This window comes from Siminovitchia fortis (assembly GCF_003605365.2).
Lineage (GTDB): Bacteria > Bacillota > Bacilli > Bacillales > Bacillaceae_C > Siminovitchia > Siminovitchia fortis.
This window is the reverse complement of the sequence record NZ_QYTU02000031.1, coordinates 1-46,322: the sequence shown is the minus strand read 5'-3', so window position 1 is coordinate 46,322 and position 46,322 is coordinate 1. Positions and strand designations below refer to the sequence as shown.

At 43.9% G+C, this 46,322-nt stretch carries 45 protein-coding genes, 1 pseudogene and 2 riboswitches; of the genes and pseudogenes, 26 read left to right on the top strand and 20 right to left on the bottom strand.

What is annotated here, in order from left to right; all coding sequences use genetic code 11:
• Positions 1-492: transporter substrate-binding domain-containing protein (locus tag D4N35_RS13165; protein ID WP_128205413.1), on the bottom strand; the 492-nt coding region annotated here is incomplete at its 3' end.
• A gap of 332 nt (positions 493-824) precedes the next feature.
• On the opposite strand from D4N35_RS13165, the gene D4N35_RS13160 reads away from it, so the two are divergent.
• Positions 825-947, top strand: a complete 123-nt coding sequence (locus D4N35_RS13160) for a small acid-soluble spore protein P (RefSeq protein WP_120074395.1) — start codon at positions 825-827, stop codon at positions 945-947.
• Positions 948-1,057: 110 nt separating this feature from the next.
• Here D4N35_RS13160 and D4N35_RS13155 read toward each other — a convergent pair whose 3' ends face one another.
• Together D4N35_RS13155 and D4N35_RS13150 are read right to left on the bottom strand one after the other, a co-directional pair.
• On the bottom strand, positions 1,058-1,876 hold the full coding sequence (locus D4N35_RS13155) for an arylamine N-acetyltransferase family protein (protein WP_120074393.1): 819 nt from the start codon (positions 1,874-1,876) through the stop codon (positions 1,058-1,060).
• A complete protein-coding gene (locus D4N35_RS13150) occupies positions 1,869-2,684 on the bottom strand; it encodes an arylamine N-acetyltransferase family protein (protein WP_120074390.1) in 816 nt (271 codons plus the stop codon). Before D4N35_RS13150 ends, D4N35_RS13155 begins: the two co-directional genes overlap by 8 nt.
• A gap of 213 nt (positions 2,685-2,897) precedes the next feature.
• Here D4N35_RS13150 and ectA point away from each other — a divergent pair, with 213 nt between their 5' ends.
• From ectA to D4N35_RS13120, 6 genes are all read left to right on the top strand, one after another.
• Positions 2,898-3,464 (top strand): diaminobutyrate acetyltransferase, encoded by a 567-nt coding sequence (gene ectA, locus D4N35_RS13145; protein WP_235870389.1) that lies wholly within the window; start codon positions 2,898-2,900, stop codon positions 3,462-3,464.
• Between the two features lie 26 nt (positions 3,465-3,490).
• Positions 3,491-4,771: a diaminobutyrate--2-oxoglutarate transaminase gene (gene ectB / locus D4N35_RS13140; RefSeq protein WP_120074388.1), complete on the top strand. Its 1,281-nt coding sequence runs from the start codon at positions 3,491-3,493 to the stop codon at positions 4,769-4,771.
• 17 nt (positions 4,772-4,788) lie between these two features.
• Positions 4,789-5,175: an ectoine synthase gene (locus D4N35_RS13135; RefSeq protein WP_120074386.1), complete on the top strand. Its 387-nt coding sequence runs from the start codon at positions 4,789-4,791 to the stop codon at positions 5,173-5,175.
• Between the two features lie 136 nt (positions 5,176-5,311).
• Positions 5,312-6,340, top strand: a complete 1,029-nt coding sequence (locus D4N35_RS13130; RefSeq protein WP_120074384.1) for a LytTR family transcriptional regulator DNA-binding domain-containing protein — start codon at positions 5,312-5,314, stop codon at positions 6,338-6,340.
• Positions 6,341-6,581: 241 nt separating this feature from the next.
• Complete coding sequence (locus D4N35_RS13125) at positions 6,582-7,430, top strand: ABC transporter ATP-binding protein (protein WP_120074382.1); 849 nt, start codon at positions 6,582-6,584, stop codon at positions 7,428-7,430.
• Positions 7,427-8,134 (top strand): ABC transporter permease, encoded by a 708-nt coding sequence (locus D4N35_RS13120; protein WP_120074380.1) that lies wholly within the window; start codon positions 7,427-7,429, stop codon positions 8,132-8,134. The genes D4N35_RS13125 and D4N35_RS13120 overlap by 4 nt, the downstream gene beginning before the upstream one ends.
• A gap of 564 nt (positions 8,135-8,698) precedes the next feature.
• On the opposite strand, the gene D4N35_RS13115 is transcribed toward D4N35_RS13120, so the two are convergent.
• Positions 8,699-9,973, bottom strand: coding sequence for an ArgE/DapE family deacylase (locus tag D4N35_RS13115; RefSeq protein ID WP_164876374.1), 1,275 nt, complete (start codon positions 9,971-9,973; stop codon positions 8,699-8,701).
• Positions 9,974-10,217: 244 nt separating this feature from the next.
• Positions 10,218-10,335: riboswitch (SAM riboswitch) on the top strand.
• A gap of 203 nt (positions 10,336-10,538) precedes the next feature.
• On the opposite strand from D4N35_RS13115, the gene D4N35_RS13110 reads away from it, so the two are divergent.
• The 5 genes from D4N35_RS13110 to D4N35_RS13090 all read left to right on the top strand — a co-directional run bounded on the left by D4N35_RS13110 (position 10,539) and on the right by D4N35_RS13090 (position 15,895).
• Positions 10,539-11,378 carry a MetQ/NlpA family ABC transporter substrate-binding protein gene (locus D4N35_RS13110; RefSeq protein ID WP_120074376.1) on the top strand — a complete coding sequence of 280 codons (840 nt, stop codon included), beginning with the start codon at positions 10,539-10,541 and terminating at the stop codon, positions 11,376-11,378.
• Positions 11,379-11,932: 554 nt separating this feature from the next.
• The gene (locus D4N35_RS13105) at positions 11,933-12,970 is read left to right on the top strand and encodes a methionine ABC transporter ATP-binding protein (protein ID WP_120074373.1); all 1,038 of its coding nucleotides are present in this window, start codon (positions 11,933-11,935) and stop codon (positions 12,968-12,970) included.
• Positions 12,945-13,616, top strand: coding sequence for a methionine ABC transporter permease (locus tag D4N35_RS13100; RefSeq protein WP_430722744.1), 672 nt, complete (start codon positions 12,945-12,947; stop codon positions 13,614-13,616). The genes D4N35_RS13105 and D4N35_RS13100 overlap by 26 nt, the downstream gene beginning before the upstream one ends.
• Positions 13,617-13,672: 56 nt before the next feature.
• On the top strand, positions 13,673-14,509 hold the full coding sequence (locus D4N35_RS13095; protein WP_120074371.1) for a MetQ/NlpA family ABC transporter substrate-binding protein: 837 nt from the start codon (positions 13,673-13,675) through the stop codon (positions 14,507-14,509).
• A 138-nt stretch (positions 14,510-14,647) separates the two neighbouring features.
• Positions 14,648-15,895 carry a cysteine desulfurase-like protein gene (locus D4N35_RS13090; protein ID WP_164876373.1) on the top strand — a complete coding sequence of 416 codons (1,248 nt, stop codon included), beginning with the start codon at positions 14,648-14,650 and terminating at the stop codon, positions 15,893-15,895.
• A gap of 43 nt (positions 15,896-15,938) precedes the next feature.
• Here D4N35_RS13090 and D4N35_RS13085 read toward each other — a convergent pair whose 3' ends face one another.
• The gene (locus D4N35_RS13085) at positions 15,939-17,282 is read right to left on the bottom strand and encodes a DUF4910 domain-containing protein (protein WP_120074367.1); all 1,344 of its coding nucleotides are present in this window, start codon (positions 17,280-17,282) and stop codon (positions 15,939-15,941) included.
• Positions 17,283-17,522: 240 nt separating this feature from the next.
• On the opposite strand from D4N35_RS13085, the gene D4N35_RS13080 reads away from it, so the two are divergent.
• Complete coding sequence (locus tag D4N35_RS13080) at positions 17,523-18,089, top strand: biotin transporter BioY (protein WP_120074365.1); 567 nt, start codon at positions 17,523-17,525, stop codon at positions 18,087-18,089.
• Positions 18,090-18,107: 18 nt separating this feature from the next.
• Here D4N35_RS13080 and D4N35_RS13075 read toward each other — a convergent pair whose 3' ends face one another.
• Together D4N35_RS13075 and D4N35_RS13070 are read right to left on the bottom strand one after the other, a co-directional pair.
• Positions 18,108-19,085, bottom strand: coding sequence for a M20/M25/M40 family metallo-hydrolase (locus D4N35_RS13075; protein WP_120074363.1), 978 nt, complete (start codon positions 19,083-19,085; stop codon positions 18,108-18,110).
• A 137-nt stretch (positions 19,086-19,222) separates the two neighbouring features.
• A complete protein-coding gene (locus D4N35_RS13070) occupies positions 19,223-20,629 on the bottom strand; it encodes a vWA domain-containing protein (protein ID WP_164876372.1) in 1,407 nt (468 codons plus the stop codon).
• 266 nt (positions 20,630-20,895) lie between these two features.
• Here D4N35_RS13070 and D4N35_RS13065 point away from each other — a divergent pair, with 266 nt between their 5' ends.
• Genes D4N35_RS13065 through D4N35_RS13050 form a run of 4 tightly spaced genes read left to right on the top strand, consistent with a single transcriptional unit; the run spans position 20,896 to position 24,272 of the window.
• Positions 20,896-21,798 (top strand): ABC transporter ATP-binding protein, encoded by a 903-nt coding sequence (locus D4N35_RS13065; RefSeq protein WP_235870387.1) that lies wholly within the window; start codon positions 20,896-20,898, stop codon positions 21,796-21,798.
• Complete coding sequence (locus D4N35_RS13060) at positions 21,799-22,533, top strand: ABC transporter permease (RefSeq protein ID WP_120074356.1); 735 nt, start codon at positions 21,799-21,801, stop codon at positions 22,531-22,533.
• Positions 22,534-22,539: 6 nt separating this feature from the next.
• Positions 22,540-23,670 (top strand): sensor histidine kinase, encoded by a 1,131-nt coding sequence (locus D4N35_RS13055; protein ID WP_120074353.1) that lies wholly within the window; start codon positions 22,540-22,542, stop codon positions 23,668-23,670.
• The gene (locus tag D4N35_RS13050; RefSeq protein WP_120074351.1) at positions 23,670-24,272 is read left to right on the top strand and encodes a response regulator transcription factor; all 603 of its coding nucleotides are present in this window, start codon (positions 23,670-23,672) and stop codon (positions 24,270-24,272) included. The genes D4N35_RS13055 and D4N35_RS13050 overlap by 1 nt, the downstream gene beginning before the upstream one ends.
• 192 nt (positions 24,273-24,464) lie before the next feature.
• Here the strand turns inward: D4N35_RS13050 and D4N35_RS13045 are convergent, their stop codons facing one another.
• The 3 genes from D4N35_RS13045 to D4N35_RS13035 form a co-directional block, all read right to left on the bottom strand.
• Entirely contained in the window at positions 24,465-25,040 is a 576-nt protein-coding gene (locus tag D4N35_RS13045; protein WP_120074349.1) for a hypothetical protein, read from the bottom strand.
• 12 nt (positions 25,041-25,052) lie between these two features.
• Positions 25,053-26,228 carry a ParM/StbA family protein gene (locus tag D4N35_RS13040; RefSeq protein WP_120074347.1) on the bottom strand — a complete coding sequence of 392 codons (1,176 nt, stop codon included), beginning with the start codon at positions 26,226-26,228 and terminating at the stop codon, positions 25,053-25,055.
• A 434-nt stretch (positions 26,229-26,662) separates the two neighbouring features.
• Positions 26,663-27,397, bottom strand: coding sequence for a gamma-glutamyl-gamma-aminobutyrate hydrolase family protein (locus D4N35_RS13035; RefSeq protein WP_164876371.1), 735 nt, complete (start codon positions 27,395-27,397; stop codon positions 26,663-26,665).
• 139 nt (positions 27,398-27,536) lie between these two features.
• Here D4N35_RS13035 and D4N35_RS13030 point away from each other — a divergent pair, with 139 nt between their 5' ends.
• The 4 genes from D4N35_RS13030 (at position 27,537) to D4N35_RS13015 (ending at position 30,685) form a co-directional block, all read left to right on the top strand.
• The gene (locus D4N35_RS13030; protein WP_120074343.1) at positions 27,537-28,223 is read left to right on the top strand and encodes a Crp/Fnr family transcriptional regulator; all 687 of its coding nucleotides are present in this window, start codon (positions 27,537-27,539) and stop codon (positions 28,221-28,223) included.
• Positions 28,224-28,417: 194 nt separating this feature from the next.
• Entirely contained in the window at positions 28,418-28,540 is a 123-nt protein-coding gene (locus tag D4N35_RS13025; RefSeq protein ID WP_120074341.1) for a cytochrome C oxidase subunit II, read from the top strand.
• Between the two features lie 22 nt (positions 28,541-28,562).
• Positions 28,563-29,036 carry a cytochrome c oxidase subunit II gene (locus D4N35_RS13020; RefSeq protein ID WP_120074339.1) on the top strand — a complete coding sequence of 158 codons (474 nt, stop codon included), beginning with the start codon at positions 28,563-28,565 and terminating at the stop codon, positions 29,034-29,036.
• The gene (locus D4N35_RS13015; RefSeq protein ID WP_120074337.1) at positions 29,033-30,685 is read left to right on the top strand and encodes a b(o/a)3-type cytochrome-c oxidase subunit 1; all 1,653 of its coding nucleotides are present in this window, start codon (positions 29,033-29,035) and stop codon (positions 30,683-30,685) included. Before D4N35_RS13020 ends, D4N35_RS13015 begins: the two co-directional genes overlap by 4 nt.
• 165 nt (positions 30,686-30,850) lie before the next feature.
• Here D4N35_RS13015 and hprK read toward each other — a convergent pair whose 3' ends face one another.
• Entirely contained in the window at positions 30,851-31,771 is a 921-nt protein-coding gene (gene hprK, locus D4N35_RS13010) for an HPr(Ser) kinase/phosphatase (protein ID WP_120074335.1), read from the bottom strand.
• A gap of 331 nt (positions 31,772-32,102) precedes the next feature.
• Between hprK and D4N35_RS13005 the strand changes: the two genes are divergently transcribed.
• Entirely contained in the window at positions 32,103-32,546 is a 444-nt protein-coding gene (locus D4N35_RS13005; RefSeq protein WP_164876370.1) for a DinB family protein, read from the top strand.
• 193 nt (positions 32,547-32,739) lie between these two features.
• Positions 32,740-33,600 carry a fructosamine kinase family protein gene (locus tag D4N35_RS13000; RefSeq protein WP_235870386.1) on the top strand — a complete coding sequence of 287 codons (861 nt, stop codon included), beginning with the start codon at positions 32,740-32,742 and terminating at the stop codon, positions 33,598-33,600.
• 64 nt (positions 33,601-33,664) lie between these two features.
• On the opposite strand, the gene D4N35_RS12995 is transcribed toward D4N35_RS13000, so the two are convergent.
• From D4N35_RS12995 to D4N35_RS12980, 4 genes and pseudogenes are all read right to left on the bottom strand, one after another.
• The gene (locus tag D4N35_RS12995) at positions 33,665-35,458 is read right to left on the bottom strand and encodes an SLC13 family permease (RefSeq protein ID WP_208646304.1); all 1,794 of its coding nucleotides are present in this window, start codon (positions 35,456-35,458) and stop codon (positions 33,665-33,667) included.
• A gap of 257 nt (positions 35,459-35,715) precedes the next feature.
• Positions 35,716-36,423 carry an MOSC domain-containing protein gene (locus D4N35_RS12990; RefSeq protein ID WP_120074327.1) on the bottom strand — a complete coding sequence of 236 codons (708 nt, stop codon included), beginning with the start codon at positions 36,421-36,423 and terminating at the stop codon, positions 35,716-35,718.
• A 99-nt stretch (positions 36,424-36,522) separates the two neighbouring features.
• Positions 36,523-37,123 (bottom strand): annotated as a pseudogene (locus tag D4N35_RS12985) (class I SAM-dependent methyltransferase).
• A gap of 129 nt (positions 37,124-37,252) precedes the next feature.
• Positions 37,253-39,244, bottom strand: coding sequence for an ATP-binding protein (locus tag D4N35_RS12980; protein WP_164876369.1), 1,992 nt, complete (start codon positions 39,242-39,244; stop codon positions 37,253-37,255).
• A 307-nt stretch (positions 39,245-39,551) separates the two neighbouring features.
• On the opposite strand from D4N35_RS12980, the gene D4N35_RS12975 reads away from it, so the two are divergent.
• Positions 39,552-40,235: a response regulator transcription factor gene (locus D4N35_RS12975; RefSeq protein WP_120074323.1), complete on the top strand. Its 684-nt coding sequence runs from the start codon at positions 39,552-39,554 to the stop codon at positions 40,233-40,235.
• 218 nt (positions 40,236-40,453) lie between these two features.
• Positions 40,454-40,579, top strand: a complete 126-nt coding sequence (locus D4N35_RS12970) for an anti-repressor SinI family protein (RefSeq protein ID WP_164876368.1) — start codon at positions 40,454-40,456, stop codon at positions 40,577-40,579.
• 526 nt (positions 40,580-41,105) lie between these two features.
• Here the strand turns inward: D4N35_RS12970 and psiE are convergent.
• The 3 genes from psiE to D4N35_RS12955 all read right to left on the bottom strand — a co-directional run bounded on the left by psiE (position 41,106) and on the right by D4N35_RS12955 (position 43,497).
• Positions 41,106-41,546: a phosphate-starvation-inducible protein PsiE gene (psiE, locus tag D4N35_RS12965; RefSeq protein ID WP_120074319.1), complete on the bottom strand. Its 441-nt coding sequence runs from the start codon at positions 41,544-41,546 to the stop codon at positions 41,106-41,108.
• A 298-nt stretch (positions 41,547-41,844) separates the two neighbouring features.
• A complete protein-coding gene (locus D4N35_RS12960; protein ID WP_120074317.1) occupies positions 41,845-43,206 on the bottom strand; it encodes a PFL family protein in 1,362 nt (453 codons plus the stop codon).
• A gap of 15 nt (positions 43,207-43,221) precedes the next feature.
• A complete protein-coding gene (locus D4N35_RS12955; RefSeq protein ID WP_120074315.1) occupies positions 43,222-43,497 on the bottom strand; it encodes an ACT domain-containing protein in 276 nt (91 codons plus the stop codon).
• Positions 43,498-43,591: 94 nt separating this feature from the next.
• A riboswitch (glycine riboswitch) is annotated at positions 43,592-43,668 on the bottom strand.
• A gap of 422 nt (positions 43,669-44,090) precedes the next feature.
• Between D4N35_RS12955 and D4N35_RS12950 the strand changes: the two genes are divergently transcribed.
• Positions 44,091-44,690, top strand: coding sequence for a 3D domain-containing protein (locus tag D4N35_RS12950; protein ID WP_120074313.1), 600 nt, complete (start codon positions 44,091-44,093; stop codon positions 44,688-44,690).
• Between the two features lie 93 nt (positions 44,691-44,783).
• Here D4N35_RS12950 and D4N35_RS12945 read toward each other — a convergent pair whose 3' ends face one another.
• Both D4N35_RS12945 and folE read right to left on the bottom strand, forming a co-directional pair.
• The gene (locus D4N35_RS12945; protein WP_120074311.1) at positions 44,784-45,545 is read right to left on the bottom strand and encodes an SDR family oxidoreductase; all 762 of its coding nucleotides are present in this window, start codon (positions 45,543-45,545) and stop codon (positions 44,784-44,786) included.
• Between the two features lie 38 nt (positions 45,546-45,583).
• Positions 45,584-46,219: a GTP cyclohydrolase I FolE gene (gene folE, locus D4N35_RS12940; RefSeq protein ID WP_120074309.1), complete on the bottom strand. Its 636-nt coding sequence runs from the start codon at positions 46,217-46,219 to the stop codon at positions 45,584-45,586.
• Between the last annotated feature and the right edge of the window lie 103 nt (positions 46,220-46,322).

Here is a 46,322-nt window from a genome sequence, read left to right as displayed (position 1 = left end):
TCCTGCCATGATCGACACCTTCACATCAGGATTTTTGGCAATGTCTTCATAGCTATGCAAATTCTTCGGATTTCCTTTCTGGACGGCCATCCCTTCCCCATAACGGATTTCTACATCACCGAATGCCGCTTCCGCACAGCGTTCCGGACGGATGTCCATGCCGGCGGTGACGACATCAAAGCGTCCCGCCTGCAATGCCGGGATCAGGGAACCGAATTCCGTGACCTCCCCTTCGACGGTGTCTATGCCCATTTCCTTGAAGACAGCTTTTGTGATCTCAGGTGCAACCCCTGTCACTTCGCCATCGGACGTTTTATAGCCATAAGGCTTTTCATTGGCAACTCCAAGCTTCACCTTGCCTTCTTTCTTCAGGCGGTCAAGCGTGGATCCACCCGCTTTTGAGTCTCCCCCGCCTGTGCTTTCGCTGCTGTTTCCACAGGCGGCAAGCATTACCAGCAAGCCGACAACGGCTATAAAAAACCACTTCTTCAAAAATAAAACCCCCTCATTTTTTCTTTTATTTCGAAAGATTCCAATAAGTGAAAGCGTGATTCTACCTTGTTTCCGCCACTATTTAAGCATGATTTTTTCCCTAAACAGAAAGCGGAAATTGGAAGCGCTTTGTATAACAGTCTACGTGAACAGGCAATGAGGTTCAAACAGCATAATATTGCTTTAATTGCGGTTATACGGGCTCTCGTTGCGTGAGCCCAATATCGTACAAGAGATACTCAACATTCATGGAGTATGCTCCCATTTCCTCACTCATATGGTTGAAATAAAACGCTCGGAAGAAGACATAATAACAAATGGAGGTGTCTAAAATGGGAAATGAATCTAAGGGTAAAAAGCAGGAATCGAATCAGCCAAAACCGTTAAGCGGCTCCCACAAGGTAAAAAACAGGAACCATTCAAGGCAAAACAAAAACCCCGGGCATGGGATGTAGCAGGAAAGGCGAAGGCGCTGCCGGACAACATCGTAACGAAGGCTCCCTCATTAGCCAAGCGCCGCATATAGAAACCCTCATCAGGCACTCATGCAAAAAGCCACGTTCACTTAACAGTTCGTGGCTTTCTTTTCAATATTTTTTTCAACATACTTGCAAGCCGCCCTGTAGACGGATGGATGAAAATGATGTTTAATTGCTTCAAGCATTTCATCAGGTGACGCAAATGGAATGCGCTGTTCCTTCCCATCTGTCCATTTCCTTCGAAGCCGCTCTTCGTTCACTGAAATGATTCCGTCGCTTAATGTTTGAGCAATCAATAAAGTTTTATTAAACGGAGATTCAGGATGGTGATGGATCATTTGTTTCACCCGGTTATAGTCATCCCAACCAACATTTTTCAGAAAAAAAGCGTACCTTAACTTCCACTCCCCCTCTGAAAGAACCTCGTGTACAACCGTCCCCCTCTCGGTTTCTTCCGTTCTGAAACGATATACACCTGCCGGAGATGTGACTGTACTTCCGTCCAGTTCAATCGGCTGGCGCGCCAAATTATTCCCGGAGCCCGCATCAATCAAATAGATTTTCCCCTGCTTGTTTAATAAATTAATCGAATGGGTGCGGTCTATGATCCACCCATCATCTGACCATACGGTTGCACAGGCTGGAGTAACATCAAATCCAAGTTCCTTCAGAACAATATGGAGCAAGGAATTCAGCTCATAGCAAACCCCTCCGCGGCCCCCTTCAAGCATTTTTTCCACAACATACTCGGGAGTGATCGGATCCTCCGCTTCCAGCAGGACATCCAGATTTTCAAAGGGATATAAAGCAGAAAAAATTTCCTGCACAATTTGAATGCGCTTCAGATCATCTCTCACTGAAAAATAATCCTTTTCCCGCAAAAGCCGCTCCAACTTTTTAAGCATTTTCCCGTCCTTTCTTTTTCATGCGCACGTAATGTGCAGCGGCCTGATAAATAGACTCAGAGAATCTTATTTTAATGCATCTCAACATCTCATCATCCGTTGTAAACATGATTCTTTGATCTTCACCTTCAATCCCCTTTAATTGAAGGCGCTCTTCATTTACGGAAAGCGTTGCTTCCGGCAGCATCCGGGCGATCAGCAGTTCCCGGTTAAACGACGATTTTGGGCTGTTATGAATTTCAGTTTTAATTCGGTTCAAGTCCTCCCATCCTACCTTCTCCGGAAAAAAAGCATACCGCGTATTCCATCCTTTATCATTTTCCGATTGAAGCACAATGGAGCCTTTCTCCGTTTCACATGTTTGCAGGCGAAAGTTCCCGGCGGGAGAATGGACGGGGGGACCATCCAATTCAACCGGCTGTAACGGCAGATTGCTTCCGAACCCGCTGTCTATCAAATATAACTTCTCTTCCTTCCATAAAAGGTTCATTACGTGGGTGCGGTCCGTTGCCCAGCCTGTTTCTGTTGAAACGGTGGCAGTGGCCAGATAAACATCAAAGCCAAGTTCTTTTAAAAGAAGATGCTGCAGCGCATTCAATTCATAGCATAGGCCGCCGCGTCCCTTTAGCAACATTTTTTCCACAATAAATTTAGGCGTAATGGGGTCCTCCACTTTTAACAAAACATCCAGATTTTCGAAAGGAAATCGCTCAGCCAACAGCTCCTGAACCATTTTTATCCGCCGGAGATCATCTTCAGCCGAAAAATAATCCTTTTCCTTCACAAGCTTATCAATTTCATTTCTCAATACTCCTCTCCCCTTTTTGCGTTTTAACCCATCATACTACTGTTGCTGGTTAATGGGGTAGGAATTGTTTCAAATTCTTATCGGGGTCCATATCAGACCATTTGGAAGGAAATTGAAGGAAACCGAGCATTATGTAAAGCAGTCCGTGACTCAATACGATTAAATCGCTTACAACATGCCTGATTGGTTTTGATTTTACATGTTGTGCCCGATATGATTATATACATCTTGCAAAGAGGAGGTGAACAAACAATCACTAAGGTAATAGAAAAACCTTCTGCAAAGGGCAGGAAATCAGCCGCGATTTATTTTCGGGAGCCGACTGCCGACGACGGCGGTGAAATATTTGAACTGGTCAAAAAGTCCAAGGTTCTTGACGTCAATTCGTCATACAGCTATTTAATGTGGGGCAAATATTTTAATAAGACATCCATTGTAGCAGTGGCCGACCGTAAAATTGTCGGATTTATCTCCGGTTTTCTCCAGCCAACCGCACCTGATACGCTGTTTGTATGGCAGGTCGTTGTCGACCGATCCCAAAGAGGAAAAGGATTGGCCACAACATTATTGCTGAAGCTGATCAAAAGGCTCGAACATACAAACATCCGCTTCCTGGAGGCAACTGTCACTCCTTCAAACGCGCCTTCCAATAACCTTTTTAAAGGATTGGCAAAAAAACTGGAAACCAGGTATACGAAATATGAATGTTTCAGCGAAGAACAATTTCCGGACCCTTCGCATGAGGCTGAAATTGCGTACAGAATTGGACCATTGAAATAAAATTTACTGGAGGTATGTGTACATTTATGTCGACTACTACTGACAGGCCCGCTATTGCCATGGATGTTTTTGAACGGTATGAATCGAGAGTAAGAAGCTATAGCCGAAGCTTCCCCACCGTTTTTAAAAAAGCCAAGAACTACAAATTATGGGATATCAATGATAAGGAATATATCGACTTTTTTGCAGGCGCAGGCGCCTTAAACTATGGGCATAACAATGAAAAAATGAAAAAGCTTCTCATTGAATATCTTGAAGAAGACGCCATCACCCACAGTCTGGATATGGCCACTGTCGCCCGAGGAGAATTCCTCAAAAAGTTTGATAAAGTTATTTTGAAACCGAGAAATCTGGATTATAAAGTGATGTTTCCCGGACCAACCGGCACAAACACCGTGGAAAGCGCATTGAAAATTGCAAGAAAAGTCACAGGAAGAAATACGGTCATCAGTTTTACAAACGGATTCCACGGAATGACGATTGGTTCTTTATCCGTAACGGGAAATGCGTCGAAAAGAGGCGGTGCTGGCATACCGCTAAACAACAGTGTTTTCATGCCATTCGACAATTATGTGGACGACACAAGCTCCATCGACTATATCGAAGCCTTTTTGGAAAATAGCAGCAGCGGCATCGACCTTCCGGCGGCCATGATTTTGGAGACCGTCCAAGGAGAAGGCGGAATCAATGCTGCCAGCTATGAATGGCTGAGAAGTATAGAAAAAATATGCAGAAGATTCGGTATATTGTTGATCATTGATGATGTTCAGGCAGGCTGCGGAAGAACGGGAACATTCTTCAGCTTCGAACCTGCGGAAATCACCCCGGATATCGTCTGCCTTTCGAAATCTATCGGAGGCTATGGCTTACCGATGGCATTGACTCTGATCAAGAGTGATTACGATATTTGGGAGCCCGGCGAACATAACGGGACTTTCCGCGGAAACAATATGGCTTTCATTGCGGCTGCTGAAGCATTGGGATACTGGGAAACAAATAAATTTTCTCAGGAAATAGCCGCAAAAGCCGAAATGATGAGTTCATTTGCAGACTACATCGTTCATGAATATCCTGAGTTAAGTGCCGAAAAAAGAGGACGCGGGCTCATGCAGGGTGTAGCATGTGAAGTGGCGGAAATTTCGGAAGAAATATGCGGAGAAGCGTTTAAACGCGGACTGCTCATGGAGACTTCAGGTCCTGAAGGAGAAGTATTCAAGTTTCTGCCTCCCCTGACAATTGACCAGGAAGGACTTGAAAATGGCTTCCAAATCGTAGAGGATAGTATTAAGTCTGTTCTAAATAATTAGATAAAGGGGATGGAGAAATGATTGTAAGAACATTGGAAGAAGTAATTGGAACTAAAAACGAAGTAAAAGCCGACACCTGGGCAAGCCGCCGCCTGTTGTTAAAAGATGATAACATGGGCTTCTCTTACCATGACACGATTATATATGCGGGAACTGAAACGCATATTTGGTATAAAAATCATCTGGAAGCAGTATATTGTGTCGGCGGAGAAGGTGAAATTGAAACCGTATCCGACGGAAAAGTATATCCGATCAAAGATGGGACGATGTACGCACTCGATAAAAATGATGAGCACTATTTGAGGGCAACAAAAGACATGAGAATGATCTGCGTCTTCAATCCGCCACTGACCGGAAGAGAAACGCATGACAAAGATGGGGTATATCCTTTGGTGGAGGATTGATAGAAAATATCAGCGCCTGCCATCTACGCTAAAATCAACTACCTATTTACAGCCCAAGCCGGGAAAATCAGCTTGGGCTGTTTATTTTTTTGATATAATGGAAATGTACAGAGGTTTAAAGAAATGAGGACTCATAATGAATTTACAATTTGTGGATGCTGAAAAAAGGGTTCATGATACAATTATTTTCCCCTCCTTTGACCTGTCAGTCAATCCCGGCCAGGTTTCCGCTCTTTATTCGAGCGTGAATGCCAGAGAGCAGATCATTAATCTGCTTCTTGGAAAAACGGCGCTTTCCCATGGGGAAATCCGCGTTGGCCATAAACGGTTGCAGCATCCTTCCAAAGATATCGGCTTTTTATTTTTAAACACGGCACTGTACGAGCGGCTTTCAATCGATGAAATGCTCAAGTTTATAAAAAATTTATACGAATCGGAACAAAATATTGATCGGGCAATAAAAGCAGTCCGCCTTGATGAAAAACGGAAAACAAGGATAAATAAATTGTCATATTCAGAGAGCAGAAGAGTTCAGTTTGCCTGTCTCCTTTTGCAAAACCCTGCCATTTATATTTTGGAAGAACCCGATCAAAACCTGGATTTGGAATCAAAACAAATCTTCCTTTCTCTCCTTCAGGAACTTCGGCACTCGGGCAAAGCCATCCTGATCCTGACAGGCAACATGGAAAGTGCGGTTACGGCTGCCGACGAGGTGTATAAACTCGACGTTAACGGGTTATCCCCCATTCAGGTTGAAAACAATGACCCCGAAAAAAATGAGGACCAGTTGGAAAAAGAACAGCAAACGGATACAGCACAGCCTGTTCAGTTCAAAAAAATCCCAACAAAAGTAAAAGATAAGATTGTTCTCTTCAATCCTCCTGAGATAGATTATATTGAAAGCAGAGAAGGACAATCCTTTATACATATTAAAGGTGAGGCATTTCCAAGCGACTTTACTCTTCAGGAATTGGAGAACCGGTTATTGCCCTTTGGCTTTTTCCGTTGTCATCGCTCCTATATCGTCAACCTGCAAAAAGTGCGCGAAGTGATTACATGGACAAGGAACAGCTACAGCCTTGTTTTGGAGGATACAAACAAATCAACCATTCCCCTCTCAAAATCAAAAATGTCTGTATTGAAGGAAATGCTCGGGCTCAAATAATGTAGAAATATCAATTATTTCTCGGGAAATATGTCGATTATTTTCTCTGTTTACCCTCCATTTACGCTGCTTGTCTTCTTCGTCTTAACCAAACAGGCAAAAGTGAATTGATTCAGCCTTCCTTTTGCTCCGTTCATCCTTTATATAACTCTTTTCATTCGCTATTTAATGCCTGGTGCATTATTTCCCTGTAAGCTGAATATAACAAACGAATGACATTACGTTTTTGAGGTGAAGGGACATGGAAAATATTATCGAAGTGAAGGATTTGGTTAAAACTTTCTCCAACCAACCTGCTCTTGAAGGAGTTAACTTTCAAGTAAAGAAAGGAGAAATATTCGGTTTCTTAGGCCCGAGCGGATCCGGCAAAACTACAACAATTAAAATCTTAACGGGTCAAATGAACCCTACAACCGGTTCGGCGTCGGTTTTCGGCGGGCCTGTCTCCAAATTGAAACAGTCAGATTACCGGAAACGATTTGGCGTATTGACTGACAACAGCGGCTTGTATGAAAGATTATCCATTAACGATAACTTGAAGCTTTATTGTGATTTATATGATGTTCCTCGTTCAAGGATAGAGGAATCTTTAGCAATCGTTAATCTTACAAATGAGAAAAACAAAAAAACTTCTGCACTGTCCAAAGGAATGAAACAACGGGTTATTTTGGCACGTACACTGCTCCATGAACCGGAGCTGCTTTTTCTGGATGAGCCTACTTCGGCTCTGGATCCTACAAATACGCTTCATATATATGAAGGACTGCGGGCGCTGAACGCCAAAGGAACAACCATTTTTTTAACAACGCACGATATGTATGAAGCGGACACCCTTTGTGACCGTGTTGCATTTTTAAACAAGGGAAAAATCCAGCTGTTGGATACGCCGGATAACCTGAAAAGGAAATACGCCGAGGAGACAATAACAGTAGAGTTGTCAAATGAACAGAAGATTGTTATTCCCATAGGTGCAGAAGGTGCGCAACAGCTATATGAATTGATGAAAACAGATCAAGTGGCAAGAATTCATTCAAATGAACCGACTTTGGGAGATATTTTTATACAGGTGACAGGGAGGAAATTGGCATGACATTTTCTTGGAAGCGCGTGAATGCAATATTAATAAAGGATTATAAGGATTTTTCACGGAATTTGGCTGTATCCTGCGTCATATTTTTGCCGCCGATTCTGGCCGCTTTTTATGGCCGTATGGGTGTCGATTCCATTGAAACACATTACATGGTTTTTAACTTGGTATTCGTCATGGTTGCAGCCTTTGTTCAATGCTGCCTGATTGCCGAGGAAAAAGAGAAGAACACATTGAGGGGATTGATGCTGTCACCGGCAACCACCGCAGAGATTCTATGCGGAAAAAGCTTATTATCTTTCCTTTTTACTATTTTTGTCATCGCATTAAGTGCTTTCTTATTGGATTATAGCCCTAAGAACATTGGAATTGTGGCTGTCGCAATTATTCTGTCATCGCTCTTTTATCTGGGCTTGGGGACATTATTAGGCCTGTATGCAAAATCGGTTATGGAGGCTTCCGTCCTGATTCTTCCATTCATGATGATCTTTTCGTTCGGAACATTTGTCACTGCGTTGGCGGAAAAATATCCCATTTTAAAAGCAGCCGAATACCTGCCAAACGTCCAGCTGCTTGAAATTGCGAAAAACGTGGAAAATAACGCAGGTTTTACAGATATTCTATTAAACTTGGTGATTATCGTTATTTGGACCATTGTCATTTCCGCTCTGACCGTTGTGGTCTTTCGCAAGCGGATGGTGGATTAAAAATCAGAGGAGGCATTCAAGATGAAACAAGCATTAAAGCTTGTGATCGCAATGGCATTCGGAGCAGCCGCGGTTTTCGCCTTTAAAACTTTTCTTTAAATCAGTACCTAGCTCCTATAAAGGCCTCCTGTTGAAAGGAATCAACGGTAAGGAATATGTAGCATTCCTTACCGAAGATCGGGCTACCCCTCCTATTTGGGCAGGTATGTGCGGCTTTCCTTACCGAAGATGCCGCCATCCCTCCTAATCGGGCAAGTATACACGGGATCCCTTACCGTAGATGCCGCTATCCCTTCTAATTGGGCAAGTATACACGGGATTCCTTACCGAAGATGCCGCCATCCCTCCTATTTGGGCAGGTATGCGCGGCATTCCTTACCGAAGATGCTGCAATCCTCGAACTTGGGCAAGAATCTTTATATTTTAAGCAAAGCAATACTCTCAGCGAAAATCTAATTCAATAAACCCCTGGCCACAATGTGAATTGCCCCCTTTAAGTTGTCCTTTTCACCTGACTACCAAAAGGGGAGCATAACACAAAAAATCAGAGGTTTTCCGTATTAATCATTCTTCTTCAATTCCGCACCAGTCAATAATGTGTGCAGCAAACACCTTCGCTGTCTCAATAACACTGTCGATTTCAACATATTCGTCCGGTCCGTGCATGTTCGAGCACCTTGGTCCAAACACAAGTCCAGGCTTGCCATAGTATTGGGTAAACCGTGCATCATTCCCGGCAGCACGTCCGGCAATTTCCACTTCTTTGCCCAATACGTCTTCCGCCGTCTTTTTAAAAGCTTGGACATACGGATCATCAGGGGCCTGATTCCACGCCTCGGTTGTCCAGCCGTACCATTCCACTTCAGGCGGATTCTCTTCGAGCCATTCGTCGCCTTTTGCGGCTTCCTGAACCGTCTTTTCAATCAGTTCCTTGATTTCGGCGCGTGTCTCAGATGGGATGAAACCGATTCGGCATTCAAGTACTGCTTCACCTGGAACATTGGATGCCCAGTCTCCCCCTTTTAACGTACCAAGATTCATATGGACAGATTGGCCGGAACCTTTATGGAACAGCTCAAAATAAACCTCCTTAGCCCTCTTTTCAGCGAGCTCTTCAAGTGCATTGTAAACCTTGTACATTTTACTGATCGCATTCACGCCCAAATGCGCCATGCCCGCATGAGCTGTTTTGCCCAGCACCCTTACTCGGAAATACATGACCCCGGCATGAGCAACAGTCAATCTCAAAGCATGGGGCTCTGTCGCAATAAAACCGTCGGTTGTATATCCGGCTTCCAAACAGGAGAGTGTACCGCCTGCCCCCCCTGCTTCCTCTTCGATCACGCTTTGAAGCAGGACTTTGCCTTTCGGCTTGATTCCCAGGTCCAACAGCGCTTTCAAAGCGAACCAATTGGCCATAAGCCCGGCTTTCATATCTCCCGAGCCGCGCCCGTACAATTTATTGCCTACAATCTCGCCGCCCCATGGATCTTTTGTCCAATTTTCAACCGGTTCCGGTGAAACAACATCCATATGTCCATTTAACGTTAATGAAGGCGCATCGTCATTGCCTTCCCAAATGCCGATAATGTTCTTTCTGCCTTCAAACGGCAAATCAGAGCTGCTAAAAGCAGGATGGTTTTGGATCTTTTCATACTCAGGATGAACCTCGGCCACTTTCAATCCGATTTCTTCATACTTTTTCCTCATATATTCCGCCATAGCATTTTCGTCGCCGATCACGCTCGGAATTTGGACCGCCTTCACAATGGCTTCCACAAGTTCATCTTTATTTTCTTCAATATAGTCTTGGACCTTCTTCTTCGTATCAGTTGACACTTTGCTGCTCCTCCCTGCATTGAAGTATATATAATAAAAATCAAAAAACATATATTCATACACATTATAAATCATAATACAAAAAATAGTTAGTATTTTTCTTGTTTTTCCAGTATGGAAGAAAGCCCTATGAAAAAATTTCAAGTGGCCTTTGATCATAAGATAGATCTGAAAAATGAACAGACAGTATTGACATTTCTTTTAGATAGGTATATTATCATTCTTAACAATTTCATTTGGAAATCTCTTATTGAGAGCGGTGGAGGGACTGGCCCTGTGAAACCCGGCAACCATTCTTGTTTTACCAAAACAGGAACAGGTGCTAAATCCTGCAAAATACTTTGTATTTTGAAAAATAAGAGAGTGCGTGATACTTTCGTGTATTTCCATGCCTCTCTGTGCGAGAGGCATTTTTTGATGCACAAGGGATTTCCATAAGGAATCTTGAAGGGAGGAACACGGAGGTACGATAAATAGAAATTGTATTGGCAATAAAAATAGGAAGATGATTAATAGCAGTAAACTCGACTAAAAAGATAAATATACATTGAAATGGGGAAGCAGCATGAAAAAGTGGGTATTATCCAGTTTAATTATTTTAATAATCGCCGCTCTTGCAGCATGCGGCGGTGGCAATAAAGAAGCAGCCGGCAGTAAAGGCGAAAAAGCGGAAGGCCTTCTTGACGACGGCAAACTGACGGTTGGTGTAACAGCCGGCCCGCACGAACAAGTTTTGGAAAAAGTAAAAGAGCTTGCAGCCAAGCAAGATTTGGATATCGAAGTCAAAGTGTTCACGGATTACATTATGCCGAATATCGCTTTAGATGAAAAAGAGTTGGATCTCAACTTATTCCAAACGATTCCTTATTTGGAGCAGTTTAATAAAGACCGGGACATGGATCTTGTCGAAGTAGGTAAAGCACTCACTTTTCCAATGGGGATTTACTCATCCAAAGTGAAAGACGTTAAAGATCTGCCAAAAGGGGCGAAGATTGGACTTCCTAACGATCCTACAAATGGAGGACGTGCCCTTGTTTTGTTTGAAAGTGCCGGATTAATTAAATTGAAAGAAGGCTCAGGGACTGCCCCGACTGTCAAGGATGTTGAAGAAAACGAAAACGATTATGAGTTAGTAGAATTGGAAGCCTCCCAGCTTCCCCGTCAATTGGAGGAGCTTGATGCAGCTGCCATCAATACGAACTTTGCGATTGAGCATGGACTTAAGCCTGCCAAAGATTCCATCTTTATTGAATCAAGCGACTCTCCATGGGTGAATGTTGCAGCGGCCAGGCCTGAATCAAAAGATGACGAAGCGATTCAAAAGTTTTGGGATGTTTACCGTTCTGATGAAGTGAAACAATATATTGATGAAACATTCGAAGGATCAGTCATTCCCTCTTGGTAAAGAAAAGCGCAAGCGCCTTGCCCATCGACGTACAGACTGGAGTGCCTCCGACGAGATAAAGGATAAGGAAGTGCGAGAGTGCCTGCTTATCGGCGCAAAGCTAGACGAGCGCTGAAGAAGGCGTAGTTTGCCTTCAGCAGCGATTGGCTTATGACCTCGAGCCGATGGCACTCGCAGTCGGACAACACGGCGAGGAACGCAGGCTCAAGCAGCGACGTCCTGTCGCTTCGCCTGCACTAGCACATCCTGTGCGTCGGAGCCGATGTTGACTTATCGTAGGAAAGCTACTACTTGAAATGGCCTCGTGTGATGCTTCCTTGAGTTGGCGTCGTGCAGCTTTGCTATGATGTTCGCCAAACATCCTCGAATAAGCTGCGCCGCAGGAGCACATTAGGTGCGAAGTCTGCTAGTCGATAGGCGCTGGAGCTAGACAACAAATGGCTTTGTTCAAAATTTTAAAAGCTAAAAAAGCTTATGCTTTCTTACTCTGGTAAGAAAACTAAACCAGGCAGCCGTCACGGATTTTTGAAAATAAACATGAAGGAGCAATACACATGATAGAACTCGCGGGAATCTCTAAGACATTTCAAGGTAAACAAGGTCCGATTCACGCATTGAACAATGTATCGCTTTCTGTTAAAAAAGGTGAAATATATGGAGTCATCGGATACAGCGGCGCTGGAAAAAGTACATTGATCCGCTGCGTCAATTTATTGGAAAAACCCGACGCAGGTTCCGTAGTTGTAAAAGGGACAGATTTAACAAAACTGTCTACCAAAAAGCTTCGCGAAGCCCGCACCAACATCGGAATGATTTTTCAGGGATTTAACCTTTTAAAGACGGCCACTGTTTATGAAAATATTTCCATTCCACTGAAACTTTCCGGATTTAGCAAAAAAGAAGTGGAAGAAAGAGTCGTGAAGTACCTAAAAATAGTCGGCCTTGATGAAAAATATCATGCCTATCCTTCCGAACTTTCCGGCGGGCAAAAGCAGCGGGTGGCTATCGCCCGCGCGCTTGCTTTTGAACCCGAAATCCTTTTAAGCGACGAAGCGACCAGCGCTTTGGACCCGGATACGACGGAAGCCATTCTCGACCTGCTTTTGAAAATCAATAAAGATCTCGGTATTACCATTTTGCTCATCACACACGAAATGAACGTCATTCAGCGCATCTGTGACCGCGTAGCTGTCATGGAAAATGGTGAAGTCATTGAAGAAGGAACAACAAAAGACATTTTCACCTCACCGGCGCATCAAACTACGAAGCGATTTGTAAGCAGCCTGTTTACTCATAAAATTCCGGATGATCTTCTGGAAAAACTCAACCAGACCGGGCAGGTGTTCACCCTTTCCTTCTTCGGGGATTCAAGCGGCGAACCTGCTTTGGCGACTGTGACAAAGAAATTTGATATTTATCCGAATATCTTGTCAGGAAGCATTACCCATTTAAAGGATGAAACTTTCGGACAGCTTGTCGTCCATTTAAAAGGAGATACGGCCGAGATTCATAAAGCGGTCCGGTACCTGGAAAAAGACCAGGTTCATGTGGAAGGTGTGAATATAAGTGACAAAAATAAGCGAGTTTCTTGATAACTGGGGCACTGATATTTGGGAAGCCATCATCCAAACCTTCCAAATGGTTGGAATCTCCCTTGGAATATCGATTTTAATCGGTCTTCCACTCGGGATTATGCTGGTTCTTACACGTCCAGGCAAGGCATTTAGCAACAAATACGTCTTTGGTATATTGAATATATTTATAAATATTGTACGGTCTGTCCCGTTCATCATCTTGTTATTCTTTATTTTGCCATTCACAAGGTTCATTGTCGGAACAACGATTGGTGTAAAGGGCGTTATTGTCCCTCTCGTTATTTATACGGCTCCATACATTGCCCGTCTGATGGAAACAGCCCTTCTGGAAGTAGATCGGGGAGTGCTTGAAGCCTATGAAGCGATGGGCATGAAAACGAGACATATCATTTGGCACGTTCTTGTAAGGGAGTCCCGTTCCTCGATTATTCTTGGACTGACCATTGCAACGATTTCCTTAATTGGCGCTACAGCGATGGCAGGACTTGTCGGAGGCGGAGGCCTTGGGGACCTTGCCTATCGCTACGGCCACCTCCGTTACGAAGTCGATGTCATGTATGTAACAGTCATCCTCCTGATCATCCTTGTCCAAGGATTGCAGTCACTGGGCAACCGGGTAGCTGCCAGATTGAAAAAAGATTAGTTGTGTATAGTGTGTTTAAATATTAATTATATCTATAAGAAAAGAGGAATTGCATCATGAAAAAGTGGATATTATCCAGCGTGTTGGTTTTATTGATTGCAGCTCTTGCAGCATGCGGCGGAAGTAAAGAAGAATCAGCGGATAAAGGGGAAAAAGCCGAAGGGCTGCTCAGCGACGGAAAGCTCATTGTAGGTGTTACAGCCGGTGAACATGAGGAAATCATGGAGCAGGTAAAAGAACTCGCTGCAAAGCAAGACCTGGAAATTGACATTAAGACTTTCTCTGACTATCCAATTGTTAACGAAGCGCTATCCCAAGGCGATCTTGACCTGAATGTTTTCCAGCATGAGCCATATTTGGATGAACAGAAAAAAGACCGTAACTATGATATCGTAAATGTTGGAAATGCAATTACAACGCCAATGGGTGTCTATTCCAACAAAGTAGAAGACCTGAAAGACCTCAAAAAAGGCGCAAAGCTCGGATTGCCAAACGATCCAACGAATGGCGGACGTGCCCTTCTTCTATTCGAGAAAGCCGGATTGATCAAGCTTAAAGAAGGTGTCGGCGATACGCCGTCCGTCAAAGATGTTGATGAGAACAAAAATGATTATGAATTCGTCGAATTGGAAGCTGCGCAAATTCCGCGTCAACTGGACGAAGTGGATGCAGCTGCCATCAACTCCAACTATGCAATTGAAGCCGGCATTGTACCTACAGAGGACTCCCTGTTCATCGAAGATAAAGATTCTCCATGGGTGAATATTGTAGCAGCCAGGGCAGAGAACAAAGACGATGAAGCTATCAAGAAATTTTTAAGCGTATATCAATCAGATGAAATTAAGCAATTCATCGAGGAAACTTACAAAGGTTCTGTAATACCTGGATGGTAAACAATTTGGAAAAGCTCAATGAAAACATTGGGCTTTTTTTATTTGTCAAAAAATGAGGATGAATTATTTAAATTTTTCTAATACACACAACTTAATCATGCTAATATTATTATAATTGATGAAAAAGGAGGCAGCACAGTGCAAAATATCAAAAACAAAGTAGCCATAGCGAATATACGCGAGCAATTTCCGGCATTGAACCGAACCTTTAAAGGCAAACAAGTAGTCTACTTTGATGGTCCCGGGGGTACACAGATGTGCAAGCCGTCTATTAAGCGGATAATGGACTATATCGAAAACGGGATGGCAAACCGGGATGGACTTTTTCCCACAAGCGAAGAGACGGAAGCCATTCTTGCTCAGGCTAGAGCTGAAGTTGCCGTGCTTATTAACGGATATGAAGATGGCGTCTTTTTCGGAGCTAACATGACATCGCTCGCCTACGCAATTTCCAGGATGATTGCACGGGACTGGAAGGCTGGAGAGGAGATTGTCGTCACAGAAATGGATCACTCAGCCAATGTTGACCCATGGGTTCAGATTGCTGAAGATAAAGGCATGACTATTCAACGGATTCCGGTGAATGTGGACTCTCTCACGCTGGATCGGGCCGTCATTGAAACGATGATCCATCCCAAAACAAAAGCAGTATTCCTTGGACTTGCCTCTAACGGCGTCGGCACGATCAATAATGTAAAACCATACATAGAGGCGGCCAAAGCTGTGGGGGCACTCACCGTCATTGATGCGGTCCAGGCAATCCCTCATATCGCCGTTGACCAAAAAGCGCTGGGAGCGGATCTCGTGCTTGGTTCAGGGTACAAGGTTTTTGGCCCTCATATCGGCTTCGCATCCATGAACCCTGATTTATTTTCCAAATATAAACCGTATAAATTGATTCCCGCACACAATGAGCCTCCTTCCTCCATGGAAACAGGCACTCAAAATCATGAAGGGATTGCCGGCATGATCGGTGCAGTTGAATTTATTGAAAGCATTGGTAAAGGGCAATCAAAGAGGCAAAGAATCATAAATGCCTACCAGCTATTTGAGGAGCAGGAACATCAAATGGCTTCCTTTTTAAAAGAAGAAATCTCAAAAGTAGAAGGAGTAAAAATGTTTATTCCTGCAACCCATGTTCCGTCGACACCTACAATTTCATTTGTCGTTGACGGAGTCCCTTCAAGTACTATCAGCAAATATTTGGCAGACGAACACGCCATTTTTGCCGCCAACGGGCATTTTTACGCCTATCAGCTTGCCAAAAAGCTGGATGTAATGAAATATGACGGCTGGCTCAGAGTCGGCCTATCACCGTATAACACGCTGGAGGAATGCGAACGATTTATAGATGGATTGAAAGAATGCCTAAAAACAAATCTTTAAAAGGAAACAGAAGCCATTATGCACAGTGGCTTCTGTTTTATTATTATTTTCTAATTAAGCTGTAGATGGATGCCCCAACAAGCTCCCCTGCCTCTTGGAGACGTTCTTTGCTAATATGTTCAATGGTATCTTGAGGTGTGTGGTAATACGGCTCCAGATTCGCCGTACCCGGTTCGCGCCTGATGAAATTGATAGCCGGTATGCCTGCATCGTGGAAGGATACATGGTCTGATGACCCGCGCTGGTACAATATCAGTTCGGACGGAGTGCCGATTCTTTTTGCCGTTGCCAAGGCGGTATCGCTCACGATGTTCGCTTTGCCGTCAACTGCGTTCATAAATATGGCTGTGGCCTTATCCCAGTCCGTTCCGACCATATCCATGTTAAAATTCGCAATGCTCCGGTTAATCTCATCTTGACTCAATTGGCTTACGTAATACTCCGATCCGACGAGTCCAATTTCTTCTGCGCCAACAAATACAAAGCGCAGTTCCTTATCAATAGGATAGCTTTTCAGAATACGCGCAAGTTCAAGAGCAACTGAAGTTCCCGAAGCGTTATCGTTTGCACCCGGGGCAAATGGGACGCTGTCAAAGTGGGCCGATACATGAACTATGTCATGTCCCGAACCTTTTTTAGGCGCCCTTGTTGCAATGATATTCTGTGATGTGGCACTTCCCAGCTTTTCAACTGTAAATGTTACTGTTTTCCCCTGCGAAGCAAAATCATTCAGCAAAGAAAGCCCGCTTGCTTTTGATATTCCGCCAACGGGAACCGTTGTTTCCCCGCCAATGGAGGGGTTTAAGGGACCGGGCTGGTCAATATTATCATAAATAAGCACACCTGCTGCACCAGCAGCCACTGCATTTGCAACTTTTTCTTGGAAGGTGAATTCCCCTCTGGAGATAAGAGCAATTTTACCGGATGCTTCCGCTGTAAAATCTTCCGGACTTCCCAGCTTTGCATCATATAATTCTGCAGTCAGTCCCTCTTCTGCTGTTGCTGCGGAACCTGCCGGAATATTGATGTCAATTTGTTTTCCATCTGCCGTTAAATTGCCGATCATTTGATCAGGAATTTTAAATTCCTGAGTTTCAACTTTATATCCATAAGATTGGAGCCGTTTTTTTATAAACTCTGCTGCCTGCTTCTCCTCCTTTGTTCCGGTTACCCTTGGCCCGATTGTTTCGGAGAGATAGTGGATATCTTTATATATCCGTTCTGAATCAACCCTTGCGATGACTTTTTGATCAAATGCCTTTGCGCTTGGGTTCGCTTTTTCCGGAGCTGCCTGGACGAATGCTGTTTCTGGAGGAAAAAAATAAAAACTAGCGGTTAATAGAAACGCTGAGAGCAAAAGGGAAAATCTTTTTCTTCCTTTTTTCAATTCTATTACCTCCTTTAATATTTCGATTCACAGCACTATATTCTCTCTCTGTGCTTCCTTTCCTTTCAAGTACCGCCAAAATGAATCTATTCACCTATTCATTTTTCAAAAAGGCATGACATACCTCTCACTCGTTTTCTTCATTTCCTACCAAAGAATCGGATTGACAAATCGCCCATTTAATAATAGATTAATATTGTCAACCAAAAATAATAAACGTTGACAATAGGAGGGAGCGCTATGCTTCAAGAACAGCAAAAGCTAAGAATGATGATTATAACTGCACTTTTTTCAGCCATTATCGGGATTTTGGCCCAGGTCACCATCCCATTGCCTCTTGTCCCAATTACAGGGCAGACACTGGCGATCGGATTGGCCGCAACCATTCTGGGGTCGAGGCATGGTACGGTTTCCGTCCTTCTCTACATATTGCTCGGTGCAGTCGGCATCCCTGTGTTTGCTGGGTTTTCTGCAGGTTTTTCCGTTCTGATCGGACCAACCGGCGGGTTTATCGTCGGATTTATCCCAACCGCTTTCTTTATCGGATGGTATTTGGAGAAAACATCCTTTAATTTTATCCATGCAATGGCCGCAAATACGATCGGCATGCTGATTACATTGAGCTTTGGAACAGCCTGGTTAAAAGCAGGGGCCAGTTTGAGCTGGGGCGCGGCTTTCGCCGGAGGGTTTGCTCCATTTATCGTTGTAGGATTGATAAAAGCGGCACTTGCCTCATGGATTGGGGTATTAGTTCGCAATAGGTTGGCTAACGCCAATATTTTATTTACAGCAAAAAAGTCAGCATAAGCAGCTGACTTTTTAATATTATTTAGATGTACTTGTCTTGCCGAAGAACTTCAAAAGTTCAGTCAAAGCCTGGCTGAATGTCTCCAAATGCTCTTCAACTCTGCCCGGAAACTCTTTTTCTATAAATTCCAGTGTATCATTTGGCGTATGCCACACACTGCCATGTTTAACGGTTTGTGTATAGCCATCAATATCACCGATTTCCCAATTGGTAGCTTCGAAATAACCATACGGAATTCCCAGGCGTTTAAATGGCGCATGATCACTCCAGTCCCCTGTCGTTCCAGCCGGATAAGTCGGATTCAAGCCCGGGTTCGTTCCAATATCCAACTTCTTCTTTTCTGCAATTTTCAGGGCCTGATCCCTGATAAACCCTTTCTCTCCTGTGCTTCCATACACATACATATGATCACCGACGGCCAAGCTGTCCAAGTTAATCATTCCTACTGTATTTTCAATCTCTTCTGCTGTCATTTGGCTAGCATAGTAATTTGACCCTCTCAGCCCTGTCTCTTCTGCACCAAAAGCAACAAATTTAATAGAATAGGGAGTATTGATTTTCTTTAATACCTCAGCTGCCTCAAGCATGACGCCTACGCCTGAAGCATTATCGTCCGATCCTTTTCCAGCAGCAACAGAATCATAGTGTGCTCCGACAATAATTTCCTTGCTGGACTTCCCTTTCTTATAAGCAATCACGTTAGAGGAATGGACTACCGTTCCCCTGTTGGTATATGAAAAAGGCTGGACGTTGGTAGTATAGCCCATGCGCTTGAACTGGCTCTCAATATAATCCCTTGCCTCTTCTTCTTTAGCCGATCCTGCCACACGTGCCCCCACCGTATACGTTAAATACTTTGTATGCTCATATGCCATTTTTCCAGTCTTATGAGCGAGCGACGGATGGTAGGTCACAGTTGAAGCTGTGGTACTGCCTGCAGCAGTGAATAACAGCAGAAGAGCCATAACTATTGAAATGAAAATGCGGTTTCTCACATCAATCTCTCCTATCCCTAGATTAGTAGTTTTATACTATTAGAATCTTTTGAAAGCGTCAACCCATCTTTAGGACCGTGCCCCTTGACATGTTTTTCATTGAAAAACCAAAGGGACTGTCGTATCCCTTTGGTTTTCTACAAATCAAGATCCTTTGTTACATGGTCCACTTTCTCTTTCAGGCTTTCCGCCGTATCAAAGATTTCATTATGTTTTTCAGATTTAATGCCGTCTGCATAATCTTTGATGGCATTAGTTCGTTCAAATAAGATGTCCGAGATTGCAGATTTAGTGTCCAAGTCAACCAAATCGCTGCTCAGCAGTTCGTTCAAGGCAGCTTTCATGCGATCATGCTCCCTGTTGCGCGAAGTGATGTGGTTGTTCTCCAGGCCCCGGAGTTCGTTGGACATTCCAACAGATGCCCAGTTGATATTATTGATGTTCCCGGCAAGCCAGAAGCGCCATGTCGTTTTGCCGAGGCTTTCCTTCCAATTTTTAGTGATCTCATCATCCAGCTCCTGTTTGTTTTTCACAGAAGTATACTCTCCGCCTCCTGCACTCGCCACCTCTTTCAACTGGCGGTCCGCTTCATTATCGACATCGAATCCAATAATATTGATTTGCAGGTCCGTCATTGACTTCTTCGCATTCTTCGCCGCCTGGACAGGGTCTCCATCGCATGTTTCCACTCCGTCGCTCACAACATATATAAGCGTTTTTGTCTTGTCGCCACTGGCAACTTTCAACTCTTTTTCCGCCTGCTGTATAGCTGAAGCAAGCGGGGTCCATCCACTTGCGTTGAATTGATCAAGCGCATTGGAAAACTCTTTTTGATCATAGGGCTTTAATGAATAAACCGTTTCGATGCTTTCACATGAAAGTTTTTTGTCCTGATCGGAACCCGTCCCTTTGTGTCCAAAAACAGACAGGGATACATTGACATTGTCAGGCAGGCTTTCAGAAAATTGTTTGATGCTTGATTTAGCCAAGGCCATTTTATTTCCTCCCGGAACGTCAGCCTTCATGCTTCCGCTCGCGTCAATTAAAACGGCGACATTCACATCATCGGCCTCTTCGTTAAGCTCCTCTTCGCTGACATCCTGGAGGAGCCTTCCGTCAGGCAGCTTCAGCTCATTATATTTTACCTCAAAGTCTTTCAATGGCTGTATTGTGCCACTGACATCCGTACGAAGGCTTAAAATGATCGATTTGGCCCACTGTTCCGCATCCCAATCTTTTGTATCCATGTTTTTAATCTCTTTCATGTACTCGGCTACGGCTTCTCCGGCTGCTTTGGAATACTCTTCATTATCTGCGAATTCTTTATCGCCTATATACTGTTGAAACAATTCCCCTGCGGGCTCTTTCTCAATTTCTTCCCCTTTCAGGCTGTAGGAGGCTTCTTCTTTTTCCTTGCTCTCCTTTGCATTTGCTTCAACAGCTTTTTCCTCTTTCTTCTGTTCACTTTTTTTCTCTGTCTGTTGGCAGCCTGCTAATGCCAAACAGAACAAAACTATTACGATAAAAGCCTTCTTCGGCATCATCATCCACTTCCCAATTCAAGTGTTAGTCTTTTGATTAGTATAATGATTTTTTGAAAAAGTTGAAATTGGCCTTTTTACCCAGCCCTAAATAACCAATCTCCAATATCACTTTCATGCATCCATGAAAGGTTTCGCCCACCAAAAAAAGCGGCCATCGGTACCATCAACATAGAGGTGACATTTGTCACTATAAAATGATGACAGAAGCTACTGATTTTTACAATTAAATGTTAATACAATGACATTAGATTATGGGGGTGAGCCTTTTGGAAGAAGTAGTGGAAATCAATCGGTTGACAAAGGTATTTAAACATAAGAAGGCGGTAGACGATGTATCATTTGCGATAAGTAAAGGTGATGTGACAGCTATTCTCGGTCCAAACGGTGCAGGGAAAACAACAACGATGTTAATGATGCTCGGTTTATTGAAGCCGACGGTAGGTGAAGCTCTTCTTTTTCATCAAAGCCCCACGGAGCGGGCAGTACGGGAGAACTTGGGTGTGATGCTGCAGGAAGTGAGCCTCATGGATGGCTTGAAGGTAAAAGAGCTGATTCAATTGTTCCGAAGTTATTATCCAAATCCAATGAAGATGAATCAACTGATCGGTTTAACCGGTCTGAGAGAAGATGATTTGGAAAAACGTACGGAGAAGCTCTCGGGAGGACAAAAGCGAAAGGTTTCGTTCGCGTTGGCGCTCGCAGGAAATCCGCAACTTTTATTTTTTGATGAACCGACGGTCGGAATGGATATTACATCAAGAAGGCTTTTTTGGGGGACGGTTCAGGGATTTGCCCGCGAGGGAAAAACAATTATTTTCACAACACATTATTTACAGGAAGCGGACGATTACGCGGACAGGATCATTTTATTTAATAAGGGAAAAGTTACCTCCGATGGAACTCCGGATGATATGAAAAAGAAACTGACGAAACAGTTCGTTTCTTTTATAACTCCGGATGAAATACCAACAGAATTATTTTTACAGCTTCCGTTTGTTTCTGACGTATATGAAAAAGAAGGCAGGACTTATATTATTTCAGATGACACGGATTCTGTGCTTTATATGATATTTGAGAAAAACTTGTATGTCAGGGATATACGGGTTGAAAAAGGCCGGCTTGACGAGGTGTTTGAACAGCTGACGATTGACCAAAGGGAGGCGATATAAATGAAGGCGTTGACGAACCAGTGTAAGGCAGAGATACTTCGGGTTTTTCGAAATCCTTATTTTATTTTTTGGTCCCTTCTTATGCCTATTGTCTTTTACTTTGTTTTTACAAGAGTGATGCAAGTTGGCGCGGATGATCCTGTTTGGAACGCACACTTCCTTATGTCAATGGCCGCTTTCAGCGTGATGGGAAGCGCGATTATGACCCTGGGGATTCGTATGGTGGAAGAGAGAGCAAAAGGCTGGTCCAACTTTATGAGGGTGACGCCGTTGTCCGGTGCGGTGTATTTTTTTGCAAAAATGATCGGGCAGTCGCTAGTTCATGTTTTCTCGATTATAGTTATTTTTCTAGCTGGGGGACTAATCAATGGGATATCGCTCCCATGGACTGAATGGATCTTGGCTGGTGCTTGGATTTTACTTGGTTCACTTCCTTTCTTGGGGCTCGGTGTTCTAGTGGGTTCAATGAAACGGGTAGATACAGCAGCGGGTGTGAGTAATGTCATTTATATGCTTTTGGCGATTACAGGCGGTATGTGGATGCCGATGGAAATCTTGCCAAAGGCGGTTCAGGCCGTTGGCAATTGGCTCCCCGCATACCATTATGGAAGCGGCGCGTGGGAAATCATACGAGGGAACCTTCCGGATATGAAAAATGTTTTCATTCTTGCCGTTTACCTTGTTTTGTTTATGATACTATCGAGTTATATCAGAAGGAAGCAGGAGGCGGTGTAATCCAAAATGAAAAATAGGTTTCGGGTTTTTCCGAAAATGTTTGGATTTTTTCCTTACATCTTCTTAATTTACTTGTTCATGCCTGCTGTTTATATTTCACAAGAAACAGGAATGAAAATGGTTTTTGGGTTTGGTTTGCTCCTTCTGTTTCTTGTTTCATACAGACAGCTCTATTGGCAGGGTCAGGTGGAGACGGGGCTTACCATCTGGCTTGCCATTCAGATCATCATTATGGTGATTTTAAGTATTTGGTACAATCCATATCACCTATTCATGGGCTTCTTTTCCGCGTATTTTATCGGATGGTACAAGAATAAGGCACACTTTTACTTGGCTTTAACCGGATTTGCAGCAGCCCTATTCATTGGCATGGTGGCCGCCTTTTTTCAAGATTCAATCGAAAGAATGCTCTTTTTCATTCCTTTCTTATTAGTTATGGTGATTTCCCCCTTTGGCATCAGATCCATGAACCGGTCTATGGAGCTGGAAAAACAGCTGGATCAGGCCAATGAACAGATTAAAGAGCTCGTTAAACGCGAGGAAAGAATCCGGATTGCACGGGATCTGCATGATACATTGGGACACACCTTATCACTTATTACGCTGCAGAGTCAGCTTGTACAGCGTTTTGCCGAAAATGATGCTGTGCTGCAGGCAAAAGCAAAAGCGAAAGAGATTGAAACTACTTCCCGTTCGGCCTTAAGGCAGGTACGTGAGCTTGTCTCTGGCATGCGGTCCATTAGCATAGAAGAAGAATTGGCAAACATGAAACACATTATACAAGCGGCTGGCATGTCGTACGTTTGTGAGGGAGAGCAGAACCTTTCTGACATTCCGCTACTCCAGCAAAATATTTTAGGCATGTGCCTCCGGGAAGCGGGTACGAATATTGTTAAGCACAGCCAGGCAAAAAATTGCCGTATCCGCATTGAGAAAAGAAGAGAATGTTTTATGATCACAATATCAGACGACGGGCAGGGCTTGGGTCAGCAGCTTAATGAAGGAAATGGGTTGAGGGGGATGAAAGAGAGGCTTGCATTGATTGAAGGTGAGCTTGTCATTGATCATAAAAATGGCACTACCCTCACCATGAAAGTGCCGATTGTTAAGATACAGGGAAAGGAAGGGACTGCCTGATGATCCGGATTATGATTGCCGAAGACCAGGGGATGCTGAGGGGTGCGCTTGGATCCCTTCTGGATTTTGAAGAAGATATGGAAGTGATTGCTCAGGTGGAAAATGGGGAAGATGCCTTGAAAGTGGCGACAGAGTTACGGCCTGATGTATGCCTGTTGGATATCGAGATGCCGTTAAAAAGTGGTTTGGAAGTGGCAGCAGAATTAAAAGAAATGGCGTCTGATTGCCGGGTCATCATCTTGACGACGTTTGCAAGGCCGGGGTATTTCGAAAAAGCACTTAAAGCAGAAGTGCATGGTTACTTGCTAAAAGATGGCTCGGTTGATGACCTTTCAGATTCAATTCGCCGGGTGATGAAAGGCAAAAGGGAATACGACCCGGAGCTTATGGTAGCTTCGTATGAAGGCGACAATCCTCTCACCAAGCGGGAACAGGAGATTTTAAAGCTTGCAGCTCATGGAAAAACATCCAAGGAAATATCGGCAGCATTATTTCTATCAGCAGGAACCGTCCGTAATTATATGTCGGAAATCCTCTCAAAACTTGATGCAAAAAATAAAATTGAGGCCATATCAAAAGCGGAGGAAAAAGGATGGATATGATAGTTCGATCATATTTGATGAACCGATGATTCAGCGCTGCGAATCATTGGTTTTTTCCAAAAAGCCGCCTTTTCTATACGTACATAAGCTATTGGGATGGATAAAAAGTAAAAGGCCCCCAATAAATGGGGACCTGATTCATAATACATGACTGGCATTTAGCCGGCAGCGCATGATGTAATACTTTATGTTTCATTTATTCATCTGTGCCAGAAAATCCGCCAACGGATCCTCTTCAAATTTTTCCTCTTTGGCATCCTTTGGTTCCTCGTCGATTTTAATTTGACTCCAATCAAGGTCATCTAAATCGTCGATATCAGATTGGCGGCTGCTGACTGTGAGCCGGTCTTCCTCGGAATGATCCGGTTCAACATGCTCTTCTTCTATCGCTGCGGCCTCCTCCTGCAAGTACAGGGCATCGTCGATTTCCAGTGCGTTGCTGTTGAGTGATGCCAGAATTGATACAGCTCTTACAGGATCGGACAGTAATTGGTATACGATGTTGCCGAGTAAAGCTTCCGAATGCTCATGCTTTAACCAATCGCGCTGTTCCTTCGTCAGACCCCTTGGCAGCGGAATGGTAAGGGTTTCCCTTTGCTTTGTCAAAGATTCGCTTATTCCGTCCATTACAATGGAAGCTATTTTGCTTGAAAAGTTTCTCCGCTCTTTTTCCTTTAGCTTTTGCAGCTGCTTTAAAATATGGTCAGGCGTGTCGGAAGGTATCCTGAATGTGATCGGCTGCCCCCTTTTCATCCCTGTATCCTTCATGGTATCACCCTATTAATTTTTAACCGCTTTTTTCTCTTCTTTAGTTTCCTTTTGATTCCTTTTTTCAAAGTCGGCGATCAACTTATAGTATGCATTTGCCATCATCCAGACGCTTTCTTTTTCATCTTCAAAAAAGTCGATATTATACCCGTCAAGATTATTGTTCAATGCTTTCAAGTAATCTTTCAAAACGATCGAGCCTCCGCCGATAAAGTAGGCGATTTCCGTTTGTGAGTTTCTTTGCCACACATTTCTTAAGTGGCGGTATTGCTTTTTAGCAAGGTCAAGAAGAATGCGGTCGACGATATCATGGACGCTCGTCCGGCTCCCTTTTACCATAATATGGTTTCTATCATTCTTTTTCGTAATGATTTCAACTACATCCCGGCGGCTGTCGAGTTCAACGCCGTATTTCGAACGGATCTCCTCACGAATCGCATCAAGTGACTCGGATACTCCCAGATTGAAGCCCTGCGCACGGTCATCATCCACTTTTCTATTCTTAATTACCGCAATATCTGTAGATAATCCGCCGATATCCTGGATAATGATCCTTCGGTCAATCAAATCCTTATTGATAACTTTCAAATCATTATCCATAACAAGATTGATAAAAGCGGCAAACCCTTCAGGATAAACCTTCACTTCTTCAAATTTAATATTTACCTTGACTCCTTGGTATTTTGGAGTGACCAAAAACTCGACCTGATGCACAGAGCCAAGCAATTTAGAGCGGTAGCCCACATCTTTTCCTTCCTTCACTTCTCTTAAAGGAAGTCCTGTGCCCAAAGTGTAAGTGGCTTCGACCACATTATTGCTCCGTTTGAAAATCTTCTTGTTCTCCTCGCGAACAGCATCAAGTGCCAGCGCGGCAAACAGCATGACAAGCGTCTGGTCTTCTTCCGATTTGCTGCTTCCGGGGTCCAATTCAGTGGCATTGCCGCTTCGCGTCGCCAAATGGCCCACCCGGTAAACAGCGTTATTTTCCTGAAGAGAAGGAGAATGTAAACGAATATGTAATCCATCAAGAGGCTCTTGGTTGTCCAACTCTTCCAATCCGATGACCGGACGGTCTTCGACATCTCTAGCAATAATATTGGGGATATTCATTTCATACTCCATTTTACCGAAAATGCCTTTTAAGGAGTCATTTCCAACATCAATCGCTGCAAGTCTTGAATTTTCCATATAAAAACTATCATCCTTTCTTTTGTGAAACTGCCAAATGGAAATTTCTATAAGTATGATTAAAGATTACCTGAATTTCTTTTTCCGGTCAATGATACATTCACCGCCAATAACACGTACACATTTTCCGTATACTTGTATACATGTTTACTATATTTGTACACAAGCTGATTAATCAGCATGTACACACATTTGTAAACATGTATACTTTTTCCGTACACAACAATACTTATTTTGTTTACATGTTTACATTTTTGTTTACTTCCAAATGTGATCTTATATTCAAATAAAAGCGCTGTCTGATTTTTACTCTTGAAGCTCCCTTAAAAGAAAATAGAGCGATAGAATTAGTGGATAAAATGCAAAAAGAAGGAGAGAAACCCTACAATAAAGGTAGGGTTTTTTTGAAGTTTCAACGAAGAAACGACGAAGTGTCAGAGTCGCAGTTTTTTCTGGATCCGGCAATTGTCAATGAATACTCTCATGAAATCGTGCATCCGGCGGTCAAATTTTCTCAACTCTTCCGGATGGAACTGGGTCCCAATAATATTTCCGTCTTCGCTTTCAAATGCTTCCTTGACTCCGTCAAAAGCATAAGCTGTACATCTCAGGCCGCTGCCCAGTGTATCGATCGCCTGATGATGGAAACTGTTCACCTGCACTTCCTCTTCCCCGCAAATCGAATAAAGGATACTATCGCTTTCTATTTTAATTTTATGGCTCAGCAAAGAACTGCGGTTTCCTTTGTCCAAATGTTTTTCCGGATTCGCCACTTTGGAATTGATGTCCGATAACAATGTGCCGCCGAGAGCCACGTTGATAAGATGGGACCCACGGCAAATCCCAAGCATCGGGAGCCGCTTTTCATATGCTTTATTAACAATCATCATATCCGACTCATCCAACTTTGGGGTAAGAAGGCCAAGCTTTGGATGTAAACTGCCATCATAATGCTTAGGGTGAATGTCATTCCCACCAGTTAGTAAAACCCCGTCAACCATATCCGCCCATTCGCTTGTCATTTCCTCATTACCAAGAGTTAAAACGATCGGGATGCCGCCTGCTTTTTTTACCGCCTCGAGATAGCTGTAATACAATGTATAACTGATATTATCCCTGACAAATTCAAGGTTTGATGTAACTCCAATAATCGGCTTTTTTTCATTCATGGACGTCACTCCCTGCATAAAAGTTCATACCCGTTCCAAAGACCCGAAAAACAACAGTTTGAATAGTTGATTTCGCCCTTTCCATGTTATAATAAAGATATATTTAAAATGTACTTTTAAAATTGGCGGGAGGACTTCCATGAATTACAATTATTTAGACGATTTGAAGGAACTCCTATTGATTGAACATAAAGAACAAACATTTAAAAAAGGCAGCTACCTGTTTCGCGAAGGGGATCTTGCCGACGGCATATTTTATATCCGTTCCGGGAAAGTCCGGATTGGGAAAATAACGCCCGATGGCCGGGAGATCACCTTTCACATTTCCGGCGAGGGGGATTTTATAAGCGAAATCCGGCTGTTTTGTGCGCTATCCACCTATAGGGTCCAAGCGAAAGTGATGGAAGACTGCGTTTGTATAAAAATCGGAAAAAAAGAGCTGGAAGAGAAGCTTTTTCTAAACCCAAGTCTTTCCGTCGGTTTTTTAAAAATGATGGGCACCCAACAACAAAAGACCCAGTCCAAATTCCGGGACCTTATATTGCATGGAAAAAAAGGAGCCCTTTATTCGACCCTGATCCGGATGACGAATAGTTACGGTGTTCAAAGAAATGACGGGATTCTCATTGATCTCCCCCTTACAAACCAGGAGCTTGCCAACTTTTGCGGGATGAGCCGCGAAGTCGTCAACCGTTTGTTGAACGGCTTAAAAGATGAAGGCATCATTAAAATGGAGGACGGAAAGATATTTGTCTGCAGCCTGCAATATTTAAAAGACGAAATCCACTGTGAAAATTGCCCGGCGGAAATTTGCAGGATCGACTAGGACTAACGACGTTATGCCTATATAGTAACTAATCAAGACCGCGACTTATGTTGCGGTTTTTTCTTTTTGTCTAAATTTTGAAGTACTTATGAAGGTCTTGTGAATTCGGACTGAAGTGTGACTTTTATCACAGTAGCGATATGCCGGCAGGGGTACGATTTAAGTAAATCATGAGCGCATTGGAGGGTGTCAATATGGCTAAAAACAAATATGGTGCGGAGCCCAATCTTAAAGGAACGCTTGTCAGTGTTTTTGGTGTTGGAATCATTATGATCATTATGTGGTTTGCGACATATTTTCTTTATGTTGCCAGATAAAAAGAAAAGAAGGTGAGTGTTTATGCATTTTCACAAATACGAGAAAATATGGTTGATTTTCGGTATTTTATCACTGGCCGTATTTTTGAGCATCGTCGGGTTCACCGCCTTTGCACACGGACATGAGCCTGCAGGCGGGATGGACATAATTGATCCGGAAAAAGTCAATGAAACGGCTCCTTTTAATAAACCGGGAGTGCGACAGATCGATGAAAACAGGTACGAAGTGGTAGTGGTCGCCCAGGCATTCGGATACGATCCTTCGGAAATTAAAGTTCCTGCAGGAAAAGAAATCATTTTTACATTAACAAGCACGGATGTAGTGCACAGCTTTACAATCGATAACACGAAAGTGAACATGATGGCCGTCCCGGGAAGGATCACCCATAAAAGCTATACTTTCGATAAACCCGGAAAATATTTAGTTCTCTGCAACGAATATTGCGGAACAGGCCACCATTTCATGTCTACAGAGATCGAGGTGTATGAACCATGATTGCAGTAAAAGACAGAAAGCTTGCGTTATGGAATATCGGGATTGCCTATATCGCTTTTATCATCGGAACGTTTTGCGGTTTGCTCCAGGTTTTCATCAGGAATGATGCATTGCAGCTTCCCAAGTTTCTGGATTACTACCAAATCTTGACGGCACACGGCGTGTTACTGGCCCTTATTTTTACAACGTTCTTTATCTTTGCCTTCCTGATTGCCGGCATGAGTAAAACGCTTGGAGCCTTCGGACCAAAGGTGAGTCTGTTCGCCTGGCTTGGCCTTTGGGTTACAGCAATTGGAACAACGATGGCAACCGTCATGATCATTGCAGGAAAAGCATCTGTTCTTTATACGTTCTATGCTCCATTAAAAGCAAGCGGCTGGTATTATCTTGGATTGGCTTTATTCATCATCGGAACATGGTTATCCAGCTTTGCGCTCCTCGGACATTTTGTCGCCTGGAAGAAAAAGAACAAAGGGAAATTCAGCCCGCTGTTTGCTTACATGACTGTGGCAACCCTGCTTTTGTGGATTATCGCCTGCCTTGGTGTAGTGGCAACGGTTGTCTTCCAGTACCTGCCATGGGCATTTGGTTTTACGGATACGATCAATGTTGAATTGAGCCGCTCTTTATTCTGGTATTTCGGACACCCGCTCGTATATTTCTGGCTGCTGCCTGCTTATATGGCCTGGTACGTCGTCATGCCAAAGATTATCGGCACAAAAGTTTTCAGTGACTCACTCGCAAGATTTTCATTTATTTTGTTCATTCTGTTCTCATTCCCTGTCGGCTTCCACCATCAGTTGACGGAGCCTGGGATCGACAGCTTCTGGAAGTTTTTACAGGTCGTATTGACCTTCATGGTTATTATTCCGACACTGATGACTGCCTTTTCCATGTTTGCTACATTTGAAACCTCCGGACGGGAAAAAGGCGGTACAGGATTATTCGGCTGGTTAAGAAAGCTGCCATGGAAGGATGTGCGTTTCTCTTCCCTCTTCATTGCCATGCTGTTCTTTATTCCAGGCGGTGCAGGCGGAATCATCAATGCAAGTTTTCAATTGAACGAGCTTGTACACAACACACTTTGGGTTGTAGGACATTTCCATATTACAGTAGGAACACCGGTTGCCATGACATTTATGAGTGTGACATTCTGGCTGATCCCGTATTTGACAGGCAGAGAGTTTCCAAAGCACTTGCAAAAGCTTGCCCACATTCAAATCGGGTCTTGGGCGATAGGAATGCTGCTGATGTCTACCGCTCAGCATTTACTGGGACTGCTTGGTGCACCGCGGAGAACAGCCTACTCAGGGTATAACGGCAACGAATCTGCCGCTGAATGGTTCCATGGAATTCTATCAAACCACGTTACTATGGCCGTCGGTGGAACGATATTATTTTTCTCAGCCATGCTATTAGTCTATATCGTAGCAAACTTGATGTTTGTTTCTCCCAAAGTGCAGGAAGAGAAAAATCTTGTTGAATTTCCAATCGCGGAAAGCGATACATCTCATACTTCTAAATTCCTGGAAAACTGGGGAATATGGGTCGGTATTGCACTGGCACTCATTGTTATGGCATATGCCCTTCCGCTTGCCGACATGATCCAGCATGCACCTCCGGGTTCCAGAGGATTCATCACTTGGTAAGGAGTTGATATTATATGTTCATGGTTGTGTCTTCGATGCTTATCGTCGCAATGGTCACCATGGTGATTGGAGTAGAAATTAAAAATTCAACGGATTGATTGGGGTTTTTTGGAAACAGAGGTCTGACCCCAAAAAAAGGCGGAGCAATGCTCCGTCTTTTCTTCTCTAATATGAATGATCGATTCCCAGCCGCTTTGAAAATTCCTCTGCCGCACTGTATCCCTCACGCTGGAGGTACCAGTTAGTGGCAGCGGCTTCGATGAGACCCGCCACATCGCGGCCCGGCTGGAGCTGGATTTCAATATGGGGAATTTTGACCCCCATATAGTCTGTGAACTTGGGCTCGTGCTCCAATTCATTGTTCAGGGAGTCTTCCTGCCATTTCGTCAACTCAATATCCAGGACAATTCTTGACTGGTCCTGGAACGCTTCCCTGCCGTACAGGCGGACTACATTGACAAGTCCTATGCTTCTTAAGGCGAGCAGTTCCCTCGTATGATTGTCGTGCGTGCCAAGGAGCGTCTGTGGCCCAAGTTTTTTCAATGTGACAATATCATCCGCTACAAGCCGATGCCCCCTGCGTATTAATGTATGGGCAGTCTCGCTTTTTCCGATGCCCGATTTTCCCCGCAGCAGGACCCCGATACCCGAAACATTGACACAAACGCCGTGGATGGCCATTTCCGGAGCCAACGCCTTTAACAAATAGGCATCCAGCTTCCTGATGAACTCGGAAGTCGGATCATCATCTGTACGAAGCAGGGGAATCCCTTCCTGAACGCAGTATTCCGTCAAATAGTTCAGGCTATCCTGCTGCGCCGTGATGATGAAGCAAGGAGGATGATAATTCACGATATTCCCTATCCGCAGCTTCTGCTCCTCATCGCTTAGCTTTTTTAAAAAGGTGAGTTCTTTTACCCCAAGCACCTGCACGAGCTCGGTAGGGAAAAAGTCGAAATAGCCGACAAACTCCAAACCCGGGCGATGTGCTCGATTCGTTGTGATTTTTCGGTCCAGGTGGTCTTCCCCAGCCAAAACCTCCAACGAAAATCTATTGATCAATTCTTTAACTGTTATCGTTTTCAAGTCGATGCACTCTCCATATCTAATACCTTATGATTCAGGATTATACTTGAAAAAAGAGGAAACGTCATCATCATAATTCCCTAATTAAAGCGCTTGCATGCTTTTGTCGAAAAATCTCTAAATAATTGTCATAATTGTCCTTTGCCGGAAATAAGCCGGGAATTTTTTTAAAGCATAATAAACGGCGTTATTTGGAAATATTTCCCTCCAATATCCTAATGAGAAGTATGGAAAGGATGAATAAGTCAAATGATTGGAAGTACCTGTACCACTCGAATATAATGTTGTAAAACAAGGATAAAGGGTGTGGAAAGAGATGGAGACATTACATATGTTCGAATATTCTCGCGCCGCTTTATTGATTGCGTTGGGGAATACGAAAGAAGGCACTTGGGACGAACGGATTAAAGGCTTTCCCAATACGATCCGGTGGAACGCCGGCCACATGTACGTAACGGCAGAAGATTACCTAAGCAAAGCCGATAAAACTTACGAAATTATCCACCCTGAGTGGTTCGACTTTTTTATTGATGGGACAAGCCCGTTTAAATGGGACAAAGAACCTCCTGCTGTCGAGGAAATCATGGAAGCATTAAAAAATCAGGGTGAGCGAATAATGGAGTTTTTTAACGGAAAGTTGGATAACGCGGCGTCCGAAACGGTCGACATCCGCTATTTAAAGCTTGATACAGTTGACGCGGCCCTGCAGTTCGTCACCTGGCATGACGGCATTCATTTGGGAATCGTCAAATCCATGCAGTATGTGATGAAATGAAGATTATGGGGAAACAAACGCCTTTTCGCAAAACTTGCAGCTTTTTTCGTGGATCGTAATCACGGGAGTTCATAATAACCGTCATAAATGCTCCCAGCCTCTTCTTTGCTTGCGCGGTTCATCCTGCCGCCTTCCCCTTGTAATACATCTTTATCCGCCATGTTACTTGATTGCAATGAGGAGGCGATATTCCGTGAATCAAATCATTCGGCAGTCTTTATACAAAGCAAATGATCATTCTTCAGTCAAAAATGTAAAGCGGGTTGCAGGCGGCTCCATCAATGAAAGTTTTTTTGTGGAAACGGAGAGAAGCAGATATTTTATAAAGTATCACGTGAATTCGCCCAGCGGTTTTTTCGAGTTGGAGGCAGATGGCTTACGGCTGATCAAATCGACCAAGTCCGTCTCTGTCCCTGACGTGCTCGCCTTTTCTGATAAGAAGGGGGAAGCTTTTCTGGTCATGGAATGGCTGGAGGGGCGCGAAACTTCGAAAACACAAATACAACTGGGAGAACAGTTGGCGGTAATGCACCAAAATTACGGAAAAAAACATGGTTTCAATAAAGATACGTTTATCGGAACGCTTCCTCAACCGAACGGACTTTTTTCCAGCTGGTTGGATTATTATCGTGACAAGAGACTTAAAGCCCAACTTGAACAAGGGATTCGGCAGCAGACAATAAAGGGAAAGCGACGGGATCGTTTGGAAAGGCTTCTTGAGCGGCTGGGAGATTGGATTCCCGATGAGGTCCCTCCTTCTTATTTACATGGCGATCTTTGGGGCGGAAACTGGCTGCCGGGTCCCGGCGGTAAGCCTTATTTAATAGATCCGTCCTTTCTATACGGAGACAGACATTTTGAACTCGCCTTTACTGAACTGTTCGGAGGATTCACACCGGTATTTTATGAGGCATATGCAAGTGAATTTCCAATTGCAGACTATTATGAGGAAATCAAGCCTTTGTACCAGCTCTATTACCTGCTCGTGCACTTGAACATTTTTGGAAAAACGTATGGCGGGCAAGTCGATGCCGTGTTGCAGCGTTATGTGTAAGGGGACAGGCCCCCACTGCGTTAACGCAGTGGGGGCCTGTCCCCTTTTTTCTAATCTTTTTCTCCTACAACGGAAAGAAGAAGGGGATTGCAAACAGCATGATGACAAAAACAATTGCCATCAACGGCACTCCGATTTTGACGAAATCGGAGACCTTGTAGCCCCCCGCCGTCATCACCATTGCGTTTGTAGGGGATGCAACAGGTGTCGCAAAGGCCATGTTCGACGCAACGGCCACTCCTATTAGAAATGTGTACGGGTTGGCATCGATGGTTAGGGCCGCATTCATTGCAATAGGTGCAAACAGGACGGCCGTTGCTGTGTTGCTGATGAATTGGCCGAATGTCATGGCCAGCAGATAGATGCCGGCAAACACACCCAGACTTCCCAATCCGCCAAGCGTCTTGATGATCCCTTCCGACAGAATCATGATTCCGCCCGTTTTTTCCAAAGCTGTAGCGATCGGAAGCATGGCGGCAACAAGCACGATGGTTTCGAAGTTGACCTGGCTGTAAGCATCATCCATATTTCTGAGACAGCCTGTCAAAATCATTAATACTGCCCCGATTAATACAGAGATGACTGTCGGGAAAATTTCAAAAGCCATAAGAATTACCATCAACAGAATAATACCTGCTGCGATGGGCGCTTTGCCGCTTGCGGCGGCCGCGCTGGCATGTTCCTGCGGCTGCCCGACAACGACTACGTCGTTCGTTTCCCTCGCCAGCAGCTCTATCGAGGCCCAAGAACCCTGAACAAGCAGCGCATCTCCGAACCGGAGCTTCTGCTTTGACGGCTCGCTTAATACATATTGCCCCTGGCGGTTGATGCCCAGTATATTCAGGTTATATTTTTCCCTGAATCCGATACTTTTGGCCGTCTGATTAATTAATTTCGAATGAGGGGTCAACAGGACTTCCGCGATTCCGAGTTGCTTTGACACCAGCTCATCGGCCTCGGACTCCTCTTCTTCAAACATTAAATCAAAGTCCTCCACCATTCTTTCCACGTTTTCCAACTTTCCCTGAACGTAAAGAATATCCCTTGGCTGGATCACACTTTTGGGCCCGGCCATCTCATGGTAGGTCATTGGCAATAAATTCAGGCCCTCCGCCGATCTTCTGACAATTTTTAAAATATATAATTGGTAATTCTCCGGAGTTTTCAATTCAGTCAGCTTTTTGTCAACCATTTCCGAATCCTCCGGCACCCTTACACGGAACAGGCTTCCTCCGAGCTGATAGTCAGCCGCCAGCTTTTCAGGAGAAAGTTGATGCTCGTCATCCGCATTCCCCCTGCTTTTTCCCTCCGGAAGCAATTTGTTGCGAACAAAATATAAATAAACCATGCCCGTAATGACACCAACAAGACCAACCGGTGTAATTTCAAAAAAGCTTAACTTTTTATAGCCATTTTCAGCAAGTGTTTCACTTACAATCAGGTTTGCAGGCGATGCTATAAGAGTGAGCAGTCCGGAAAAGCTGGCGACATACGACAGCGGTATTAAAAATTTCGACGGTGTGCTTTTTATACTTACAGCAATGCTCACTACAATTGGCAGCATAATGGCAACCGTACCCGTATTGCTCATAAATGTTCCGATCAGCGCCACAATGAGAAGCAAAATGACAAACAGCCTGTTCTCGTTATCCCCTGCGGACCGAAGTACGAAGTTGCTGGCCATTTGTGCGAGCCCTGTACGTAAAATCCCAGCGCCAACAATGAATAATCCGGCAACCATAATGACAACCGAGTTGGAAAACCCGACAAGGGCCTCTGCCGGACTTAAGATCCCCGTCAGAACAAATGCCAACAATGACATGACAGCCACTAAATCCGCCCGTATCCGGTTGGACATGAATAAAATAATTGTGATACCCAAAATGATAAATGTCAAAATAAGGTCCAAAGTCGTCTGAATCCTTTCTTAGATGCTTATTTCCATTGTATAGTAAAACGCCGGGAGGATTCGCGCATATTTGTGATGAAATCGTGCAATTACACCGCCGGTTCGCGCAATGGTGGTCCAGGCTTCTGCAATTAAAGTGGCAATTATGGTAAAAGCCGTGAAATTCGGCGATAGATTTTCGCAGTATATACAATAGATGCCTCGCTCTATTCGTTCGGCCCAATCACTCTTTTTTCCACATCGGGGTTTTCCCCTTTTTCTACCCGTTTCTCCAACGTGGCTCGCCAATTTGACGACAGAGCTTCACATTGGGACAGCCATTTTGCCTCTTCTACATTATCTTTATCCACATGCATGATTGTATTACATTTTTCAACAGTCCAATGCGGGTATGGCCGTTCAAGCAGAGCCAAATCCTGTCCGGCTTCAACGTACCCCTCTTTTAATACACGGTAATACCATCCGGTTCGGCCTGAATTTTGCAAAAGCAAAGCCAGGCTTTTCACTTTAAATCGGCGGGCAGGCTTCCAGCACGGCTGTCTCGGCTGCGATACCTGAATAACAGCTTCGCCGATTTCATAAATGTCTCCGATTGAGACAGATGCTTCAAGCTGGTTTTTCAGCGAAAAATTTTCTCCCATTCCTCCTGGAAAGATTTCTGTTTCAGGCAGCTTTTTTTGCCAATATAAATAGTGCTCCAATGGGTAGGCAAACACCGCCTTCTCAGGGCCGCCATGATGTTTCAAGTCTGCCTGCCCGTCTCCGGCCAAGTTTGTTTTTCCCAGCCATACAGGCCCTTCTATAGGCTCTTTAAATATCCCGCTCCTCCACTCGCGATCCATTGGAAGAGCAGCATCCTTTTCACCGACGGTCTTCGGCTGACCGATATAGATTCGTTCCAACCACACATCCATTTCAGTATCCCATCCCCCGGTTTCTTGATGATTATATTTTAGCTTTCTTTTAAAATCATTGCCAAAAAAGAGCAGGAAGCCCTATCCTGCTCTTGATTTTCATTTATCCATTCGAAAAATCAAAATCCGTTCATTATCATTCTGCTCATATAAGTAATCAAGCCGGACTTCCTCCACAAGCCTGAACAGAGTTTGATTCAGCAAATAATATACATATTCGTTGGACGGGTAATACAAAATCAAATCTATCGTCCGGGGATGGTTTTCACCGGACTTCAAAATATGCTGAACAATTGTCATAAAAATCTGTGCCGAAAAAGGGTTGAAAAAGAAAAACACATTATCCCGCTGCTGTATGTCATATTCCTGCGCAAGGATACATTGAAATTCGACGCTTCCTCTTTGCCTTTCTGCTGTAGCTTGCTTTGTTCTTGAGCGCATCCTCATACAAAGCGGGATTCATCTCGATTCCGACAACAGAAGCCTGGAAATGGAAATTGACGTAAAAAGGGACCCTTCCCTTTCCGCATCCCATATCCACGAGGCAATCATCCGCAGTCAGTCTGTAACGCGAAAACAATTGGTCTAATACAGCGTAAGGAGTCGGCTCATATGGATTATAATGCGGTTCTGCCGGAAATATCCGCTGTTCCCCGGTAGTTTTTATCGCTAAAAGTTTATCGTTCTTATATTCAATCATCATCCGGCTCCCATTCCTTCAATTTCGCTCCCTGCTAAACATTTTACGCTATAAGGCACGAAAAAACCCCCGGATTGATTTCCAAGATTTTTCCTTCCGCTTGATTCTATTTTTCACATAAGGCTCAACTCATCGTTCTTCGCGGGTTTTCGAAACAGCGGCAACAATCGGCAGTTTAAAATAAAAGCTGCTCCCCTTCCCTTCTTTGCTTGTTGCCCCTATCTTTCCGCCATGATAATCGATAATCTCCTTTGCAATGGCCAAACCCAGTCCAGACCCATTTCCCGCTACTTCATGGCGTCTGCTTTTGAAAAAGCGATCGAATACGAGATTTATTTCTTTTTCATTTATACCGGCTCCATTGTCTTCGACTTTGATCATAAGCTGCCGGTCTTCGTCCTTTGCCACTTCCAATTTGATGATGCCGCCGTCTCCAATGAATTTTTGTGCATTTTTAAGGAAATTGACGATCACTTGCTCGATCCTGAGTTTATCCATCAGCACAAAGAGATCTTCATTATCAGCAATTGAATCTTCATAGAGGAATGAAATTCCCTGTTCTTCTATATCTATCTTGTATTTGTCATAGATTTTTCTTGTATACTCCCGTGCATTGACTTTTTTCCTGTTAAAAGTAATCTCCCTATTCTCTATTTCCGTCATATCATGCAAATCATTCAGCATCCTGGAAAGGTACAGACTTTGCTCATGGACGAGCTGGATGAATTTCTTGTCGGATTGGATCACGCCGTCCAAAATCCCTTTCGTATATACCTGTATGGTTGTCAGTGGGTTTGCGATCTCATGATAAATATTCCGTATCCACTTGCTTCTTGATTGATGGGCCTCGTTTAACTTTTGATTGGCCGTTTGAAGATCCCTGTTCATTTGCCGGAGTTCCACCGTCCGGTCATGCACTTGCTGTTCCAGCGATGCATTCAGCTTCGCCAGATCACGTGAAAGCTCTTCAGTTTGCTTAAAAGATTTCGAATAATGCCGTGAAATAATAAACGATTGCGTGAATAAAAAGAAGGACAGACCGACTGATGCCAGTTCAGTTGTTTTGATCAAATGGTTATAGAGCAGGATATCATTAATAACCGCCAGAAAGATCAGCAGATTGGCGATCGCATTCAACAGGGAACTCTCCCGTTTTTTCATGAGAGCCTTCATATCGACATAGATCAAATAGATAAAAATAACGACAATTAATAGTTGAAGGAATCTCATTGTATTTGTAAAAACAAGGGAGGGGGTCAAGATAACAAAAAGGCTGTAGGACGCCATCACAGCAACGATGGCATTCCTTATCCTCACATTCATATCTTTAGGAAACTGGGTATATGTATACAAGGCAAAAAACAGGATGCCGAGAGATGCTCCCAAATATTCCAGCTTGTTCCCCCATTCCCAGCTTAAAAATGGCAGGGTATAAAAAGCCAGAATGCCATCCAGCAGTACCGCTCTTACCGATACGAGAAAACAGACCAGCCCGAAAAAAAGCAGCGGCAGCTCACTTCTGCGCAAAGCGAATAAAGCCGCATGATACAGCCCCATCACGACCAAACTCATAACAATCATTGAACGAAAAAGGATTTTCTTTTCCCGATATTGGGCAATCACCTCAGGTTCTCCTATTAAAATAGAGTCAAAGATCCCCGCTTTCCGCTGATAAAAGTTGGACACTTGCACCACAATTTCAATTTCCTGATCATGAACCTGAAATTGAACCATTCTGGGGACATTTTGCGGCTTCATTAAATCTTTGCTTTTCCCAACGACGCCGCTTCCAACTTTAGGCTCACCATCAATCCATAGTTTATAGGCCGATGAAGCGCCCGGTATATAAAGGGCCTTCGCTGTTCCTACTTCACTTTGCGGCAACACTAATTGCAGGCGATAGGTCGCATATCCCTGTTTGGGCAGCTTTTCGCCGTCCAGCTCATAGTTGCTCCACGGGCTGGGGACCTTCACCAAATCGGGAGGCTGCTGATTCCCATTTTTGAGATCATCGGGCAAAAGAAGTTCATGCCAGTAAAACTCCCACTCTCCATTTAACTCTTTTGTACGAGTCTCCGGAAAATTGTTCATGATATACAATCCATTCCGGACATCCTCCACCGATTTTTCCCCCGAACATGCTGACAAAAGTAAAATAATCGAGAAAAAAAGGATTTTTTGTATTTTTTTCATCATGGACACCCTTGCCATACCCGAACTTTAGTCCTAATTTTACCTGAATAGCTTTCAATTTTTCCAGAAATCGTTCGACAATATTTGTAAAGTTATGAATAAAAGCGGCTAAATTGATATAATACTTAAATACTAGTCTGATTATTTATGCTTTCGCTATATGAAGGTGGTGGATCTGCATCCTTTTCCCAAAAGAGAGGTTCTCTCGTGACTGAAGATAAGAAGGGGGATTGGCATGAATACAATTAAAATATTAATTGTTGAAGATGAGCAGCCACTCATAGACATTCTCCGCCTTTATCTGGAGAAGGAAGGGTTTACCGTCATTTCATCCTCCAGCGCTTCCGAGGGAATGCGTTTAATTGATAAAACGGCACCCGATATTCTCTTGCTTGACATTCACCTTCCAGATCAAAACGGTTTTGATGTTGCCCGGAAATTCAGGGAGAAGTCAGACGGAGTCCTCATCTTCATCAGCGGTGAAAAGTCGAAAAGGACTGTACTCGAAGGTTTTGAGATCGGCTGCGATGACTTTATCATCAAACCATTTGACCCCGTTGAATTGATTGCCAGAATCAAAGCAAACATCAGAAGAACCGGATTGGCAACTTCTGATATTTTGAAGCTGGGAAACTTGACAATCAACCTTATCAATAAGACGGTTCACAAAAACAACGAGAAAGTCGACCTTTTTACCAAAGAAAAAATGCTTCTCTTCTACCTGGCCCAAAACCCAAACCAAGTATTTAGCGCAGAACAGCTATATGATCGTATATGGGGAATGGACTCAAATGCGGACCTGAAGACTGTCCAGGTCAATTTAAGCACATTGAGAAAAAAGATTGAAGATAACCCTAAAAAGCCGAAATACATACAGACAGAGAGAGGATTCGGTTATAAACTTTCCATGAAAAATTAATAAACTGAGTATTTCACCCTGAATTTTCCCAATAATAAGCACCGTTTTCTTTCCATAAAGACTAATTAGCTCCCATTTCAGCACAAAAGCAGTCTTTCCTTAACAAAAAACAAATAAATTTTCCCAATATTTCAGTTTTTTAACCTGCTTTTAACCTTTGTACTATAAAATGAATCCAAGAGCTGCAGATACATAAGGAGGGGTCCCTTATTTTTAAAGTGGCATTGGATCAAGAGTGGGTGGAGCTGATCATGCTGGCTAAGCATATGGGATTGACATTGGAAGAAGTCAGGGAGTTTTTACGAACGACTGGCAGAAGGCCCGGTATTTCAATGCCGGGATGAATGCCAGTAGCATAGATTAAAAAAAGAAATCGGCCCTTGCATTTATTTTTTAAATATTATATTATTAATACAGAACATGAGTTCGAAAGATGTAACCTTTGTCGTGATGAAACCCACGAAAGATAGGCATATCTCCTGTCGCAAGACAGTGGGTGCAAATGCCTATTGGTGTTATAGGTCAAACACCGGATGCGTACGTTAAGTTGTGAGAGCCGACCGCAAGGGAAGCCTCGAGCGAGTCACCTCTCTCGACAGAACGATTTGTGCGCGAACGTCGTGTGGAAAAGCTCCAGTCCGCAGCCAGAACCTCATCCGGAAAGGGAAAAGCACAAAGTACACACGCGCCATTGCTATTTGTCGCAATGGAACCGTGACCCTTGGGGAGCCGGGAACCTCCCCATTTCAATGGCGAGAGGTTTCAGTGAAAGAACAGATGAGAACAGAGAAAATCACGGGTTAATTCATTAGGTCCAGCCCTAATCAATTACCCGAATTTTTTTATGGATGACAATCATGTCCTTTGAAATTATTTTTTAACAAACCATTTGCTGTCGGGTCTTTCACGCGGCGTGACATTCATAATGAAATATCCAATGATCAAGATAAGGATGACAAGCGAATAAAACAGCGTGTTAATGGGATGATCGTGGTCGACGATGATTAATCTGATCATGGCTGTAATGCCGATATAAAGAAAATACCTCAGTGGGAAATGGTAATCTTCCTTAAAGTATTTAACGATCATAGTGATAAATTCAAAGTATAAAAAGAAGAGAAGGATGTTCGCCAAAAACAGCTTGTAATCACTGTTCTTGGTTTGGATAAGGATCTTGCTGAATACAACTAATTCCTGAACAAGCAGAACCGATAAAATGATGCCAAGGAAAACAAGGGAAAGATTGAGAACCGTCTGCAGCACTCTTGGAACGATTTGCACCAGCGACATATCTTTTTTCAGTTTTATCATATACGCCTCCTTTGACTGTGTCTATTTTTATTTTAAACGAACTTCTAAAAGAAGTCCCCACTTTAAGCGGCGATAGCCGGTAAGTGGGGGAGGAATTTTAGTTTGGGGAACCCAAAGGGTTTTGTTATAGGAACACTTATTTCCTAGCGGGCCAAAAGAACACTATAATTGGTAATCCATTATCTGGGTATCGTGCATCCTTTTTTCTGCCCTCCGGCAACGGCCGTTTTCTCAGAACCGCCGGCGAAAACCCCTTAGCCGATTCGATCTTTAATCGGCTAAGGAGGGGAGGTTCATCCTAATTGATCAATGACTGCAGCGGCGCAGGGATGCGCCCGCCGCGGCGGATGAATTTTTCCGAGCTGAAGGCGTTGACTCCCAATACGGGCGCCCGCCCAAGCAGTCCGCCAAATTCGACCATGTCCCCTTCTTTTTTTCCCGGAACAGGGATGACACGGACGGCTGTTGTCTTTTTGTTGATCATGCCAATGGCCGCCTCGTCCGCTATGATGGCGGCCAATGTCTCCGGAGATGCATCGCCGGCGAGTGCAATCATATCCAAGCCGACAGAGCAAACGCACGTCATGGCTTCAAGCTTGGATAAGGTCAGCGCCTCATCCATGATTCCGCGGATCATCCCTTCATCCTCACTGACTGGGATGAACGCCCCGCTCAATCCGCCGACGTAGGAGCTCGCCATGGCGCCTCCTTTTTTGACCGCATCATTCATCAAGGCAAGCGCAGCAATCGTTCCGTGGGTTCCAACCCGCTCCAGACCGATTTCCTCTAGAATTTCCGCCACGCTGTCATTGAGTGCATTTGTCGGTGCAAGCGATAAATCCATAATTCCGAAAGGCACATCCAGGCGGTCCGCCACGACCCGTCCGATCAATTCGCCGGCACGTGTAATTTTAAAGACGGTTTTCTTGATGACATCCGCCACCTGTCCAAGATCGGCATCAGGATGGCGCCTCAAAGCATTCAGAACAACGCCGGGCCCGCTGACCCCGACATTAAGGACAGCCTCGCCTTCGCCTGTTCCATGGAAAGCGCCCGCCATGAAAGGATTGTCTTCAACAGGGTTGCTGAAAACAACAAGCTTCGCGCAGGCAAGTCCGTTTTGGTCTTTCGTCCTTTCCGCAGCCTCTTTGATGATTTTTCCCATCAGGCCCACGGCATCCATATTGATGCCCGTCCTCGTCGTTGCCACTGAAATTGAAGAGCAGACCCGCTCTGTCACGCTCAGCGCCTCCGGAAGCGCATCAAGCAGCGTTTGATCTCCTTTCGTGATCCCCTTATGTACAAGAGCCGAATACCCTCCGATAAAATCTATGCCAAGCGTCTTAGCTGCTCTATCAAGCGTTTTGGCCAGTTCAACCGCCTGCTCTTTTGTGGCATTGCCTAAAATTTCCGCAATGGGCGTTACGGAAATACGCTTGTTGACAATCGGAATCCCGTATTCTTTTTCCACTTCTTCAGCAACGCTTTTCAAGCGGCCGGCATAACCCGTGATTTTCTCGTATACGCGCTTGTTCATTTTTTCAAAATCAGAATCTGCACAATCCGACAGGCTGATTCCCATTGTAACCGTACGTATGTCCAGGTTTTCCATCTGGACCATTCTGATTGTTTCCATCATTTCAGTCAAAGCTATATTCATGGTCAAAACCCCTTCTTATATCCGGTGCATGGATTGAAATATTTCTTCCCGTTGAATATTGATCTTCTGTCCGATCTTGTCTCCAAGTTCGTCAAATTGTTTCTGCAGAGAATCCAGGTTTTCAATTTCAGATACATCGACCACCATCATCATTGTAAAAAAGTCCTGCAAAATCGTCTGGCTTATATCAAGGACATTCACCTGATTATCGGCGAGTATATTTGTCACACTTGCAATAATGCCGACCTGATCTTTTCCCACAACACTTACTACTGCACGTCTCTTCTCCATTCGCAAGTCACCCCAAATGTATTTTTAAAAACAAAAAAAGATTGGATTTGCTCCAATCTCAAAGATAGTAGAATAACATACAAAAATGTTCGTAAGTTACTCTTCTGTCCTTTTGCCTGAGATTGTGAATCCTTCGGCGCCGCGCATTGCGGTCTCTCCAGAAGCTGCTCTTGTTATAGTGTTACCCATAACCCTCATCGCTTATTTTTAGATGCTAAGTTATTTTATCAATCAATATAAAGGATGGTCAATAAGTTTTTCCTGATTCACAAGTATTGCGGAGAAATTGTTAATTGAGACTTCCACCGTAAACGGGCAAGCAGGCTTTAACCATTGGGATTCTTAAATGGCTAATCGTTCGCAGTCCATTTCTGTTTGGACAATCTTTACTGGCTTTCCTTCAAATCCCATCCTTACCTCCGTTCCAGGCAAATTTTAATAGATTATGTCGTATTTGAGTTATTATTCGTTCCAAGATTTATGAAAATAAACCATTATTCACCATTTGTAACACAAATACTATCCCTTTGAAACATTCTTGTTACATTCGCTTGTTATACTGAGCCTACCAAGAACAAAAGGGGTACGTTATTTTGAAGAAAATTGTCATATCAGCCTTAACAGCTTTATTTCTAGTATTTGGTTTTACAGGAGCTTCCTCAGCCGCCGGCACTACATATAAAGTTCAAAAAGGCGATACATTATGGAAAATTGCTACTAAACATAAGGTATCCGTCAATCAGATCAAAAGCTGGAACGGCCTGAAAAGCGATACAATCAGGATAAACCAAGTTTTAAAGATTACTAAACCTGCGGCAAAGTCCACAGCAAAAAAGGCACCGGCCAAGAAGGCACCGGCTAAAAAGGCACCCGCCAAGAAAGCACCGGCTAAAAAGGCCGCATATAAAACAATGAAAGTAAAAGCGACCGCTTATACAGCGAAATGTAAAGGATGCAGCGGCATTACCGCTACTGGCATCAACCTGAAGAAAAATCCCAATGCAAAAGTCATTTCTGTTGATCCAAAGCAAATTCCTCTTGGATCCAAAGTCTATGTTGAAGGATACGGGATGGCAATTGCAGGAGATACTGGCGGCGCCATTAAGAAAAACAAGATCGATCTTCATATGCCAACGAAAAAGAAAGCTCTGAATTGGGGCGTAAGAACTGTAAAAATCAAAGTCTATTATTAGAACTTCCAAACCCGAATGCATTTGCAGCATTCGGGTTTTTCGTTGTGCGCCCGGCATGGGCGCAGGAACAATAGGCCGGGACCTCAGCCCCACCTAATTTTTATATCGATTGACAACATGGATCCCGCCTGAAGCGGAAATAATGCTGCCGGTAATCAAATCTGAATCGTCATCGCATATAAAACCGATCAGCCGTGCAATATCCTCTCCCGTACCGGATCTGCCGATCGGTGTCTGCTCATCTTTTATTTGCCTGGCCATCTCAATATCCGCTTCTTTCATCTCGCCGACAATGTCTCCCGGACAGACCATATTGGCCGTAATTCCATATTCCGCTTCTTCTAAGGCGATCGTCCTCGTCAGTGACGCGAGCCCCACTTTGGCTGCACTGAATGCGGAACGGTACATCCATCCAGGGGAATGCTCCGCATCCTGAAAACCGTATGTGATGATTCTGCCGAACTTTTGCTTCCTCATGACAGGGATGGTTAGTTTTAAAAAATGGTAAACAGCATTTAAATTCCCGTCAATCATCTCATACCATTCGCTGTCTTCGTAATCCATCAGCTTTTTCCGCTCAAAAATATACGGCCCGGCATTATTGATCAAATAATCGATTCTGCCGAATCTGCTCACCGCCTGCTCAACAATGTTGGCGATATCTTCCTTTTGGGTTACATTCCCCTGGACAAATTGTAACTGCCCCTTATAAGGCTCCCATTCTTTTATGAGCTCTTTTATCCTGTCTTCATCGCTGTAATAATTCACGGTCACACTGCAGCCCCTCCGAAGGAATTCCTCGGTAACTTTACGGCCAATCCCTTTTGAGCCTGCCGTGATAATTGCATGTCTCATTTCCCTCACCTCTTCACCCTTTCACAGCATTGCGGCGATTACCGATTGATCAGAGATAAAAATTCCATCCGGGCATCCGATCTTTCTTCAAACAATCCCCTGACAGCTGTTGTTGCCGTTGATGAGTTTGACTTTTTAATCCCTCTTCCGCACATGCACATATGTTTCGCTTCAATCACCACCATGGCTCCCTGGGGCTCCAAGATTTCCTCGATTGCATCCGCAATCTCGTTTGTCAGCCTTTCCTGAACTTGGAAGCGTTTCGCATATCCTTCCACCATCCGGCCGATTTTGGATAACCCTGTAATCTTGGCGTCAGGCATATAACCGACATGGGCTACGCCAAAAAACGGCGCAAAGTGATGCTCGCACATGGAGTAGAATTCGATATTTTTAACCAAAACCAATTCTTTATGTTTTACATCGAAGGTTTTTTCCAAGTGGACAGCAGGATTTTCCTTATATCCTTCCGTATATTCCAGGAAAGCTTTTAAAACCCTGTATGGTGTTTCTTCGAGGCCTTCCCGATTCGGGTCATCGCCGCAAAGCTCGATAAGGTTTCTGACACCTTCCATAAAATCTTGAGATTTATCTATTTTTTCCGCTATGTCAACCGAGTCTCCCGAAAAAAGATCCGGAAGCTTTTCGGAAATTAATTTCATATCAGCAGGCATTCTTTTGACCTCCTTTTTTACATACAGATCTATTATACATTAACAGGCTGATTTGTTCTTTTTTGAAAAATTGTCTAGTAAGAAAAACCGGGCAAAAACCGCC

Bases quoted from the DNA above. Each gene is read 5' to 3' on its own strand.
- D4N35_RS13015 (WP_120074337.1), top strand. From the start codon at position 29,033: ATGATTGCAGTAAAAGACAGAAAGCTTGCGTTATGGAATATCGGGATT.
- D4N35_RS13155 (WP_120074393.1), bottom strand. From the start codon at position 1,876: ATGCTTAAAAAGTTGGAGCGGCTTTTGCGGGAAAAGGATTATTTTTCA.
- D4N35_RS13105 (WP_120074373.1), top strand. From the start codon at position 11,933: ATGATAGAACTCGCGGGAATCTCTAAGACATTTCAAGGTAAACAAGGT.
- D4N35_RS13125 (WP_120074382.1), top strand. From the start codon at position 6,582: ATGGAAAATATTATCGAAGTGAAGGATTTGGTTAAAACTTTCTCCAAC.
- D4N35_RS13045 (WP_120074349.1), bottom strand. From the start codon at position 25,040: ATGAAGGATACAGGGATGAAAAGGGGGCAGCCGATCACATTCAGGATA.
- D4N35_RS13025 (WP_120074341.1), top strand. From the start codon at position 28,418: ATGGCTAAAAACAAATATGGTGCGGAGCCCAATCTTAAAGGAACGCTT.
- D4N35_RS13070 (WP_164876372.1), bottom strand. From the start codon at position 20,629: ATGATGCCGAAGAAGGCTTTTATCGTAATAGTTTTGTTCTGTTTGGCA.
- D4N35_RS12995 (WP_208646304.1), bottom strand. From the start codon at position 35,458: ATGTCCAACCGGATACGGGCGGATTTAGTGGCTGTCATGTCATTGTTG.
- D4N35_RS13040 (WP_120074347.1), bottom strand. From the start codon at position 26,228: ATGGAAAATTCAAGACTTGCAGCGATTGATGTTGGAAATGACTCCTTA.
- D4N35_RS13005 (WP_164876370.1), top strand. From the start codon at position 32,103: ATGTTCGAATATTCTCGCGCCGCTTTATTGATTGCGTTGGGGAATACG.
- D4N35_RS13095 (WP_120074371.1), top strand. From the start codon at position 13,673: ATGAAAAAGTGGATATTATCCAGCGTGTTGGTTTTATTGATTGCAGCT.
- D4N35_RS13110 (WP_120074376.1), top strand. From the start codon at position 10,539: ATGAAAAAGTGGGTATTATCCAGTTTAATTATTTTAATAATCGCCGCT.
- D4N35_RS13060 (WP_120074356.1), top strand. From the start codon at position 21,799: ATGAAGGCGTTGACGAACCAGTGTAAGGCAGAGATACTTCGGGTTTTT.
- D4N35_RS13050 (WP_120074351.1), top strand. From the start codon at position 23,670: ATGATCCGGATTATGATTGCCGAAGACCAGGGGATGCTGAGGGGTGCG.
- folE (WP_120074309.1), bottom strand. From the start codon at position 46,219: ATGCCTGCTGATATGAAATTAATTTCCGAAAAGCTTCCGGATCTTTTT.
- D4N35_RS12960 (WP_120074317.1), bottom strand. From the start codon at position 43,206: ATGAATATAGCTTTGACTGAAATGATGGAAACAATCAGAATGGTCCAG.
- D4N35_RS12975 (WP_120074323.1), top strand. From the start codon at position 39,552: ATGAATACAATTAAAATATTAATTGTTGAAGATGAGCAGCCACTCATA.
- D4N35_RS13020 (WP_120074339.1), top strand. From the start codon at position 28,563: ATGCATTTTCACAAATACGAGAAAATATGGTTGATTTTCGGTATTTTA.
- ectB (WP_120074388.1), top strand. From the start codon at position 3,491: ATGTCGACTACTACTGACAGGCCCGCTATTGCCATGGATGTTTTTGAA.
- D4N35_RS13035 (WP_164876371.1), bottom strand. From the start codon at position 27,397: ATGAATGAAAAAAAGCCGATTATTGGAGTTACATCAAACCTTGAATTT.
- D4N35_RS13130 (WP_120074384.1), top strand. From the start codon at position 5,312: ATGAATTTACAATTTGTGGATGCTGAAAAAAGGGTTCATGATACAATT.
- psiE (WP_120074319.1), bottom strand. From the start codon at position 41,546: ATGATAAAACTGAAAAAAGATATGTCGCTGGTGCAAATCGTTCCAAGA.
- D4N35_RS13160 (WP_120074395.1), top strand. From the start codon at position 825: ATGGGAAATGAATCTAAGGGTAAAAAGCAGGAATCGAATCAGCCAAAA.
- D4N35_RS12945 (WP_120074311.1), bottom strand. From the start codon at position 45,545: ATGAGACATGCAATTATCACGGCAGGCTCAAAAGGGATTGGCCGTAAA.
- D4N35_RS12955 (WP_120074315.1), bottom strand. From the start codon at position 43,497: ATGGAGAAGAGACGTGCAGTAGTAAGTGTTGTGGGAAAAGATCAGGTC.
- ectA (WP_235870389.1), top strand. From the start codon at position 2,898: ATGATTATATACATCTTGCAAAGAGGAGGTGAACAAACAATCACTAAG.
- D4N35_RS13135 (WP_120074386.1), top strand. From the start codon at position 4,789: ATGATTGTAAGAACATTGGAAGAAGTAATTGGAACTAAAAACGAAGTA.
- D4N35_RS12990 (WP_120074327.1), bottom strand. From the start codon at position 36,423: ATGGATGTGTGGTTGGAACGAATCTATATCGGTCAGCCGAAGACCGTC.
- D4N35_RS13055 (WP_120074353.1), top strand. From the start codon at position 22,540: ATGAAAAATAGGTTTCGGGTTTTTCCGAAAATGTTTGGATTTTTTCCT.
- D4N35_RS13080 (WP_120074365.1), top strand. From the start codon at position 17,523: ATGCTTCAAGAACAGCAAAAGCTAAGAATGATGATTATAACTGCACTT.
- D4N35_RS13030 (WP_120074343.1), top strand. From the start codon at position 27,537: ATGAATTACAATTATTTAGACGATTTGAAGGAACTCCTATTGATTGAA.
- D4N35_RS13120 (WP_120074380.1), top strand. From the start codon at position 7,427: ATGACATTTTCTTGGAAGCGCGTGAATGCAATATTAATAAAGGATTAT.